This is a genomic window from Paraburkholderia sp. FW306-2-2C-D06C, assembly GCF_058781505.1.
Map to the genome: position 1 here is coordinate 1 of NZ_JBYSWU010000024.1, position 57,671 is coordinate 57,671.

Consider the following 57,671-nt stretch of genomic DNA (forward strand, 5'->3'; position numbering starts at 1 on the left):
GGGTAACAGCGGGGGGTAACAGCGGGGGGTAACAGCGGGTAACGGCATTATGCTGGAAGTGGTGCCGGAGAAGGCCGGTCTCGCGTCGGGCGTCGTGTCGTCGACCTTGCAGATCGGCTCGGCCTTCGGCACGGCGGCGATCAGCGGCGCGCTCTTCGGCGCATTCTTCGGTGCGATTGGCGGCCGTTCGACGCCGGACGCTTACGCACATGGGTTTCAGTACAGCCTGGCGGTCAACGCGCTGCTGAGGTTCGCGTGTGTCGGCTTGAGCGTGCTGCTGGTGCGGCATCAGCAATCGGCATCGCGCCGGGTTGCAGCGCCGCTTTGATAGCGCGCGGAGAAAACGATTTCAACGACGGTGTCTAAAAACTTTTATGCACTTTAAACAAAGTGCTTCCGCAGCATCGCGGATTTACCGATGAGTTTTCCGTTCACAGGTAATTTCGTTTTAACGGCGATCAGAATAAACCCGAATTAAATCGCCAGCTGTAGATTAGATATGACAAAAAACAGGTCGTATCTTTTACGTGCCGCTTTCAATTGGCGACGTAAAATTTCCTATCGTGCAGTGCCGCATGGGCGGCGGATTGGCGCTGTTTTTAAGGGGTTTTCCCGATCTCTCAAGTTGGCAGGGCGAGTGGGAAAGACATTCCAGTGCCGCTGAAAAAGGTATCAACAAAAAGCACTTGCGGCGGACAAATTCGATTGTTAATCTTGGCAAACTTTTTAGAGGTTCTCTTCAGTAGGTCGAATGTCTAAATACGCGTCTCAATGGCTTAAAACCACTTAACAGGTCCGTAGGGGAATGAATATGCTGACCGCTACCATTGACGAATTCCAAACACAGCCAGCCGCACGCTTCAGTGCCGGCGACGTCGTCACGTTGCAGGAAGGCGGTCCGCGCATGACCGTGACCTATGCAGGTCCCGTCGCGCTCAATCCGGGCAACTGGCTGATCTGCGAATGGTTTGACGAACACGGCGAACTGCGCCGCGAGATGTTTGCGTACGAGAGCGTGCGGGCCGAGCCGCGCTCGATTCCCGCGGCCTCCGTGCTGTGGGGCAGGATTGGCCGGGCGGCTTAAAGCCGCTAGTAAAAGCTCCGCCATTGAACTGCGCCCAATAGACTTGTGACCCAGCCGGCCCCGTAGCGGCCGCGTGCGTGACGAGGCTATGGAAGCGCGCGGAGGTGGGGCGCGGCTGACGCAGACGGCGCTCTGGCGCTGACCATCCAGCAAGCAGCGGTGTAGCGAACTTCGGTTCCATGCACATAGGGATCGAAGGCGGTGCGGACCGTTTCGATAACTTGCGTGCGCGTCTGCTCGTCCGCCTCCTGAAGGATCCTGCCGACGGGGCCGAGCCGGCTGAGGTAGCCTGCCAACTCCTTTTCGGGCAGCGTGCAGTCCACCTCGATCGGCCGGATGTCGATCCCGGCCCAGCCGCTCTCTTCGAGGATGGAAGCGATCCGCTGCCGGTCCGCGAAGGAGAACTGTCCCGGCGCGCCTGGCTGGCGGGCGGGAAGGTTCGGTAGCAGCGGCGCCGCAGCGCGCTCAGGCGTCGTCATGAACGGATTTTCCGCGGCACTGCGCCAGGCGATGAACCCGAGTTCGGCGTCGTCCGTTGCTGCACGCCGCAGGTTCGCGAAGGCCTGGACCGGGTTGTCGAAGAACATGACGCCGAAGCGCGACATGATCCTGTCGAAGCCCGCCGGCTCGAAGGCGTGGGTCTGCGCGTCGGCACAGATGAAACTTGCCGTCGAGCCATTCCTTTCGGCGCGTGCCTGGGCGGCGGCGATCATCGGAGCCGAAATATCGGCACCGACGCAGTGCCCCTTCGCGCCGAACCGCCGCGCCACGGCCAGCGTCGTGCTGCCCGTGCCACAGCCGACGTCGAGCACCCGGTGCGCGGATCCGGCGCACGTCATGTCGACGAGCAGGTCTTCAAATGGCTTGAACATGTTGTCGAGCACCTCCTGCGCCGCCACCCAGGCGCGTCCGGCGCTGCCGTTCCAAAGCGCCGCCTGCTCGTTTTCGGTCTGGTGGTCGATATTCATGGTCGTTGTCCATTGCTTGCGCCCCGGGGAGCGGAAGCTACACTATGCAAGTTCAAGTCGACTTGAGGTCAAGAGGTGAACAAGCTAGACATCGCCGAGGTGGCGCAGCGATCCGGCGTTCCCGCATCGACGCTGCGGTTCTACGAGGAAAAGGGGCTGATTGTCTCCAGCGGCAGGCGAGGGTTGCGCCGCCAGTTCGATGCGGGGGTGCTGGAGCGGCTGGCGCTGATCGCGCTGGGGCGCGCCGCCGGCTTCTCGCTCGATGAGATTGCGCGGATGTTCGCGCCGGAGGGGCGGCTGCGTATCGACCGGCAGATGCTCGCGGCCAAGGCGGAGGAACTGGACAGGACGATCCGCAAACTGAGCGCCATGCGCGACGGTCTGCGACACGCCGCGGCTTGCCCTGCACCGAGCCACATGGAATGCCCCACCTTTCGTCGCATCGTGCGGGCCGCCGCATCTGGCGCGATCGGAGCGCGACAGAAGAAGGCTCCGCAGCCGCCCTGGAACTAGTCCGGCGCGCTGCGGATTGTGCTATCCGTCGATCAGTTTCAATCCCGCCACCGAGATCAATCCCGCCACCGAGATCAATCCCGCCACCGAGATCACGATCAACGTCATGCAAATCACACCGCTTGCTCGTCGCGTGTTCGCGCTTATTTAAGGCTGCTTATGTTCGGCGCGCTCACGCGCCGTTGCGCGCTTCTGCACGCGCGACTGAAGCGCTGATGAAAACGCCCGCATCAGCATCACTTTGCGCGTCTGGACGATTTCGCCCGCGACGTTCTTCGGCGGGTTCGGCTGCAACGACCAGTAAAGCGCGAGCAGCCAGCCGAACCCGGTCCAGCCGACGCACGCGTTGAACAGCGCCAGCGTCAGCAGGTCATGGCGCTTGCGGCGGTCCGCCAGAATCGACGGCAGGAAATACAGCGCCAATGCAAGCACCGCGGCGATGGCCTGAACGACGATATTGCCACCCATAGTCCGGCTCCCCAATACGCGACGTATGCCTCGATTGTCGCGCGATTGCCTTGTTTGCGCAGCTGATTTGCCCCTTACCAGGCGGAGCATCGCCAGCGTCTCGCCCGTGAAAGTGCGGCGAGGGGTTTAGCCGGTTCTTCATCCAGACTATCATGGGCGTTTCGACTGAACAGAACCCGAACGGACCGCCATCATGACCTCCGACGATACGACCCAGCAGGCGCAGCGCATCAATCACGACACGCTACGCGAATTCGTAGACCGCAAATGGAACGACGAGATCGTGCCCGCGCTGACGGACTACATCGCAGTGCCGGCCAAGAGTCCGGCGTTCGATCCCGAGTGGGTCAAGCACGGCTATCTGGAGCGCGTGGTCACCGACGCGGCGCAGTGGGCCGAGCAGCAGCCGGTGCGCGGTCTCAAGCTCGAAGTGGTTCGTCTGCCGGGCCGCACGCCGGTGATTTTCTTCGAAACGGCCGCCACCCGTTCGGGCAGCGAAGAAACGATCGTGCTGTACGGCCATCTCGACAAGCAGCCTGAGTTCGACGGCTGGCGCAACGACCTCGGACCATGGACGCCGAAGCTCGAAAACGACAAGCTGTACGGCCGCGGCGGCGCCGACGACGGCTACGCGATCTACGCCAGCCTGACCGCGCTCGCCGCGCTGGACGCGCAAGGCATCGAGCGTCCGCGCTGCGTCGGCCTGATCGAAACGTGCGAGGAGTCGGGCAGCTACGATCTGCTCCCGTATGTCGACGCCTTGCGCGAACGGCTCGGCAAAGTGGGGCTCGTGGTGTGCCTCGATTCCGGCGCGGGCAACTACGATCAGCTGTGGCTCACCACGTCGCTGCGCGGCCTCGTGTCAGGCGACCTCGAAGTTCAGGTGCTCGACGAAGGTATCCACTCGGGCGGCTACGGCGGCATTGTGCCGTCGAGCTTTCGCATCATGCGGCAACTGTTCGACCGTCTCGAAGACGCGTCCAACGGCAATCTGCTGCCGAAGGGTTTTCATTGCCCGGTCCCGGCCGAGCGTTTGCGCGAAGCGGAGGCGACCGCCCATATCCTCGGCGACGATGTCTGGAAGAAAATTCCGTGGGCCTGCGGCCAGGACGGCCGCCAGGTGCTGCCTACCACCACCGATCCGCAAGAGGCCTTGCTCAATTCGACGTGGCGTCCGTCGCTCTCGGTGACCGGAGCGGCAGGCTTGCCCGCTCTCGCCGATGCCGGCAACGTGCTGCGCCCGCGCACCGCGTTCAAGCTGTCGCTGCGGCTGCCGCCGCTGATCGAGGCGGAGAAGGCCGTCGCCGAACTGAAGGCGCTGCTCGAATTCGATCCGCCGTACAACGCCAAGGTGACCTTCAAGCCGGACGCCGGCGCGGCGACCGGCTGGAGCGCGCCCGATCTCGCGCCGTGGCTCGCCACGGCGCTCAACGACGCGTCGCGTCAGCACTATGGCGCGGAGGTCGCGTACATCGGGCAGGGCGGCACGATCCCGCTGATGAACGTGCTGAAAGCCGGCTTCCCGCAGTCGCAGTTCATGGTGTGCGGCGTGCTCGGGCCGAAGTCGAATGCGCACGGACCGAACGAATTTCTGCACGTGCCATATGGCAAGAAGCTGACGGCGGCTGTTGCCGAGGTGATCGCCGCCGCGCCTTGAGCGCGGCCTGGCTCTGCGTCGAATGGGCGCGGAGCCGGCCGCTGGCCGGCGCATTGGCAGTCACGCCGCGTAATCGCGCGGCGTTCGTTCAATCGGATGAGCGGGCCATCGGCGCTCATCGGCGTTCGCTAGTCAGCGTTCGCTAGTCAGCGTCATTCATGCCGTTTGAATTTCCCGCATCTCGCGGTTCTGTCGGCCAGCCCACAAAAAACGAAAACAAATATCCGGAAGCTATATTTTCGATTGCATTGCCTGATCGAAATTATTTCTTTTGCTTTCAATTCCGGCAAGAAATTCCGTATTTTCTCGATCGCTAATTAACTGGCAGTCTGCTGCCTTCCTGCCAGTAATCTCGTCCATCTCCGCTGCGCAATCGTTTGCGCTCGCATAGTGTTTTCCGCCACCCCGGGCCTCGCGCCACCGCTTTGCCTGGCGCGCCTTCACGCATGCTTCGCTTTCATCTGTTGGTTTTCCCGCTCCCAGCCGATTCTGGTCTGCTTTAGGCTCACATTGCAATACCAGTGTTTAACCTTAAAAGGACAGTTCAAAATGAATCTGCATAATCACCACGCCTGCCGCCCATTCCTCGAAGCCGGCAATCTGTCGCAAGTTTCTGCGTACTACGAAGAAGGACGCAACGTCATGTGGATGATGTTGCGTGCGCAGCCGCGTCCCTGTTTCAACCTCGAACTGGTGCACGACATACTGGGTCTCGCGCAGGCAGCGCGAGAGTCCGGCTTGCAGATCGACTTCTGGGTGACCGGCTCATTGATTCCGAACGTGTTCAATGTCGGGGGCGACCTCGATTTCTTTGCCGACACGATCCGCTCCGGCAAGCGCCACGCGCTGATGGCTTATGCGCGCGCCTGCGTCGATTGCGTGCACGCCGCGGCGCGCGGCTTCGATACGGGGGCGATTTCGATCGCGATGGTGGAGGGCACGGCGCTCGGAGGAGGCTTCGAGGCTGCGTTAGCGCACCATTTCCTGCTCGCGCAGAACGACTCGCGCATGGGGTTTCCGGAGATCGCGTTCAATCTGTTCCCGGGCATGGGCGGCTATTCGCTGGTCGCGCGCAAGGCGGGCATGCGCCTTGCCGAAGAGCTGATCGGCGTGGGCGAATCGCATACAGCGGAATGGCACTTCGGCAAGGGGCTGGTCGACCAGCTGTTCGAACCGGGTGACGCCTATCTGGCGACGCGCACCTTCATCGACACGCTCAAGCCGAAGATGAACGGGATTCGCGCGATGCTGCGGGCACGCCAGCGCGTGCTGCAACTGTCGCGCGGCGAGCTGATGGAAATTACCGAAGATTGGGTGGACGCCGCCTTCATGATCGAGGAGAAGGACCTCGTTTTCATGGAGCGGCTCGTGATGCTGCAAAACCGCCGCACGGCCAACCTGCGCCAGAGCACGGCCAGCACGGCCAGCACGGCCAGCACGGCCAGTTTCGCCTGAATCGATCCAGGTCCCACCGTCAATGAGCCGCGGCGAGCGGTCCCCCAAGGGGACTTCCTTCGGGGCGGTCCCGCAAGGGGACTTCCTGCGGGGCGTCCCCCAAGAGGACTTCCTGCGGGGCGCCCCCCAAGGGGACTTCCTGCGGGGCGCCCCCCCAAGGGGACTTCCTTCGGGGCGCACGGAAGCTCAGGCAATCAGTCTGAGCTTCTGTCTATCCTGCAGCCAGCGTTCGAATTCCGCGGCCGGCATCGCCTGACCGTACAGGAAGCCTTGCACGTAGTCGACGCCCAGCCCCTTCATGAACATCTCTTCCGATTCGGTTTCGATGCCTTCGGCGACCACCTTAAAATTCAGCTCCTGAGCGACTGCCACCATCGAGCGCACCAGTGCTTGCGCTTTGGTGTCCGCATTGATCGAGCGCACGAAGCTGCGATCGAGCTTGACGACGTCGAGCGGAATGCGGCCCAGCTGCGACAGCGACGAATAACCGGTGCCGAAGTCGTCTAGATGGACTTGCGCGCCGAGCTGACGGAATTGCTTGATCAGATCGATCGCAGCCGCTTCGTCCTCGATCAGGCAGCTTTCGGTGAGTTCGAGGTCGATCAGGCACGGGTCGAGACCGGCGCGTTGCAGCGCTTCGGTGAAATGCCGGACCACGGCGGTATCGACCAGTTGCCGCGCCGACACGTTGATCGCGACGCGCAGGTTGTAGCCGGCCGCCTTCCATCTGGCAGCTTGCTTCGCGGCCGTTTCCATGACCCAGCGGCCGAGCACGCCGATCAGCCCGGATTCTTCTGCATAACGGATGAATTCGGCCGGCATGATCTGCCCGCGCTCCGGCGAATTCCAGCGCACCAGCGCCTCGACGCCTTGCACGGCGCCGGTGGCGAGCGACAGCTTCGGCTGATAGTGCAGCGTCAGCTGACCTTCTTCGAGGCCGCGCCGCAGGTTGGTGTCGAGCCACATGTACTCGGCGACCTTGCGGTTCATTTCCGGCGAGAACACGCGGTAGGTGCGCTTGCCTTCGTCTTTGGCGACGTACATCGCCGTGTCCGCCGAACGGATCACCGATTCGAGGCTGTCGCCGTGCTCCGGATAGAGCGCGATGCCGATCGAGCAACCGGTGTAGACCTCCACCAGCCCGAGGCTGAACGGTGTGCGCAGACGTTCGAGAATGCGCTGCGCGGTGGCTTCGAGTTCGTGGGCGGTGCCTTTGGCGGCGAGCACGATGAACTCGTCGCCGCCCAGACGCGCGAGCGTGTCGCCTTCGGTCAGGCAGGTACTGATGGCCGCCGACACGTCGCAGATCAGCCGGTCGCCGAATACGTGGCCGTAGTGATCGTTGACCTTCTTGAAGTTGTCGAGATCGAGGAACAGCACGCCGACCGATTCCCCTTCGCCCGCTTCTTCGATGGCGGCGCGAATCTTGTCCTGAATCGCGTTGCGATTGGCGAGGCCGGTGAGCGAATCGGTGTTCGCCAGTTCGGTGAGCCGTTCCTGCGCGTTCCTTTCTTCAGTGATGTCGGTGCCGGAGCAGATCAGGAATTGTTCCTCGACGCCGCTGCCGCTATGCACGAACTTGTTGCGAAACAGGAAGAGCCGCTCGCCGAGCACGGTTTTGATGCGCCGTTCGACTTCATACGCGACGCCGCGATTGAAGAAGCCCGCGATATTCTGGCTCGACGCCGCACCGGCTTCGGAGGACATGAACAGCGCCCACACGTTGCGGCCGATGATGTCTTCCTCTTTTACGCCGGTGAGTTCTTCGGCGAGCCGGTTGAAGCGCTGTATCCGGCCATGCCTGTCGACGATGACGACGACGGAGTTGACTTCGGAGACAACCTGTTCGGCGAACGAAAGACCGTGGACCAGATCGCGGGCGACGGATTCGGTGTCGTCGTAGGCCGACGCTGTGCCGGCCCAGGTGTTGCTGGTGAGTTTTTTACCGACGAGGTGCAGGCGCAGCGGTTCGCCGAACAGGCGCACGTCGAGGATGAGATGCGAGGTGACGCCGGTGAGGCAACGGATTTGCGATGCCTGTTGAGGATTCAGCGGAATGGCGACATTGGCGGGCACGTCGCCGGTGACGGGGGTGAGTTCCAGCGCGTTGCTGTCGCTCGACAAACGCCAGCAAGGACTGCTCGTGCCGAACTGCGCATAAAGCACCTGGTCGTGTTGGTCGTCGTTCATGAGATCCCCGGGCGGAGTGTGCCTGTGGCGGCCCTGCAGCGATTGCGGGCTGACGGCAAACTGTCTTCATCAGACGTAAGACTTGTCCCATTGTAGCGAAGCGGCTGGAATTCGGGCTCGTAAACATTAACGGTAGGGTTGGCCGCAGTTTTAGGGGTTGGGTATTTGGTTGGGCTGGCGCGGTTTGTGCTCAGAAGCGCTCAGAACCGTCGCACCAGCCACCCCCGAGCCCGCTCCCGCTCAGCGGGGATTGCCTCGACCGACGGTTGAAACCAGAAAACCCCGGCGACGAGCGTCGCAACAACAATCCCGTCACGATACAAAATCCGATTTCCCGCGACAGCGGGCACCCGGTCCCCGACCAGAAGCGTCCCCGCAAGGTTCAAAGGATCCGTCCCCGAGACACAGACAAAAGCGCCATCGTTCGCATGTCGGCGGACTTCCCGCAATAAAGGAATCGCCTCCGGCAAAGCAAACTGCTCTCCGGCAAGACCATTCACGAACCGCCCGCCGCGAATGACCCCGCGCGCTTCGAGCCGCTGAAACACCCGCAACAAATCCCGCCATGGGGGCAGCCACTCCGCCTCGCGTTCGAGCAAACGCCAGAACACCACGCCGTAGCGCCGCAACAACGTCATCGCGACATGCTCGAGCACCTCCGGCGCAAGCTGCTGACGCCGCCCCGGCAAATCCTCCGCTCCCGCAGCGGCACTCGCGCGACGGCTGACCAACGCCCATCGCCCGGCATCGTCCATCCCGCCGATCAGCGCGCTCGACCTGCCGCGCCGGCTGCCCGGAAACGCGCTACGTTTGGCGGCTGGTTTCAACAACGCACGCAATCCCGCGAAACTATCGGAATTCACGAGGCCGGCGGCAACCAGCTCGCCCAGCGCATTTTCCAGTTCCAGACGCAACACGTGCACATCGGTCAGCAATTCGTCGAAGAACATCGCCCCGTGCTGCCGCAGCGCGTCGTACACGTCTTGCGCACGCGCGGACAACTCCGGTTGTTTCGACTGATCGATCAACGCGCTCCACACGCCCACCTGACGCCGCGGCAGCAGCACGATCGGCGTGCTGCGCACCGGCCCGCTGACGCCGCGTGCGCGCTCGGTCAGACGCGTCCAGACAATCTTGCCGGCACGACATAATTCGTCGAGCGAAGTATTCGAATAGGCTTTCACGCGCGCAGGCAGAATGTCTTCTTCCCACGCGCCGGCCGCGGCCTGGAAACCTTCCAGCTGATCGAGCACCGCCGCAAGCGCATCGCGTCCCTCACTGCGCGTATCCGGTGTCAGATGCTGCCACTCGAACAGAAAACGCATGAAATCGTGCCGCTCCACCGGTTCGATCTCGCGCCGCAAACGCTTGACGGTGTAGCGGTGGATCCGCGCCAGCAAATGACGTTCGCACCATTGTTCTTCCGTCGCGCCCGGCGTGAAGCGGCCGCGCATCACGTAGCCCTCGGCTTCGAGGCGCGTGAGTGTCTGTTCAATCGATGCGGCAGGCAACCGCAACGCCAGCGCAATCGCCTGCACCGGCAGCGGGCCGAAGCTCGTCAGCCGCGCGCGCAGTACGTCGAGCAGCGCGTCGCCGGCGTTCCAGGCGTCGGTGTAGCCCTTTGGCGCTTGCAACTGCGGTTCGCACGGCGCGCCGGGATAGAGCGCCTGCAAACAGGTGAGGCGTTCGGCGGACAGCCACAGCGCGTCGTCGGCTGCGATCTGCATGCGCGTCGCGCGGCCGGATTCGCCGAGTGCGCTCAGCCATGTTTGCCAGCCTTCGTTGGCGCGCACTTCGGCTTCGGTGATGCACGCAAGGCCGGTCAGCGCTTCATGCATCTCGTCGGCGTCGCGCGCCTGCGGCCACGCTTCGTCGCGTACGCTGTCGATCGCGTCGGCGTCGAGCGCACCGAGGTCGTCGGCGGAAGAGGGATCGGTCCAGCGGCGATTCAGCACGGCTTGCGTGCGGCGTTCTTCGATCGGCGCGTCGTCGAGATAGGCGTACGGTTTCGCGGTGAGGATTTCGGCGGCGAGCGGCGAGGGCGCCGGTAAATCGCGCGCAATCAGCCGCACCTCGCCCTGTTCGATACGGCGCAGCAGCGCCAGCCAGCGCTCGCTGTCCATCGCGTCGTGCAGGCAGTCGTCGACGGTTTGGTTCACTAAAGGATGGCGCGGCAGTTCGCGCTCGCCGACGACATTCTCCAGACACGCGGCCTGCTCGGGAAATACGCTCGCCAGCAGATCTTCGCTGCGCATGCGCTGCAATTGCGGCGCGGTCTTGCGCCCGCCGGTGTAACGCGGCAGCCCGAGCGCGACGGTCGCGTTCCAGCGCCAGCGCACCCCGAATAGCGGTGCATCGAGCAGCGCCTGAATCAGCAGATGCTCGGCGCTGTTCGAATGCAGATAACGCCACACTTCATCGAGTACGAACGAATGGCTGCCGGTCAGCGACAGCACGATCGCGTCTTCAGTCGCGGCGGCTTGCAGTTCGAAGTTGAAGGTGCGGCAAAAACGCTTGCGCAACGCGAGGCCCCAGGCACGATTCACGCGGCTGCCGAACGGTGCATGGATCACCAGCTGCGTGCCGCCGGATTCGTCGAAGAAACGTTCCATCACCAGCGTGTTTTGCGTCGGCAATACGCTCAGCGCGGCGCGTGCCCGTGCGAGATAGTCGACGATCTGCCGCGCGGCGGCTTCGTCGAGACCGATAGTGTCGGCGAGCCAGCCGATCGCGCGTTGCAGACACGGCGTCTGCGACCGGGTTTCAGGCGCCGGCCCTTCGATGATTGCCAGTGCCGCGGTGTCATCAGCGGCGCTCGAATTTGCCGCCATGGGTGACGCCGCGCGTGCCGGTTTGCGCCGCGGCGAACGCGGCTCGCTCACCGGCACCACCGCCTCGGTATCGGCGTCTTTTCCGTCAAGCAAGCGGCCAATCTGTTCGCGCAGGCGCGCCACCGCGAACGACAGCTCGTCGCTGCGCCCCGGCGCTTCGCCGAGCCAGAACGGAATGTTCGGCGGCTGTCCCTGCGCGTCCTCGACCCGCACGCGGCCGCTCTCGATCCGCAGAATCCGGTACGACGCATTGCCGAGCTGGAACACGTCGCCGGCGAGGCTCTCGACCGCGAAGTCTTCGTTGACGGTGCCGATATTGACCGCCTGCGGTTCGAGCACCACCGCGTAGTCGGCGTTCTCGGGGATCGTGCCGCCGGACGTCACGGCGACCAGCTTGCCGCCGCGCCGGCCGCGCAAGGTGCCGCTCACCACGTCGCGATGGATGTAAGCGCCGCGCGGACCGTTACGGCTCGTATAACCTTCGACGAGCATGCGCAGCACGGCGTCGTATTGCTCGCGTTCGAGCCCGGCATACGGCGCCGCGCGGCGCATCAGGTCGAACAACGCGTCTTCGTTCCATTCGGCGCTCGAGACTTCGGCGACGATCTGTTGCGCCAGCACGTCGAGCGGGGCGTGCGGAATCCGCAGCGCGTCGAGTTCGCCGCGCCGCACGCAATCGAGCAGCGCCGCGCATTCGATCAGATCGTCGCGCGAGGTCGGAAAGAGCCGGCCCTTCGGCATGCCGCCGACATGGTGGCCCGAGCGTCCGACGCGTTGCAGGAACGGCGCGATGGCACGCGGCGAACCCATCTGGCAAACCAGATCGACATCGCCGATATCGATGCCCAGTTCCAGCGAAGCAGTGGCGATCAGCACGCGCAACTCGCCGCGCTTCAGGCGCTGTTCGGCGTCGAAACGATGCTCCTTGGCGAGACTGCCGTGATGCGCGGCGACCGCCTCCTTGCCGAGACGCTCGGTCAGATGGCGTGCGGCGCGCTCCGCCATGCGGCGCGTGTTGACGAAAATCAGCGTGGTGCGGTGCAGGGCGATCAGTTCGGCGAGGCGGTCGTAGACGCGCTCCCACACTTCGTTGGGCATTACCGCTTCGAGCGGCACGGGCGGAATTTCCAGCGCGAGATCGCGTTCGCGTATATGACCCACGTCGACGATTGCGCACTCCGCCGGAACCTCGCTGTCGATGCTTGCGCCGCCCACCAGAAAGCGCGCCACCGCGCTGACCGGCTTTTGCGTCGCCGACAGGCCGATGCGCGGCAGACGCCGTTGACAGAGCGCGTCGAGCCGCTCGAGGCTGAGCGCCAGATGGCTGCCGCGCTTGCTGCCCGCGAGCGCATGAATTTCGTCGACGATCACGGTGCGCACGGTCGACAGCATGCGGCGGCCGGAATCCGAGCCGAGCAGCACGTAGAGCGATTCTGGCGTGGTCACGAGGATATGCGGCGCGCGTTTCCTCAACGCGTTGCGCTCCTGCTGCGTGGTGTCGCCGGTGCGCACGGCCGTGCGGATCTCGAGCGGCAGCAAGCCGCGCTGCGCCAGCTCTTCGGCGATGCCTTGCAACGGCATTTGCAGATTGAGGCGGATGTCGTTGGAGAGCGCCTTCAGCGGCGAGACGTAGACCACCAGCGTTTCGTCGGGTAGTGCGCCGCCGTTGGCGAGGCCTTGGTGCACGAGGTCGTCGAGCGCGGACAGGAAGGCGGTGAGGGTCTTGCCCGAACCGGTCGGCGCGGCGACCAGCGTCGAGCGGCCGCGGCGGATCTGTGGCCAGGCGGCGGCCTGCGCGTCGGTGGGAGCCGGAAAGGTCTTGCGGAACCAGCCGGCGACCGCCGGATGGAAACCATCCAGCGCGCCGGCAGTGGACGAGCTCCCGGTTGCGCCTTCGGGTGCGTCTTCAGTTGTGCCTTCAGTCGCGCGAGGAAGCGCGCCGAAAGCGGGGGCGGAAGTCGAGGCCTGAGTCATGCTTGCGTAATAGGGGGCGCGACGTGCCATATCCAAAGTGCGGCAAGGGCCGTCCGGTTGCGAGGTTCAGCAGCCAGTCTGGCAGGTTTTTGCGGGTTTTGCCGAGGGCCGCTGGTGCAGCCGGGTGTGCGGCTGGCAGTGCGGCTGGCTGATGCAGCCGGTTGTACTGCCGCTCTTGCGATAACTCGTAGGGCATCGTGCCGGACGTTGCCAACTGCAGTACTCTGTACGGCTCCCCCATCCACGATGGAGTTTCGGCAATGCGATACAACCAGTTAGGCCGTACCGGTGTGTTTGTTTCAGAACTATGTCTAGGCACGATGACGTTCGGCGGCGGCGAGGGCAATGTGGCGGCAAATCGGCGATCTGCAACAGGCGGATGCGGAGCGGCTGGTCGGCCGCGCGCTCGACGCGGGCATCAATTTCATCGACACCGCCGACGTCTATGCGGAAGGCCTGTCCGAACAGATCACCGGCCAGGCGCTGAAGAATCTCAAGGTGCCGCGCGACAAAGTGGTGGTGGCGACCAAGGTGTTCGGCCCCACGGCGGAATTTCCGAATGCGCGCGGGGCATCGCGTTATCACATCATCGACGGTATCAAGGCGAGCCTGAAGCGCCTGCAACTCGATCACGTCGATCTGTATCAGATCCACGGCTTCGATCCGGCCACGCCGATCGAGGAGACCGTGCGCGCGCTCGACACGCTGGTTCGGCATGGTCACGTGCGCTATGTCGGCGTGTCGAACTGGGCCGCATGGCAGATCGTCAAGGCATTGGGCATTGCCGAGCGCCTCGGCCTTGCGCGGTTCGAAACGCTACAAGCGTATTACACGCTGGCGGGCCGCGACCTCGAACGTGAACTCGTGCCGATGCTGCATAGCGAAGGACTTGGGCTAATGGTCTGGAGTCCGCTCGCGGGCGGCTTGCTGAGCGGCAAATATGGCCGCGAGCAGCAGGGCGAAGCAGGCAGCCGCCGCACGACGTTCGATTTTCCGCCGGTAGACCGCGAGCGCGCATATGACTGTATCGACGTGATGCGCGGCATTGCCGAAACGAAGCGCGTTTCGGTCGCGCAGATCGCGCTGGCGTGGCTGCTGCATCAGCGTGCGGTGACCACGGTGATCGTCGGCGCGAAGAAGATCGAGCAACTTGACGACAACATCGCGGCCACGCAAGTCTCGCTCACCGCCGACGATCTCGCGAAGCTCGATCAGGTCAGCACGCTGCCGGCGGAATATCCGGGTTGGATGCTGGCGCGCCAGGGTGAAGTGCGCCGCGCTCAACTCGAACAGGTACGTCATCCGGTGCAACGCTAGATCGACGCCGCTGCGCCAGCTGCGTCGTCGTAGACGTAGCGGATGACGTCGCGACGTCGCGGCCCGGCGTGGGGGCATTCCTGACGATCAGGCCTTCGCAACCAAACCACACAGATTGCGTTGGCCCAACTGCGCGAAGCGAGGTCCGCGGGCGTCCCGGGCGTCGCGCCCCGATTGTGCTGATTTCATCATTGCAGGCTGGGAAAAGCCTCAAGCCTCGCGGGCGTTTCGGCGGCGATACTCGTCACCACACCGACACCTGTCGGCCGACCGATACAAACGTAGGAGATTTTCAGTGAGCCGTAACGCCATTCAGTGGAGCGGGGTCTTTCCCGCGGTCAGCACCCAGTTCAAGCCCGACTTTTCCCTCGACCTCGACGCCACGCACCGCGTAGTGAAGAACCTGGTGAACGATGGCGTGTCTGGTCTCGTCGTCTGCGGCACGGTCGGTGAGAATACGTCGCTCAGCACGGCCGAGAAGCTTTCGGTGATCGAGGCGGCGCGTGACGCAGCCGGCGGCAAGGTGCCGGTGATCGCCGGCATCGCCGAATTCACCACCGAATTCGCCCGTAACACTGTGCGGCAAGCCGCACGCGTCGGCGTCGACGGCGTGATGGTCATGCCGGCGCTCGTCTACTCGGCGAAGCCGCATGAGACCGCCGCGCACTTCCGCGCCGTGGCGACCAGCACCGATCTGCCGGTGATGGTCTACAACAACCCGCCGATCTACAAGAACGACGTAACGCCGGACGTGCTGATCGCGCTGCAGGATTGCGAGAATATCGTCTGCTTCAAGGATTCGTCGGGCGATACGCGCCGCTTCATCGACCTGCGCAACGCGGTCGGCGACCGCTTCGTGCTGTTTGCCGGCCTTGACGACGTCGTCGTAGAAAGCATCGCGGTCGGCGCACAAGGCTGGGTGTCGGGCATGTCGAACGCGTTCCCGAAGGAAGGCGAGACGCTGTTCCGCCTCGCGAAGCAAAAGCGCTTCGACGAGGCGCTGGCGCTGTACCGCTGGTTCATGCCGCTGCTGCACCTCGACGCGCGCCCGGATCTCGTGCAGTGCATCAAGCTGTGCGAGGAACTGGTCGGCCGCGGCAGCGCCGTGACGCGCCCGCCGCGCCTCGCGCTGCAAGGCGACACGCTCGCGGAAGTCAAGGCGATTGTCGCGAAGGCGCTCGAGACGCGTCCGACGTTGCCGGACGTCGGTCTCTGATCGACGCCCCTCCGGCGGCGGGACACCGCCGGCGCACCGGCGCCCCCCAGTCCCGCCGCCGCATCCGGCTCGGCATGGCCCGCCCCGGCCGATCGAACCGGGCACCGCCGACCGGCAGGCGCGCCGCCGCCCGCACGGGGCGCGGCGCCAATCCGCCTGCACCGACATTCCAATAGGAGACACGCCCATGCCTGGCCAAGGCAACATCCATCAATCCATGCCGCTATCGCGCTCCGGGTCCGCCGACGCGGGCCACGGCAAGTTCAAGAAGCAGCTTTCGCTGACCGATCTCACGTTTATCGGTCTCGGCGCCATTTTCGGCTCGGGGTGGCTGTTCGCCGCGAGCCACGTGTCGACGATCGCAGGCCCGGCCGGCATCTTCTCCTGGCTGCTCGGCGGCTTCGCCGTGCTGCTGCTCGGCATCGTCTACTGCGAGCTCGGCGCCGCGCTGCCGCGCGCGGGCGGCGTGGTCCGCTATCCGGTCTTCTCGCACGGCCCGCTGCTCGGCTATCTGATGGGCTTCATCACGCTGATCGCCTTTTCGAGCCTGATCGCGATCGAAGTCGTCGCGGCGCGCCAGTACGCAGCCGCCTGGTTTCCGGGCCTGACCGTCGAGAGGTCGAGCAACCCGACGACGCTCGGCTGGCTGGTGCAGGCGGCCCTGCTCTGTTTGTTCTTCTACCTGAACTATTCGAGCGTGAAGACATTCGCGAAGGCGAACAACATCATCAGCGTCTTCAAGTTCGTCGTGCCGCTGTCGGTGATCGGCGTACTGTTCACGTTCTTCAAGCCCGCCAATCTGACCGCGCACGGCTTCGCGCCGTTTGGCCTGCCCGGCGTCGAGATGGCGGTGTCGGCGGGGGGCATCATCTTCGCGTACCTGGGGCTCACGCCGATCGTGTCGGTCGCGAGCGAGGTGCGCAATCCGCAGCGCACGATCCCGATCGCGCTGATCCTGTCGATCCTGCTGTCGACGCTGATCTACGTGCTGCTGCAGATCGCGTTCATCGGCAGCATCCCGGCCGCGATGCTCGCCAGCGGCTGGCATGATGTCAGCAAGGCGTTCTCGCTGCCTTACCGCGACATCGCGCTCGCGCTCGGCATCGGCTGGCTTGCGTTCCTGGTCGTCGCCGACGCGATGGTCTCGCCGAGCGGCTGCGGCAACATCTACATGAACGCGACGCCGCGCGTCGTCTACGGCTGGGCGAAAACCGGCACGTTCTTCAAGGTGTTCACCCGCGTCGACGAGGCATCCGGCATTCCGCGCGCGGGCCTGTGGCTGACCTTCGGCCTCGCCGCGTTCTGGACGCTGCCGTTCCCGTCATGGGAGGCGCTCATCAACATCGTGTCGGCCGCGCTCGTGCTCAGCTACGCAGTCGCGCCGGTGTCGGTCGCCGCGCTGCGCCGCACCGCCCCAGAACTGCCGCGGCCGTTCCGTGCGAGCGCGTTCGCGATCACCGGCCCGGCGTCGTTCGTGATCGCCGCGCTGATCGTCTACTGGTCCGGCTGGAACACGGTGTCGTGGCTGCTCGGCCTGCAGATCGTGATGTTCGTCCTCTATCTCGCGTGCCGCCGCTGGGTGCCGACCGCGCACCTGAGCCTGCGTGAACAGGTGCGGTCGTCGCTGTGGCTGATCGGGTTCTACGCGCTGATGATCGTCGCGTCGTATTTCGGCGGCTTCGGCGGCACCGGCGCGCTCGCGGATCCCTACGACACTGTCGTGGTCGCAGTCATCGCGCTCGCCATCTACTACTGGGGCGCGCACACCGGCGTGCCTGCGGCGAAGCTGCAGCTCGACGACGACGAGAGCTGACCGCTCACGGCATCCATCGCTATCCACTTTCCCATCGGCCGGGCCGGCAACGTCCGGCCTGCACCTTTTTCGAGGAGAACCCATGCGACTTTCAGGCCAGCTTCTGATCGGCCAATCTGCCGTGTTCGGGCAGAACGGCGAACTCCGTGCCATCGAGGCCGCCACCGGCGAGCCGCTCGCGCTCGCGTTCGGCGGCGCGAGCCTGCACGACCTGGAGACCGCCTGCGCGCTCGCCGACGAGGCGTTCGACACGTATCGCGAGACGAGCCTCGAAGTCCGCGCGGCGTTTCTCGAAGAGATCGGCCGCAACATCCTCGCGCTCGGCGACGAACTGATCGAGCGCTGCGTCGCCGAGTCGGGCCTGCCGCGCGCGCGGATCGAGGGCGAGCGCGGCCGCACGGTCGGCCAGCTCGGGCTGTTCGCGTCGGTCGTGCGCGACGGCGGCTTTCTCGACGCGCGGATCGATCCGGCCCGCCCGGAACGCAAACCGGCGCCGCGTGTCGACCTGCGTCTGCGCAACGTCGCGATCGGGCCGGTCGCAGTGTTCGGCGCGTCGAACTTCCCGCTCGCGTTCTCGGTTGCGGGCGGCGACACCGCAGCGGCGCTCGCCGCCGGCTGCCCGGTGATCGTCAAGGCGCACTCCGCGCATCCGGGCACGTCGGAGCTTGTCGGCCGCGCGATCCAGCAGGCGGTGCGCGAATGCGGACTGCCCGCCGGCGTGTTCTCGCTGCTGTTCGACGCGTCGCGGGAGATCGGCCAGGCGCTCGTTGCCGATCCGCGCATCAAGGCGGTCGGCTTCACCGGCTCGCGCCGCGGCGGCGTCGCGCTGATGCATATCGCGGCGGCGCGCCACGAGCCGATCCCGGTGTACGCGGAGATGAGCTCGATCAACCCGGTGCTGCTGCTGCCCGATGCGCTCGCCGCACGCCACGAGGCCATCGCACAGCAGTTCGTCGCGTCGCTGACGCTCGGCGCCGGCCAGTTCTGCACCAATCCGGGCCTCGTGCTCGGCGTGGACGGCCCCGCGCTGCGCGCGTTCGAGCAGGTGGCGGCCGCAGCCGTCGAGGCCGCCGCGCCGGCCACGATGCTGACCCCGCACATCCACGCGGCCTATTGCGACGGCGTCGCGCGGCTGCGCGCGCACGACGCGTTCGACGCGCTCGCCGAAGGCGTCGCGGGCGAACGCTATCAGGCTCGCGCCGCGCTGTTCGCGACGTCGGCGGACGCGTTCGTCGCGCGCCCCGAGCTGCGCGAGGAGGTATTCGGCCCGGCGTCGCTGATCGTCCGTTGCCGGGATATCGATACGCTGCACCGCGTCCTCAAGTCGCTCGAAGGCCAGCTGACGATTGCCGTGCACCTCGGCACGGACGACGCGCCGCTGTTCCGCACGCTGCTGCCTACGCTCGAACGCAAGGCGGGGCGCATCCTCGTCAACGGTTTCGGCACGGGCGTCGAGGTCGGTCATGCGATGGTGCATGGCGGCCCGTTCCCGGCGACCTCCGACACACGCACGACGTCGGTCGGCGCGCGCGCGATCGAACGCTTCCTGCGGCCGGTGTCGTATCAGGACGTGCCCGCCGGGCTGCTGCCGGAAGCGATCCGCGACGGCAATCCGCTCGACATTGCGCAGCGGATCGACGGCGTCGTCGCGCTGCGGGAGGCGCGCGATGTCTGATCAGGCAGAAGTCGTCCTGTCGCTCGACGACGTGCACGCGCTCGCGCTGCGCGTGCTGACCCATCACGGCATGTCCGACGCGCACGCGAACGCAATCGCAAACGTTATCACGCAGGGCCAGCGCGACGAATGCCACTCGCATGGCGTCTACCGGCTGCTTGTCTGCGTGCGCTCGCTGCGCAAGGGCAAGGTCGATCCGCAGGCGCCGCCGACGCTGCGCCAGCTGTCGTCGAGCATCGTCGCGGTCGACGCGCATTGCGGTTTTTCGCTGCTGAGCTTCGAGACCGGCCTGCCGGTGCTCGTCGCGATGACGAAAAAGCACGGCATCGCCGCGATGGTGATCAACAACTGCTACCACTTCTCGGCGCTGTGGCCGGAGGTCGAGGCGATCGCCGCCGAAGGGCTCGCCGGCATCGCGATGAATCCGAGCCACAGCTGGGTCGCGCCCGAGGGCGGCTCGAAGTCGGTGTTCGGCACCAATCCGATCGCCTTCGCGTGGCCCCGGCCGGGCGGCCTGCCGTTCGTGTTCGATTTCGCGACGAGCGCGATCGCGCGCGGCGACATCGAGCTGCACGCGAAGCAGGACAAGCCGATCCCGCCGCACTGGGCGATCGACAGCAACGGTCAGCCGACTACCGACCCGAAGGCCGCATTGCAGGGCGCGATGCGCACCTTCGGCGGCCACAAGGGCTCGGCGCTGGCGGCGATGGTCGAATTGCTCGGGGGTGCGCTGATCGGCGACATGACGAGCCAGGAGTCGATGGCATTCGACGAGGGCGTCGGCGCGACGCCGTGTCATGGCGAACTGGTTATAGCGTTCGATCCGAGGGTGTTCCTCGGCGACGATCTCGATGCCGGGCTCGCGCGCGGCGAGCGCATGCTTGATGCGATCGTCGCGCAGGGCGCGCGGCTGCCGTCCCAACGGCGTTTCGACGCGCGGGCGCGCAGCATCGCGAACGGCGTGCGGATTGGCCGGCCGTTGTACGAGGAAATCGTAACGCTGCTCGACTGACTCGATCAAGGCGCGTCTCGATGTCCCGCAATAAAATGTAAAACAGCTGTCCGAACGAACGGGGCAACCTCTATCGAGGATGAGACGAGTGCCGCCCCGTTCGCGCCGCCTTGACGGAGTCACGCTGCGTCAGCTGCCGGCGATCGTATCGACCGGCTTGAATGCGCCGTGTTCGACCTTGTAGATCGTCACCGGTGCGTCCTTCAGGTCGCCTTTCGCTGCGGCGCCTCAGGGCGCGCGTCCGAATGCTTCGCGCAACTTGCGCTTGGCCTGTTCCAGCGTATCGCGACGCGCCTTCGGCAGATTCCTGCCCGCGCGGTTGATATAGAAGTTGAGCATCGACATCGCGGACTGGAACGGCGTGCCCTTGCGGCGGCGGCTCTGCGTCGACGAGCGTTTGAGCGACTCGGCGATCGACTGCGCGCTACCGGTCTTGAAGATATCGCGCTCGATATCCATCGCGTCACTGGTTTCCATCACGTGACGCGACCATTTCTGCCCGCGCTTCGCAGCGCCGCTGCTGGCGGCTTTCGCGCGATGCGCCGCTTGTGCTTGCGCATGCCGCTGGCGTGGCGGGCGTCCCGCCTTGCCGCGCACAACCGGGCGTTTCGATTTGCCGACGGTTTTTCTGGTGGCCATGGCTTTGCCTCCTATGAAGTCGGTTTGCCTCGTGCTCTGCGTTGCTACAGCGTTCATCGCCGCGGGCGAGGCCGGACGCCGAAGCCGTCCGGACCGGCCCGCGACGGCGCCCGGGTAACAGCTTCCGCCTGTGCGGGGATCGCAGCAACGGCTACGCCGGAAGGCACAGGCCTTGCTGATCATCCTGTAACAGCACGCAAGAGGCGCGCCGGGCAGCAGTTCGCCGCCGCCACGAAGGGTGCGTCATGAGCGCGATCCTGCCGCGAGGCGGACGACAGGACGGCCCGGCATTTGTCGGGCCGCTTTGCGTTCGGGGCGACGTGTTCCGGGCACGCCGCATGCGGATAGATGATTTCTGCTGCTACATGGAAGGTGCGGCGGCGGATTTCACGATTGACGAAACCCCTGGAGGTATTGAATGGCTACGAACGTTGTTTCCGTGCTGAACGATCTGGTCGAAACGTCGAAGGACGGCGAGAAGGGCTTTCTCAAGGCCGCCGAAGACGCGCATGACGCGCAACTGAAAACGCTGTTTCTGTCGCGGGCCGAAGACTGCGCGCGCGGCGCACGTGAATTGCAGGATGCGGTTCAAGACTTGGGCGGCAAGCCTGAAACGCGCGGCAGTATGAGCGGTGCTTTGCATCGCGGCTGGGTCGACGTGAAGTCGGCGGTAGCGAATCGCAGCGACCACGAAATACTGGCCGAATGCGAAAAAGGCGAGGGCGTGGCAAAGAAACGCTATCACGACGCGCTCGAAAAGGATTTACCGCCGGACGTGCGCAGCATCGTCGAGCGCCAGTATCAGGGCGTGCTGCAAAACCATGACCGCGTGCGCGATTTGCGCGATCAGTACGCTGCGCTCAAGCATTAGCCTGCATTGGCCGATATTAGTCGGCGGTAAGCGGCTGGTGCTCTGACGGGCGCCGGTTGTGGAACAGCCGCGTGCCAGCTGCAAAGGAGAAGCCGTCCGGCATCCGGACGGCTTTCTGTTCCCTCAAGCACCGGCCGAAGCCGGCAACTGTGGCCTGACGTGAGGCTTACTCGGCAGCGATCTTCAGGTGGTTCTTTACGCTCGTCACGCCCTTGACGTTCTGAACCACTTCTTCGGCTGCGGATTTGTCGTCTGCCGTTGGGACCGAGCCCGTGAGCCACACTACGCCCTTGCGGGTCTTCACGTGGATATGGGTCGACTTGACGTTGCTGGCGGCCAGCAGATCGGCCTTTGCCTTGGTGGTGATGGTGCCGTCGTCGATGTGCTGGCCGATGGTTTCGGAGCTGGCCGACGGGGCCGGCGCACTGGTTTGCGCCGTGGCGTTCAGTGCGAATGCGACACAAGCGATGCTGCCCGCAGCCTTCAGAAACTGGAGGGTCTTCATGGTTTCTCCTTCGGGTGGTTGATGAAAATGGCGGTCTTCTTGCCTGCGGTCGGTCGCGGTCGAAACCGCTGATGACACGCGTGGGATCGTTGCCGCTACGGTTCCGTCATGGCCCGTTATCGACACCGGACGGCGGTCCTTGCATGCGTTTCACTGCGTAGCAATGCGCATGAGGAAACCGGCGTCCGTCCACATAGTGCGGCGCCGCAAGCGGTGTGCCCGGATTGCTCCACGAGTCTTGCCTGCGGCGAAAGCCGCTGCGGCGCGCGGATTCAGGCTGAGGAATAAGGGAGTGACGAGAGTGCGAGGGGGAGTGCGAGCGCCTCGCGTGCCAGTCGGCGAGCTATGCTGCCGAAGCCCGGAATTTGCCGGGTATTTGTAAAAAATGGCGCTCGCGGCGTGCGCAATCGGCGGGCCTGAACAAGCAAAATTCAGGAAAAACAGTGTGTTGGGTGAGTTGGTATGACAGTTGCTCTGTAAAGGGGCCACGCATCATTCTTTCAGCCAACACGGACCTGACTACAATGCCTTCAATCGAACTACGCACAAGGCAGTCTGTCGCACTCACGCCGCGTTTGCAGCAATCGGTGCGTCTGTTGCAGTTGTCGTCTCTAGAGTTCCAGCAGGAGTTGCGCACCGCGCTCGACACCAATCCGTTCCTCGAATACGACTCGTCGGATACCGAATACGACTCGTCGGATACCGAAGACGCCGCGTTGGCCACGGCTTCGCCGGGCGACGATGCCGGTCCCGCGCCGGCCACCGATCCCGTCGCCGCAGCCGAACCCGATCTGCTGCCGGCCGAAAGCGGTGCGGGCGACACGATGGAAAGCGCGGCGCAGGAGGACACGCCAGGCGACTTTTCAGGTGATTACAGCAGCCGCGGATCGGCGCGCCATAACGGCGATTCAGAAAGCAGCGATCCCGCCGAATGGGCGCGCTCGCAACCGACTTTGCGCGAGCAGTTGCACGATTCGCTGGGCCTGTATCGCCTCGACGACCGTGACCGGGCGGTCGCGCGCTTCATTATCGAGGCGCTCGACGACGACGGTTATCTGCGCCAGGATCTCGCCGATCTCGCGAACAGCGTCGATCTCGAACCCAGCTTGACCGAAGAGGAATTGCTGGTGGCGCTGCGCCTCGTGCAATCGCTCGATCGTCCGGGGCTGGGCGCACGCTCCTTGTCCGAGTGTCTCGCGCTGCAATTGAATGCATTGCCGCCGGAGACGCCGGGGCGCGACGTGGCGCGGCAAATCGTCGAGCATCATCTTGAACGCCTCGCGCGCCGTGAGCAGGCCGAACTGCAAAAGCAGATCGGCTGCAGCGCTGAAGAATTGCGGGTGGCCTGCGCGCTGGTGCGCAAGCTCGATCCGAAACCGGGCAACTGCTACGGCCGTACCGAAGACACCTACGTGGTGCCGGACGTGATCGTGCGTCAGGTCCGCAATAAATGGGTGGTGACGATCAATCCGGCGGTGCAGCCGCGCGCCCGCATTCATCGCATGTATGCGGAACTGTTCGCGCAGTCCTCGGGTACGAGCCGCTCGCCGCTCGCTCAGCAGTTGCAGGAAGCACGTTGGCTGATCCGCAATGCGCAGCAACGCTTCGATACGATTCAACGCGTGGCCGAATGCATCGTCGTGCATCAGAAAGCCTTCTTCCAATACGGCGAGATCGCGCTCAAGCCAATGGTGTTGCGCGACGTCGCCGACGAACTCGGCTTGCACGAATCCACCATCTCGCGTGCGACCGGCAACAAATATATGGCCACGCCGCGCGGCATTTTCGAGTTCAAGCACTTCTTCCCGCGTGAACTCGGTACGGAAAGCGGCGGCACGTGTTCGGCAGCGGCCGTGCGCGCGCTGCTCAAGGAAATGATCGCCGCGGAGAATACGCGTGATCCGCTGTCCGATGTGACGCTCGCCAGAATGCTCGCGGACCAGGGCGTGCTGGTCGCGCGGCGGACGGTGGCGAAATACCGGCACCTGATGAAGGTGCCGCCGGCGGAGTTGCGCCGCCAGGTGTAGGCGAATCCCCGGTGCTTCATCGAAGGGCCACGGGGCCACGCGAGGCTGATTCCTCGCATGGCCCTCGCGTGGCCCTTTTGCTGTCTGGACGTTTTGCGCACACCCCAGTACATTGGCGGGTCAGGTCGAAACGGGGTGGCTCAATGAAGTACTCGAATCTGGTCGAGCGCTTGCAAGGTAAGCGCACGTCGGCGTGGGAAATCCATCGTGTCGCACAACAGGCGCTCGCCGATGGCGAAGACGTGATCGTGCTGAGCGTCGGCGATCCCGACTTTGGGACGCCCGCGCCGATCGTCGAGCGCGCGGTCGAGGCGCTGCGCGGCGGCGATACGCATTACAGCGCGGTGTCAGGGCGCGAGCCGCTGCGCGCGGCGATTGCCGAAGAACACGCGCGCACCACCGGTTGCAACGTGAGCGCCGCCAACGTGATCCTGACCGCGGGCGCGCAGAACGGCGTGTTCGCCGCGTCGCTGTGCCTGTGCGAAGCGGGCGACGAAGTGATCGTCCCCGAGCCGATGTATCTCACCTACGAAGCTTGCGTGCGCGCCGCGGGCGCCACGCTCGTGCCGGTGCCGGTCGATCCGGCGCGGGCCTTTCACCTCGATTGCGATGCGCTCGAAGCGGCTGTCACGCCGCGCACCAAAGCGATTTTCTTTGCAACGCCGTGCAATCCGACCGGCGTGGTGATGCCGCGCGCCGATCTCGAGCGTATTGCGCGGCTGGCCTGCAAGCATGATCTGTGGGTGTTGTCCGATGAGGTCTATGCTGATCTCACGTTCGAGCGCGAACATGTGAGTATTGCGGCGCTGCCTGGCATGTCGGAGCGTACTGTGACGCTCGGCAGTCTGTCGAAATCGCATGCCATGGCGGGTTGGCGTGTTGGCTGGGCTGTCGGGCCCGCCACGTTGATCGAGCATATGGGGCGGCTCGCGTTGGCAATGCTGTATGGGTTGCCGGGCTTTATTCAGCAGGCCGCGCTGACGGCGTTGCAGAACAAGGCGCCGATTGTCGCCGAAATGCGTGAGATTTACCGGCGGCGGCGCGACGTGGTGTTCGAGCGCTTGCATCGTGTGCCGGGGTTGCGGTGTTTGCTGCCGGAAGCCGGCATGTTCATGATGGTCGATGTAAGCGGGACCGGGCTCGATACTTATGATTTCACCTGGCAGCTGTTTCGTGCGCAAGGGGTTTCGTTGCTGGATGCCAGCGCTTTCGGCGAAACCGCCGACGGGTTTGTCAGGTTGGGGTTTGTGGTCGATGAAGCTCGATTGATTGACGCTTGTGAGCGGATTGCCGGGTTTGTCGAGGCGTTGCGGATGGGGTAGGCCGGAACGATGCGCATCGACTCGCAACGGAGAAGAGCATGGGTTTTCGCTTCTACATCACGTCGCACCGGCCGCTCGTCACAGGATCGGTCGCGGCGGCCTTCGCGGCCGCACTCGTCGCGGTGGTCACAATCGCCGCCGCCGTCGTGTTCAGCCAGATGTGCGCGGCAGCCCCACTCGACCGACTCGACCCACTCGACGATACGCCCGACACAGCAGAAAGCGCCGAAGCCGCATCGTCCGCGGCCGCTATGCCCGGGACTGAGGCGGATACCGCCAGTCAACCCGCCGAAGCGAATCGCCAACCGGTGAAAGAGCCGCACCCGAATCAAGCGCGCCCCGGGCATTCGCAACGCTCTGTCGCGGCCACTCAGAACGACGCGCAAAACGACGCGCAAGACAATGCGCAAGACAGCGCGCGGCACAACGCAAAACCGGACATGGCAGCGATCCCCGTGCCGCCGGAAACTTCGTCCGCGACCCAGCATTCGATCCGGCTCGAGGGGAACAAGATCGATTACACGGCGACCGCAGGCAATCTGCTGCTGCACAACAAAGCCGGGCAGGCCGATGCCAGTGTCTTTTACGTCGCCTATACCGTCGCGACCAAAACGCCCTCGACGCGGCCCGTTACGTTCCTCTTCAACGGCGGTCCGGGCGCGGGCAGCGTCTTTCTCATGATCGGCTCGTTCGGTCCGAAGCGGGCGCACACCGCCAGTCCGGCGAGCACGCCTCCCGCGCCCTATGTGTTGGGCGATAACCCGGACAGTCTGCTCGACACGACCGATCTGGTTTTTATCGACGCCGTCGGCGCGGGTTTGTCGCGCGTGGTCGGGCGCGGGACGGGTAAGGATTTCTGGGGCGTCGATAAAGACCTCGACGCGTTTTCGCAATTCATCGACCGATATCTGACGGTCAACCAGCGCTGGAATTCGCCGAAGTACCTGCTCGGCGAGTCATACGGCACCGCGCGCGCCGCCATGCTCGCGTATCAGCTGGGGCAAAACAATATCGCGCTGAACGGCGTGATCCTGATGTCGTCCGTGCTCGATTCAGCCGGCTTTTCGCCAGGCTTCGACTTCAAGAGCGAGAGCTATCTGCCGAGCTTCGCGGCGATCGCCTGGTATCACGACAAAATCGTGCCGAAGCCGGCCAGTCTGCCGGCCTTTCTCGACGACGCCCGCGCGTTCGCGCGCGGTCCTTATGCGCAGGCGCTGGCTCAAGGCGACGCGTTGCCCGACGCACAGCGCGATGCGGTCGCGGCGCGCGTCGCCGAGTTCACCGGTCTCGACGTCGAGTACGTGAAACGAAGCCGGCTGCGTCTCTATCCGTCGCGCTTTCGCAATCAACTGCTGCGGGATCAGTCGCACAGCATCGGCCGTTACGATGCCCGCTCCGAAGGTCTCGAATACGACGGCGTGTCGGAGCGCCCGGACTTCGATGCATCGGTGAGCAGCGTGTCCAGCGCGTTCGATGCGGCGCTTCATCAGCATTTCGCGCAGGATCTGCACTTCACGCCGACCGACCGCTACCGCGTCTTCAATGACGACGCGCTGAAGCAATGGGACTGGAAACATCGCGCATGGTGGGGCGAGCGGTTACCGGTACCCTACGCGGCAGGCGACCTGGCCGAAGCGATGCGGCAGAATCCGCAGCTTCGCGTGATGTCGGTGAACGGCTATTTCGATCTGGCCACGCCGTTCTATGCCACCGAGTATGCGCTGGCGCATCTGGGCATCGATGCGCCGTTGCGCGCCAACGTGCGGATCGCCTACTATCCGAGCGGCCACATGATCTATCTCGACGATGCCGCGCTGCATACGCTCAAGCGCGATCTGGCGAGCTTCTACGCGGCAGGCGCGCGCTGAACGCGGGCGTGCGGTTGTTGACGGCGTGGCGGCTGGCAGCGCATTGAAAGGCGGGCCGCAGGCGTTCGATGACACCCCGCGCCACCCGAATCCTCCGCTGAGTTTGATATCATCACTGTATAAACATACAGGTTCCGTGGAAGTGCCGTGGCGACAGAAGCCTCTTCAAATGCTCCCTACTATCTGCTGAATTTCGAGCGCGCGCTGGCGTGGCTCGCGGCGCGCTACGACGATCTGCTGGACCAGCAAGAGCACGGCTTCCTGCGCGCTTTCGCGGCTTTGCCGCAGGCCTCGCGAGCGCTGCTGGTTCGCATGCTGATGCGCAGGGGCACGCTGTTCCGCACGAGCCGTCTGTCGTACGACGAGATCGGTTGCCCGGTTCAAGCGTCCGCGCCGCTCGTCGAACTCGGTTGGGTGGACGCCGAGCCGCCGCTGACGCTCGACGACCTGTTCGCGCTCACCACCCGCCCCGAACTGCTGCTCATCTTCGCCGACGCCATTGCGTTGATCCCCGCCGCCCGGAGCTTGCGCAAACCGGACCTGCTCGAAACGCTACGCCCCTTTTATGAAGCGGAAGGCGACGCAGCGCGTCCGCTCGCCGAATGGCACGCCGCCAGCACCGACTCCGTGCTGCACGTCGCCGTCGCGCCACTCTGCGAGCGCCTGCGCCTGATGTTCTTCGGCAATTTGCAGCAGGACTGGTCGGAGTTCGTGCTCGCCGATCTCGGCGTGTTCCAGTATGAGACGGTCGCGTTCGGACCTTCGTCGCGAGCTTTCCAGCAACGTGCCGACGTCGACGTCTACCTCGCTTTGCATGCATGCCGCGAAGCGCTCGAATGGCGGCCCGACGGCGAATCCATCGGTGAACTCGTCGCCGCGGTCGCCGCGGTCGAAACGTCGAACCCATGGCTCGAAACGCGCCGCGCGAAGCTGCTGTTCCGCATCGGCCAGTATTGCGAGCGTCGGCACGACTGGCCCGCCGCGCTCGCCGTCTACGCGGATTGCGCGTGGCCGGGTGCGCGGCATCGGCGCGTGCGCGTGCTCGAGCAATGCGAGCGTTTCGATGATGCCTTCGCGCTCGCCTCGCAAGCCGCCACGGCACCCGAAAGCGAAGAGGAAGCGCAGCGCATCGCGCGCATGCTGCCGCGCCTGCAACGCCGGCGTGGCGAACTCGTGGCGCGCACGCCGGCCGCACGGCCGGTCGAGCGCAGCACGCTGGTGCTGCCGAGGCCCGAGGCTGCGCAGCCGGTCGAATATGTCGCCCGCGATCATCTGAGTCGTGAGGATGCGCCGGTTCATTACGTCGAAAACGCGCTGATCAATTCGCTGTTCGGTTTGCTGTGCTGGGAGCCCGTGTTCGCGGCGCTGCCCGGTGCGTTTTTCCATCCGTTCCAGCGCGGCCCGGCCGATCTGCATGCGCCCGATTTTCATGCGCGCCGCGTCGAACAGTTTGCCGCCTGCCTCGCGCAACTCGACAGCGCCGCCTATCGCGAGACGATTCTGCGGCACCTCGAGGTCAAGGCCGGCGTGCAATCGCCGTTCGTGTTCTGGAGCTTGCTGACGCCCGAACTGATGGCGTTGGCGCTCGATTGCCTGCCTGCCGCGCATCTGAAGCTCTGGTTCGAACGTCTGTTGCGCGATATCCGCGGCAACCGTTCCGGTCTGCCGGACCTGATCCGTTTCTGGCCGGCCGAGCGCCGCTATGAGCTGATCGAAGTGAAGGGTCCGGGCGACCGCTTGCAGGACAACCAGATCCGCTGGCTCGCGTACTGCGCGCAGCATGGCATGCCGGTGCGCGTGCTCGACGTGCGTTGGGCGGATGAAGCCGATCCCGAAGCCGCAGAAGAGGCTGCCGCATGACCTACGTGGTCGCCGTGCGGGCGATGTGCGAATTCACCGCGAGGCGCGGCGACCTGGATCTGCGCTTCACGCCCGCGCCGACTTCGCTGGAAGGCATGGCGGGCCATGCGACGGTCGCGGGGCGGCGCCCGAGCGGCTACGAAACGGAGATCACGCTGACCGGCACGCATCGCGGTTTGACCGTGCGCGGCCGCGCCGACGGCTACGACGCCGCGGCGAACCGGCTGGAAGAAGTGAAGACCCATCGCGGCGATCTCGACCGGATGCCGGCCAACCACCGCTCGCTGCATTGGGCGCAGGCGCTGGTGTACGGCCATCTGCTGTGCCGGGCGCGCGGGCTGGCCGGGCTGACCGTCGCACTCGTGTACTTCGATATCGGCAGTCAGAAGGAAACGCTGCTGACTGAAACGTACGCCGCGCGTGAGTTGGAGATTTTCTTCGTCGAGCAATGCGAGCGCTTTCTCGATTGGGCCGTGCAGGAGGAGGCGCATCGCGACGCGCGCAATGCCGCGCTGGGCGCATTGCAGTTTCCGCATGGACAATTTCGCAGCGGGCAGCGCGAGCTGGCGGTGTCGGTCTATCGCGCGGCGCGCGACGGCAAGGCGTTGATGGCGCAGGCGCCGACCGGCATCGGCAAGACGCTCGCGACGATTTTTCCGCTGCTGAAGGCGTGTGCGTCGGATCAGATCGATCGTGTGTTCTTCCTGACCGCCAGGACACCGGGCCGCGCGCTCGCGCTCGACGCGATCGAAACGCTGCACCAAAGCACGGCGCCAGCGTCATTGCCATTGCGCACGCTGGAACTCGTGGCGCGCGACAAAGCCTGCGAGCATCCCGACAAAGCCTGCAACGGCGAATCCTGCCCGCTCGCGCGCGGCTTCTACGACCGGCTCGACGCGGCCCGCAGCACGGCGTTGGCAGGGCCGCGGCTCGATCGCGCGGCGGTGCGCGAAGCGGCGCTCAGGCACGACGTCTGCCCGTACTACCTCGCGCAGGAACTGGCGCGCTGGTCCGACGTGGTGGTCGGCGACTACAACTACTATTACGACAGCAGCGCGATGCTGTATGCGCTGACGCAGATCAATCAGTGGCGCGTCGGCGTGCTGGTCGACGAGGCGCACAATCTGCTCGACCGCGCGCGCCGGATGTACACGGCATCGCTCGATCCGGCGGCGTTTCGCGTCGCGCGCAAGACCGCGCCGACGGCATTGCGCAAGCCGCTTGAACGGTTGCAGCGCGAGTGGAACGCGCTCAAACGCGCACAGACGGACAGGTATCAGGTCTACGCCGACGTGCCTGGCACATTGCTTTCGGCCGTGCAGAATCTGATCGGCGCGGTCACCGATCTGCTCGCCGAAGCGCCGCTCTCAATCGATGAAGCGTCGTTGCGCTTTTTCTTCGACGCAATGCATTTTGTCGCGTTGGCCGAGCAGTTCGGCGAGCATTCGATCTTCGACATCACGCGCACGAGCGATAGCTACGCGCCGCGCGACAAAACCAGTTGCACGCTGTGCGTGCGCAACGTGATTCCGGCGCCGTTTCTCGCGCCGCGCTACGCCGCCGCGCGCACCACGGTGATGTTCTCCGGCACGCTCAATCCGCATCATTTCTATCGCGACACTTTAGGGCTGCCCGGGCAGACGAACTGGCTCGACGTAGAAGGGCCGTTTCGCGCCGAGCAGTTGCAGGTGCGTGTGGCCGGCAACGTGTCGACGCGCTGGCGTGACCGCGAGCGTTCGCTCTCGCCGATCGTCGATCTGATCGCGCGGCAATACGCGGCGCTGCCGGGCAACTATCTGGGCTTTCTGAGCAGCTTCGACTATTTGCAGCGAGTGGTCGCGCTGATGCGCGAACGGCATCCGGACTTGCCGGTGTGGGCGCAGGAACCCGGCATGGATGAAGCGGCACGCGACGCGTTCCTTGCGCGCTTTCGAACCATGAATCAAGGCGTCGGCTTTGCGGTGCTCGGCGGCGCTTTCTCGGAAGGCGTCGACCTGGCCGGCCAGCAGTTGATCGGCGCATTCATCGCGACGCTCGGCTTGCCGCAGATAAACGACGTCAACGAGCAGATGCGCCGCACGATGGACGCGAAGTTCGGCAACGGCTACGACTACGTGTATCTGTACCCGGGCTTGCAGAAGGTCGTGCAGGCGGCCGGGCGGGTGATTCGAACCGAGCAGGACCAGGGCGTGGTCCATCTGATCGACGACCGCTACCGGCGGCCGGAAGTGCGGCGTTTGTTGCCGCGCTGGTGGCAGGTGCAATAGCGCTTATCGAAGGTCCTTGACTGAACGTCTACGAAGGCGCCGGACACGGTCTTTACTTCACTCATGCGGCGAGGTCGAACCAGGATTGGCTGGGGTTCCTGGGCCGCCGGCCGGTTTAGGGTCGACGGGCAGTTGATCCTCCACGGGCGCGTCGGCCTTGCTGGCCGCAGCCGTCAACGAGGCACTGGCGGGCGGCGCGTTTGCGGGCGGTTCGTGCCTGCTTTCATCTTTCGTCGGTGCGCTCTCCGGGTCCCACGTCAGCAGGTGCCGTTGCGGGTTGGCGATCTCGATGCCGCGCGCGCTGAACTGGTCGAGGATGCGGCGGTTGAACTCGCGCTGCACACCCCAGCGCGCGCTGTCGCGGCACTGGATCTGGCCGGCCAGCGTCACCGCGGAGCCGTCCAGCGCGTCGACGCCCCAGAAGCTGAAGTCGGACAGGATGCCGTCCCTGAACTGCTCGTCTTCGCGCAGTGCCGCGCCGATCTCCTTGAGTGTGGCGATCGCCAGGTCGACGTGCTGGCCGAACACGATATTGACCTTCACCGCCGCGTTGCCAAGTCCGCGATTGGTGTTGTTGACCGTCGATACCGAACTGAACGGCACGGTGTACAACGAACCGTCGCTGCCGCGCAGCCGCACCGTGCGGATCGACAGATATTCGACGGTGCCGGACACGCCCGCGAGCGTCACCCAGTCGCCGACCTGCAGCGCGTTTTCCATCAACAGGAAAATGCCGGTGATGAAATCCTGCACCAGTTTTTGCGAACCGAAGCCGAGCGCCACGCCGAAGATACTGGCGCCCGCCAGCAACGGTCCGATATTCACGCCGAGTTCGCTCAGGCCCGTGAGCACCACCACCAGGGCAATCACGCAGAAGAGCGCGGTGCGCAGCATCGGCAGCAGGGTGCGCAAGCGCGCGGCGCGTATCAGATCGCCGCTGCTGGTCCAGCGATCGAGGTGCCGTTCGACCGAGAGGTTGACGCTTTCCCACACCAGCAGCGCGATCACGGCAGCGACGCCGATCGTCACCACCGCCGAGGCCAGCCGATGGCCGATCGTCCCGGCGCGGAACAGGCCGCTCAGATCGACGCCCCAGACGTGCAGCAGCGCGAGCGCGGTGACGATGCCGATGATCCACGAGATGATCCGGCGCAACAGCGGGTAATAGCGATACGCGTGCTGATGGATCAGCGAGTTTTTGGCGTCGTCGTCCTGCACGTTGAAGAGCCGGGCGAGCGCGCCGAAGATCACGATCGACACGACCCGCGCTGCTATCAGAATCGCGAGCGAAATGCCGCCGAGATGCAGCAGCATGCGATAGCCGTTCTGCACGTCGAGCGCCCAGATGAACCACGTCCCCATCACGATGAACACCGCGAACCATGCCCATGTGTCGGCGAGCGCATTGCCGAACATTTCCAGCGACTCGCGCGCGGCGAAGCGCGTGCGGATCAGTTCGCCGACCGGCTTGGCGCATTGCAGGATGAGGATCGAGATCATCACGTGACCCGCGAGCGCGACCACCTTCATCAGCGCGAGGTGCGCCGCATCGTTCAATCCGAGCGACTGCGCGATCTCCGCGACCGCCGAGCCCGCGCCCACCACGCTGACGATACGCACCATCCAGCGCTGCGCGAAGGCGGCCCACGCGTCATTCATGCGCAACATACGCAGACGCGGCGCGGCCGGCTGCAGAAAGAAGCCGCTGACGATCACGATCACCCGGCACAACACGTAGATGTCGATCAGCGAATCGAGCGCGCGGTCCGGCGGCGTGCCGCCGTCGGCGAAAATCGACATCAGCGCGCTGGCCGCGCCGACGAACACCGCGAGCGGCAGCAGCCGCAGCGCCACGCTCAGGATCGCGCGCGGCAGGCGTTGCAACAGGGTCCAGTGATGCGCGGCGTGCCACTTGCCTTTGGCGTCCGCGGCGTTGCCGGCTACGGGGAGTGTTGCAGATGTGCTGGGCGTTGCAGCCGCTGTCTCGGGCGAATCGGCTACCGGCGGCGCTACGTTGGGCGAATCGGCCGGCTGCGGCGTGACGTCGGCGGGCGGACCGGCTCGCGGCGCATCGTCTTCATCGTCACGTTCCCGGCGCGCGGCGAGCGCCTTATACGCGCGGCGCAGCAGCCGGCGCGCCAGCCATTCCAGCGCGAGCGCGGGCAGCAGCGCGGCGAGCAGCGACCATGCGGCATGGGCCAGCACGCTGCGCGCTTGCGGGCTGGTCGATTGCCAATTCCACCAGGCGCGGACCGACGACACGTCGAGGAGCGCGGCGACCGAACGGCGCAACGACATGCCGAGGCGCACGGCCCAATGGGCGCCCTGGCGGGCCAGTTGCGAGGCGAGGCCATTCGATTGAAATGCTGTCGGGACGAAGCTGGCGGCGCCGCTAGCCGGCGCTGGAGCTGATGCGGCTGCTGCCGCTGCCGCCACGGACGAAGCGGGTGGCGCGCTGAGTGCGCCGGCGGCGGCGATTGCCTGGAGCGTGTCGGTGACTTGCGCGCGGCGTTTGGGGTCGTTGAGGACGTCGAGGGCCTGGCGGGCCTGCACTGGCGTCAGGGTGATCGACGCGCTCGAGGCCGGCGCTGCCTGGGCCGTCGCGGGGAGGGCCGGTGAGGCGAAGACGGCCAGGAGCCCGATGAGGAGTAGTTTGCGCATAGGTTTGGCTATTGAGGGCATTGGGCGCCGCGCAGGGGCGAGGTTTGGATTTTTGTGGCTTGCCTTGGGGCGCGGGCGAGGCCACTCGACGATGTATGAGCGACATGAGGGTGGGGGACAAGTTCCTTGTCGTGGTTCTTTCGGCTTTATCAAGAAAAAATCAAGAAAAAACTACCGAATGGCATTCAAACCAAAAGCCCCCTCGACAACCTCGGTAAACGTCCGTTCTTCCCGCAGAATAAATCTCCGCTCCTGAGCGAACCGAAAATTGGCAATCGCTTCATCATCAGCGCGAAGCCGGGCCCGATAAACCTCATACCCGGCGAGGCTGTCAAACCGGATCAATCCCCAGGCAACGTCATTAGTCCCTTCATGGGGCAGAAAATACCCAATCAAAAAACCACCGCAGCGCGGAATAATCTTCCCCCAGTTTTCGGCATACTCGTTGAAAGCGTCTCGTTGAAAAGGATCGATCTGGTAGCGAATAAAGCAGGTAATAGCCATGAGCCAAACTCCCGGGAAACTGAAAAATTGTCCGATAAGGCAGGGACCAGTATCCCTCCCGGCGGAGCCGGAACGTTTCACTCCAACCTGAACTATCGCGAGCAGGGACGACGGTGGCGCGCGGGCCGCCGGGGCTGCGCGCGCGTGCGGAACTAGACCAGTGACGGCGCCTGCCGCTCCGCCTCCCCGTCGGCATCCGCGCCGCCGTCCGCATTCGACGCGCGACCGGCCGAGGGTTCCTGATGCAGCCGGTTGGCATGCATCAGTCGATAGAGCGTCGCCCGCGAAATACCGAGCTCGACCGCGGCCTCCGACAGCTTGTAGCCGTGCCGCTGCAACGCGTGTTCGATCGCGTCTCTCTCGGCCTTGCCGCGGATTTCCGCCAGCGTCACGGCAGGTCCGTTCGCCGATTCCGGCAGGCCGAGATCGCTTGCCGTGATGAAGCGCCCCTCGCTCATCACGACCGCGCGGCGCACGCAGTTGATCAGCTCGCGCACATTGCCCGGCCACGGATAGTTCGCCATCGCGACGATCGCGTCGCTCGACAGCCCGCGCAGCTTGCGTGCGCCGTCCTGCCTGTACATGCTGAGCGCATAGTTGGCGAGCAGCTTGATGTCGCCGCCGCGCTCGCGCAACGGCGGCTCGACGAGCCGCAGCACGCATAGACGGTGATACAGGTCGGAGCGGAAGCGGCCGTCTTCGACGCCCTTGTCCAGATCGACGTGGGTCGCAGAAATGACGCGCACGTCGACCTTGATGGGGCCGCTGCCGCCCAGCCGCTCGATGGTGCCTTCCTGCAGGAAGCGCAACAGCACCGCCTGGCATTCATGCGGCATATCGCCGATCTCGTCGAGAAAGAGCGTGCCTCCGTTGGCGCTTTCGATCCGGCCGAGCTTGCGTTGCAGCGCACCGGTAAAGGCGCCGCGCTCGTGGCCGAACAATTCGGCCTGCAGAAGGCTCGGCGGAATGGCCGCGCAATTGATCGCGACGAATGCCTGGGCGGCGCGCGGCGAGCGGTCGTGAATCGCACGGGCGGTCAGTTCCTTGCCGGTGCCCGATTCGCCGGCGATGAACACAGGCGCTTCCGTCACCCCGCATTTGTCGATCCGACGGTACAGCTGCTGCATCGCCTCGCAGTGCCCGACCATGCCGTGCCTCCCGAGGGACGGCTCCGGCGCCACCTGTGCATGCCGCAGGCTCGACAGCCCGTGCGCGTGACCTAGCGCGAACACGAGCCGGTCGTTCAAGCACGGCCGTGTCACGAAATCGAAGCAGTAGTCGAGAATGAAGCGGCTCACCAGTTCGTCGTCCGCTTGCCCTGGGGCGATTTGCGCGACCCAGTTGGTTTCGACGCGCCGCATGCACGAGGCCAGCGCCGACAGATGCTGCGAGGTGCAATTGCCGGGTAACTCGACGAGCCCCACCTTGATATTGCCGCGCTCGATCATGCGCTCGGCGATGGCGGTGCTTTTGGCGTGCACCGCTTGCCAGCCCGAAGCCGCAAGAAAGCTGGCGAGCTTTTGATCGGGCGAGTTCGACACATGCAGAACGGTGCGTTCCGTGTCGCCAGGTATGCAGGTCGTAGTCATGTTGTACCCCCGGTTCGATGCTGCTCTCTCGATTGCTCTTCAATGCATTGGACGGTCCGGCAAGCGGTGCCGGACCCCGGTCAACTGAGCCAGCCGGTCCGGCTGTACGGACTCGAGCATGGTTTTTGCAGCCGCGTTCGAACTCTGTTGCGGCAGCCCGGCGGTCACGCATTCACGGTAGCGGCAATCGCGGGGGCATGGAGCGGCGGCGGAAGCCACCGGTTGCTACACATGGGACAGAAAGCGGAAACGGCGCGTAACGCCGTTTCCGCCAAACGAATTCATCCCCGAATTACAGTCACCGTTTATACCTCGTTAGCCTGATTTACGGCGCTCTATGTGGCGCATTGCTTAACGATAAGCGAAAGCTCTTTAGAACGCCATACAAACAAATCTGGATTCAGAAACGATTTCGGTGTGACGTGCTATCTGGCTTTGCCCTTCATAAATAGCCGGTCAATGCCCGTGGCGCGCGGTGTCGCGCACAGCAATGCAAGCGGCTGCGGGCCACTCGTGTGACGGAGACGACGCCTTCAGACCATCGTGTCTCACGTATGCGACAAATCGGGCGGCTTGCCTCGCGGACTGTTTCGCTTGCCGGACATCGGAACATTTGACCGGATCGCTCGGCAAAGCGTTGCCAGAAGCGGCACACCAAGGTTCATCCGGCCGGAAAACGCGAGCCGTTTATTTCCGATGCGCGAGCGCGTCTGCGCAAAGCGTGTCATGTACGAATCATCGCGTGACGCGAAGTACCGTCCGGCAGGGTGCGTTAGATCGCACATCGCCGTCCGGCAACGGTTTGGGCGTGGGTGGCATAGCCATTGCGATAAGGGATTCGCAAACGAAATACATTGCAGTCGGGGAGCCGGAAGCGCGGGGACGCAGCAGGTAAAAATAGCCGACCGCAATCACAGACTTCGTAGGCGCGGCCGGGGAAGCCAAGGCGTTTTACGAGGGTGCGGCGGGGCCACTGGGAAACGGACATCCAACAAGACGGCACGAACGATCGATACGGGGTATCGGCCCTTCGTGACCGGGATGACGTGAAGCGATGACCCCGCCACTTTTTCCGTCCGGTTGGACGGACTTGGGGCGGCGTGATCCGGTCGGGCCATATGCGATGCAGCTGACACGGCCCATTGCGCCGCGCTACGGGGCAGCTATGGGACATGCATGCGCGCAGGATTCCGAACGGGATGGGCGTTCGATTCCGATTGGGCGAACTGTTCCGGTGATGAGGCAGCGCGACGGAGGCCAAGCCGTACAAAGCGGCAATAACGACAGGCAGCGTGCTCGCTCGCGTTGTTCACCAGCGCGAGGAACACGAAACAGGGAAGGGGCAGCGCACGGCCAGGACCAGCCGGCGCGAAGAGGCGGGGAGAAATGACCAGAGCCTCCATAGAGAGGCGCACGTTACGAGGAAAGCCAGGTGCCGTGTCTGCGCGTTTGTGCAGACACGGCCCGCCTGGAACCGATCTTGGGAAGGCCTACCATTCGGGGGATGTCATGGATGAGAACAGCAAACTGGCCGTATCGCGGCCGGAGCGCCGCATCACGGATCGCGGCGCCGATCTTCGCGGTAGCGATCGCTCTTATCAGCGTCGTTTTGCGCCGCCGCGTGCGCTATTCGCCGGGCCGTCGGCAGACTTGCTGACGCTCGTGATCGCTGAAGCGATGAAGCGCAAGGTTCAGCCAGAGCTTCAGCGCGAAGCGTTGCGCGACGCGATGTACGAGATACCGGCTTCGGCCGGACGGGGCCGCGATCGCGACCCCGACGTTCGCCGGCCCGATCCCGACGAGTACACCTGACACACAGCTATCTGCCCGGCTCCGGTGTCGGCGCCGCCGTGATCGCGCGAGGCTGCAACGGCTCTCGCCCGATCGTCAGCGTAAGCGTGGCCGCCGGCGTCGATGCTGACCCGCGCCGTCTCCGGCTCGCTCAGGGCGAGTGCATCGTCGAGCTGGCGCGGGTGCTCACGGCGTGGTCAGCGAAATGGGTTCAAGCCAGCGGAGAGTCCACATGATCGACATCCTTCTGATTTCGTCCTGCGCGGAACGCGCGTCGCTTATCTGCGCGCACCTCGAAGACAGTGGCATTGCGTATCGGTTGCGCACCGTGCACGGCACGGCGAGGCAACTGCGCGTGTACGCCACAGCGATCAGAAATACCGACGTGCTGATCGTCGACGATATCGATCTGGTCGCGCGCGATCTGGTGGGCATCGAGGAGGCGCTGGCCTGCACGCCGAATCTGTATTGCATGCTGGTGACGCCGGCGCCGTCGGCCGCGTTGCTGACGGCGGCGGCGCGCATCGGCGTGCGGCACGTCACGTCGTTGCCGCTCGACCAAGGTGGCATTCCCGATGCGCTCGACCCTGTCGACGCGAAGAACAGCGCGGGCGCGCGCCGCCTTGGCCGCGTCGTGTCGCTCGCGTCGTGCAAGGGTGGCAGCGGCGCCACGCTGATCGCGGTGAATCTCGCGTACACGCTCGCCGCGCTGCGCGGCAAACGTGTGCTGCTGCTCGACCTGAATCAGCAATTCGCCGATATCAGCCTGCTGGTGGCGGACAAGCCGCCGCCCGTGACGCTCGCCGAAGTATGCGCGCAGATCGACCGGCTGGATCCCGCCTTCCTCGAAACGTGCGTGATGCACGTGCATGCGGATCTCGACGTGCTGGCGGGCGCCGGCGATCCGCTCAGGGCCGCTGAAATGCGGCCGGCACAATTGAAGAGGATTCTCGCGCTGGTGTGCGAGCAGTACGACGCTGTGCTGATCGACATCGGACAAAGCATCAATCCGCTCGCGGTCCAGGCGCTCGACCACAGCGATTCAATCTGCATGGTCGTGCGGCAAGACACGCCTTACCTGTACGCAGGGCGGCGCATGCTCGACATTTTCAAAGGGCTCGGCTACCCGGCCAGCAAGGTACGGGTGGTGGTGAATCAATACGACAAGAACGCGCGGGTCAACCTGCCGACGTTAGAGGAAGCCCTCGGTGCGAAAATAGCGCATCAACTGCCGCGCGACGAAATGCACGTGAACGAGGCGCTCGAACTCGGTGTGCCGCTTGTCACGTCGGCTAGGGACAGCACGCTGGCGCAAGGCATCGGCCTGCTGACCGACATGCTGTGGCCGGCCATCGCCGAGTCGCGCAAGGGGGACCTGGCCGCCTGTTCTCGACGCAGCCGAATCTGCCGCCGCAGTTGAAGACGGGGCATTGACCCGTCTTGGGATAGAGATTGACGAAAAAACAGCTGACCCATTACTCTATCCACACGGTTAACGGACAGACCGAAGACCGCCAGAATCTCTTGAGGGAGCCTCATGAGCACCGCATCACCACAAAAGCGTTACGACGCAGTCATTTTCATTGGCCGCTTCCAACCTCCGCACCGCGGACACCTGGATGTCCTGCGCCGCGCCTTGGCGCTGGCAAAAAAAGTCTGCATCCTGATAGGATCAACAGACAAACCTCGCACGATCAAAGACCCGTTCTCATTCGAAGAACGTCGCGAAATGCTGGCGTCCATGCTGAGCGCACAAGACCGCGAGCGCGTCACCGTCACTGCAGTACAAGATTCAACGTACAACGACGGCGACTGGCTTCGCTGGACCCAGGATGCGGTAGCAGCGGAACTCGGCGAGATCGCGGGCAAAAAAATCGCGCTGATAGGCCACGAAAAAGACGCATCTTCGTACTACCTGCGCATGTTCCCGCAGTGGGAGCTGATCGACGTGGAAGCGACGGAGGACATCTCCGCCACAGAAATCCGCGAGCAATTATTCGCCGAACGCAGCAACAGTTTTGTGCAATGGGCCGTGCCCGCGCCAGTCTTTGCGTGGCTCGAACAATTCCGCAAGCGGCCCGAATTCGCGCAACTGAAATCCGAAGCTGAATTCATCGCCGGTTATAAGAAGGCCTGGGCCGCCGCGCCCTATCCGGTGACCTTCGTGACGGTCGACGCGTTAGTCGTCCATTCCGGCCACATTCTGCTGGTGCGACGCCGCAGTGAACCCGGGCGCGGCTTGTGGGCACTGCCGGGAGGCTTCGTCAATCAGGACGAGCGGCTCGAAACCGCCTGCATTCGCGAGTTGCGCGAGGAAACCGGGCTGAAACTGCCCGAACCCGTCATGCGCGGTTCGCTGAAGGATCGTCAGGTGTTCGATCATCCGCATCGTTCGCTGCGCGGACGTACTATTACACATGCGTTTCTGTTTCACTTTCCGCTCGGCGAATTGCCGCGCGTGAAGGGGAGCGACGACGCCGACAAGGCGCAGTGGATTCCGTTAAACGTCCTGGCCACCATGCGCAACGTGATGTTCGAGGATCACTTCGATATCGCTCATCACTTTCTGAGCAAGCTTTGATCGACCCTTTCCGCCGGGATAGACCTGGCGGCAACTCAACGGTCTAGAGGAGTTCTAGCCATGCAAAACGATATCAACGGTCTCAACGATATTGCCTCGATCCTGTCCAATCTGATCCTCAACACGGATTCGTACAAGGCGTCGCATTATCTGCAATATCCGCCCGGCGCATCGGCGATGTTCTCGTATATCGAGTCGCGCGGCGGACGCTATGACCGCACGCTGTTCTTCGGCTTGCAGATGCTGATCAAGGAGTATCTGTGCCGGCCTGTCACTCCGGCGATGATCGATCAGGCGAAAGCATTTTTCGCGGGCCACGGCGAACCATTTAACGAAGCCGGCTGGCGTTATATCGTCGAGCGCCATGGCGGTTACATGCCGGTGCGGATCCGCGCGGTGCAGGAAGGATCGGTAGTGCCGACGCACAACGTGCTGGTAACGGTCGAATGCGACGACCCGCAGGTATTCTGGCTAGCCTCGTATCTGGAGACGATGCTGATGCGCGTGTGGTATCCGATTACGGTTGCCACGCAGAGCTGGCATTTGCGCAAGACTATCCGCGGCTATCTCGAGAAGAGCAGCGACGACCTCACGCAACTGCCGTTCAAGCTGCACGACTTCGGCTCGCGCGGCGTGTCGAGCGCGGAGTCGGCAGCGATCGGCGGCTCGGCGCATCTCGTCAGTTTCATGGGTTCGGATACGGTGCTCGGCGTGGTGGCGGCAAACCACTACTACAACGAAACGATGGCGGCGTTTTCGGTGCCGGCGGCCGAGCACAGCACGATCACGTCTTGGGGCCGCGAGCGCGAGACCGATGCGTTTCGCAACATGATTGCGCAGTTCGGCAAGCCGGGGGCGATTGTTTCGGTGGTGTCCGATTCATACGACCTGTTCGCCGCGCTCGAAGTGTGGGGCACGGAACTGAAGCAGGCGGTGCTCGATTCGGGCGGCACGCTGGTGATCCGTCCCGACTCAGGGGATCCGCTGACGATTGTGCTGCAGACCCTGCGGGCGCTTGAGGCGTCGTTTGGTTCGAAGGTGAACAGCAAGGGTCGCCGTGTGCTCAACAACGTGAGGGTGATTCAGGGCGACGGCGTGAATCCGGATTCGATTGAAGCCATCCTTGCCGCGATGGATGATGCCGGCTACGCGGCTGATAACATTGTGTTCGGCATGGGGGGAGCGCTGTTGCAGCAGATCAATCGCGATACGCAACGGTTCGCGATGAAGTGCTCGGCCATCAAGCTGGGTAATGAGTGGTACGACGTGTGGAAGGACCCTGTTACAGATGCTGGGAAGCGGTCGATGAAGGGGCGGCTCACTCTGCTGCGGAACCGTCACACCGGTGAGTATCGGACTACGACGCTGCCGGTCGCATGGGATGATCACACTGTTGAAGGTGATTGGGATGAGGCGTTTGTTACCGTGTTTGATTCCGGCAAGTTGCTGGTGGATGTTGCTTTCAGCGACGTGAGGGCCCGGGCTCACGCTGGTGAGGGTTGAGACTTGATTTTGCCTTTGGCGGCGGCATTGTTGGTGTGCCTGCGGCGTTGCCCCCAAAGGCAAAAAATCTAAACCCCTAAATCCCAAATCAGAACGCCAGAAGCAAAAATCCCAACCCGGCACTCAGTCCCCTCGCGCAAGCGGGCATCTTCTCCAGGAATATCGAACCTTACCCCCGCGATATTCGCGCGAACATATCGCTCGCCGCGCCGCAGTTCGACGGCCTCGACCACACCGGAATAAGCCCCATCGGGCGAGATAACAACCGCGTGAGAAAAGACCCGCCACATCACCCGCTGTCCGGCAGCAAACCCGCGATCGCCAGTCTCGAGCACCAAGCCATTGCTGATCTCAACCCGCCCCGGCGCCGTCACCACGCCTTCGCCCACATTGTGCAAACCAAGCAATTCGGCGACTCGCATCGAAGCCGGCCGCTCAAAAACCGAATCGATAAAACCCGCCTGCAGCACGCGTCCCTGTTCAACCACCAGCACCTCATCCGCCAGCAGCGCAGCCTCATCGGGATCATGCGTGACGATAATGGTCACTGCCGCTATCTCGCGCTGCAAGCGTCGCAACGACTGCTGCAAACGCCGCCGCCGCGGCGTATCGAGCGCGGCGAACGGTTCGTCGAACAGCAGCAATTCGCTGTGACGCGTCAGCGCCCGCGCGAGCGCCACCCGCTGCCGCTGGCCGAACGACAATTGATGCGGCAGGCGCGCAACCAGGTGCGTGAGGCCCAGATGGTCGAGCCAGTAACGCGCGCTGGCCATGTCGGCGTCGACGGGAAACGCCAGCTGCTGCGCCACCGTCATGTGTGGAAACAAGCCGTAGTCCTGAGGCATGTAGCCGATCTGGCGACGCTCGGGCGGCAGCGTGCTCAAATCGGTCGCACCGAGTTGCACGGAGCTCGACGCGTTGGATTCGAGTCCGGCAATCAGACGCAATGCGAGCGATTTGCCGGAGCCTGATGGCCCGATGATCGCAAGGCGCCGGGTGGCGGGCGCCCACGCTATGTCGAGAGCGAATGCGCCTAAATGCCGTCGCAAGTGAAAGGCGAGGCGCAGATCGGGTGTCTCGGCACGGCTCGCGGCGAGATCCGCGCGGGGTTCCAAAGTGTCGTCGCCGTTTTCGGTTTGCTCAATCGCGGCGGCGTATCTGCCGCTGTAAATCGATAGCGCCGCGCAGACGATTGCAATCGCGAGCGTCGGCAGCAGCAAGGGCATCATCGCCGGCAAGCCCTGGCCGCCGAATACCACATAGGTGTACACCGGCAGCGAATACGGGTGATAGGCCACCATCACGGTCGCGCCGAATTCGCCGAACGCACGCAGCCATGCGAGCGCGAGTCCCGCGCGGATCGCCGGCCACGCTACCGGCAGCATGACCCGGAAGAAGCGGCTGCCGGCATGATGGCCGAGCGTCGCGGCGACGTCGTCGAATACCGGGTCGACAGCCGCGAACGCCGATTTCGCGGCGATGATGAGAAACGGTGCAGCCACGAAAATTTCCGCGAGCACGATACCGGCGAACGAATCTGTCAGCACGCCGCCTGTGAAGCGGCCGACCCAGCTGTACGGTCCGACCAGAAACAGCAGCAGCACGCCGCTCGTGAGCGGAGGCAGCGCGAGCGGCAACTGCACGATGAAGCCGAGCAGCGCCACCTTGCGCGACTTCGAACGCGCCAGAAAATAGCCGAGCGGCACGCCGCCCAGCAGAATCGCGAGCGCCGCCGCACTTGCGCTCGCTGCCGAGACGCCGAGCGCCGACCACGTCGCGCGCCAGTCGACATTCGCCCAATCAGCGGCGCCGAGCTGCGGCACGCTCGCGATAAACGGCGCGCACAGGTAGACGGCAAGGAGCGCCGCCAGCCACAGCAGCGGTTGCGCGGCGGTATGTTTCACCGCGTTACTGCGCCGCGTCGATCACGGCCTGCACCGAAGGCGGCAGCGCTTGCACGTTGCCGCTCACGGTGGGTTTGACGACGTCTACGCCGTGTTGCTTCAACAACGCGCGACCCTGCGCGCTCAGCAGAAAGTCGACGAAGCTGCTCGCGCCGGCGTGGTTCGGCGCATCGCTGAGAATCGTCAGTGTGTAGCTGGCCTTCGCCTGTAATTCCGGCGCCGGGCGGATCGCCGGAATCTTCAGGTCGGAGGTCTCGGTCGAGTAGAAGAAGCCGGCGTCGAGCTGACCGGATTGCAGGCGGCCAACCAGGGTTTCCTCGGGCAGGACCTGCGCGGGATTTTCCGCCGCGCCGAGCGTCTTCTCGACGAGGTCGGGTTGATGGTAGAGCTCAGCCGCTTTGGTCATCATCTCGACGGTGAACGCGCCTTTCGGATCGAGCTTTGGATCGGTGCGGCCGATGCGGATGCCCGGTTCCTGCAATACCTGATCCCAGCGCTTGCTCTTGAAATCCGCGGCGAATCTGCTTCGCGGGTTATAGCCGATCATCAACGGCGATTCGGCGAAGTTCACATACCACGTGACGTGATCGCCGTTCGCTTCACCCATCAGGCTGCCGTTCACCTTCGGGCTCGCGCTGATGAATACGTCGCCGCGCCGCAGCTTGCCCTTGATCTCGTTGGCGATCTTGTTGGAGCCCGCCGCATAGCCGCGGAATTGCTGGCCGGTGGCTTTCTCGAACGCCGGGCCGACGCTGCGCTCCATCAGATTGACGAGCGAACCGGCGTACAGCACGTTGACCGTGTTGTCTTGCGCGACGGCGGGCGCCGCCGTCACCACTCCAGCCATAACCACGATAGATGCGAACAGCTTGCGGATCATGCGATAACCCCGACTCGTTATTAAGAGCGCTATATTACCGTCGTCACATTGCGTGAAGGCAGGACGAGACGCGCATCTGATCGCCCGGGCGTGCGTGCACGTGAAGCTGCGCGCGCGTTTTCCCGCCTGGCTGTTTCGGGAGCGGGCAACCTGCAACAGAGAAAAATGAGCCATCCCAACACCGAATTGATCGAGCGTTTTTACACTGCGTTCCAACAGCGCGACGCCGAAGCCATGGCCGCCTGTTATGCCGACGACGTGGTTTTCAGCGATCCTGCGTTTGGCGAGCTGCGCGGTGAAGAAGCGCGCGATATGTGGCGCATGCTGATTTCTCGCGCGCAGGATTTTTCTCTGGCCTTCGACGGCGTTCAAGCGGAAGGGCATGATGGCCGCGCTCACTGGGTGGCCCGCTACACGTTCAGCCAGACGGGCCGGATGGTGGTCAACCGGATCGACGCCCGTTTCGTGTTTCGCGACGGCCGCATCGTCGAGCATCGCGACAGTTTCGACCTGTGGCGCTGGGCGCGTCAGGCGCTGGGCGTCAAAGGCGCGGTGCTCGGCTGGACGCCGTTCGTGCAACGCGCGATCAGGGCGCAGGCGAAAAAAGGCCTCGATCTCTATCGACGCAGGCAACGCCGGGCGTGAGCGGCGAGCGCCCGGTCTCGCGCTTGCCTTGATCCGGCCGGATGATGCAGTATTTCGTCATGCCGACGAATGGGGAATGCTATGCCTGTAGTGGATACAGCCTGGGAACACTGGCTGAGTACCAATGTGGACCGCGGATGCAGCATGGAGTCGATGATCGATTCAATGGTGCAGGCCGGTTTCGCAACCGATGCCGCGCGCGCGGCGGTGCACAATGCCTTTGGCACGACCCCTGCTGACGTGGCCAGCCTGGTTCACGGGGCGACTGAGGCGGCGTTGACGCCAGCCGTGCCACACACGTACCAGTACGACGAAACGCCCGTCGCGAGCGGCAATCTGATCCACGCGTACGATCGCGACGTCAGGGTGCTGATGCGCTGCGAACGGCCCCAACTGATCGTGTTTGCCGACGTGCTCTCGGCTGGCGAGTGCGGCGAGCTGATCGAACGCTCGCGGCACCGGCTCAAACGCTCGACCATCGTCAATCCCGAGACCGGCAAGGAAGACGTGATTCGCAATCGCACCAGCGAAGGCATCTGGTTTCAGCGCGGCGAAGATGCGTTCATCGAGCAGATGGACCGGCGCATCTCGAGTCTGATGAACTGGCCGGTCGAAAACGGCGAGGGGCTGCAGATTCTGCATTACGGCACTAGCGGTGAATATCGGCCGCATTTCGATTATTTTCCGCCGGATCAGCCGGGTAGTGCTGTGCATACCGCTCAAGGGGGCCAGCGTGTGGCTACGCTGATTGTCTATTTGAACGATGTCGCTGACGGCGGGGAGACGATTTTTCCCGAGGCGGGTATGTCAGTCGCGGCCAGGCAGGGCGGAGCGGTGTATTTCCGGTATATGAATGGGCAGCGGCAGCTCGATCCGTTGACCTTGCATGGGGGCGCGCCGGTGCTCGGCGGTGATAAGTGGATTATGACCAAGTGGATGCGGGAGAGGGCTTACGGTTGAGGCGCCCGCTCGAGCGTCGCGCGTGGCATGTCCTTCGCCCATGCTGTCTCCTGCGACAAAAACGTGTAAATCATCTCGATGTCGAGGTCGTCCTTGTTGCTCGATATCGTCAGGTCGTTTGCTTGCATCGCAAGTCTCCGCTTGTTCCGCTAACGTCAATCAAAAGGAGGCGACAGCGTTCGCACCGCTGCCGCTTCTTGTCATCCTCTTGCCAGCTTCTTGCCAGCTTCTTGCCAGCTTCGCCGTCAGCCTTTCACAGGATCTTCGGCGCCGCGCGACCCGCCGCCGATGCTGTGGCCGGCGTCGTGCGCCAAACCCATGTAGCCGACCACCGATGTCAGTGTCAGCACCCCGGCAAACAGAAACGCGAGACGGAAGTCGTCGAGCGTGAATACGCGGCCGGTCGTCTCGCCATTGAAGAACGCAGCCGCACGCAGCGACACGGCGCCGAAGGCGATGCCCAAGCCGATCATCATCTGCGCCGCCGCGCTCCATAGCGTGCTGGCCGCGCTCATCTGCGGCTGGGCGACGTCGGCGTAGGCAAGGGTGGCCAGCGTCGAGAATTGCATGGAGCGCGCCACGCCGTAAACGAAGACGACCAACAGCACCAGCGCGAGCGGCACATTCGGCGTCAACAGGCCGCACGCGATGATGAACACGCCGGCCACCGTCACGTCGACGATCGACACCATCCGGAAGCCGTAGCGCTGCAAGATGCGCGTGGTCAGCGCCTTCATGCCGAGGTTGCCGAGCGCGCTCGCGAGCAGCAGCAAGCCCGATTTGAATGCGGACAAGCCAAAGCCGACCTGGAACAGCAGCGGCATCAGATACGGCACCGCGCCTATGCCGATGCGCGTCAGCGAACCCGTTACCACTGTCACCGAAAAGGTCGGGATCTTCAGCGTCGATACGTCGATCAGCGGATGCGGATGCCACTTTGCATGCTGGAACGCCACCATGCCAACCAGCAATCCGCCGATGATGAATGCCGCGGCAATCCACGGATTCTCGCCAGGCTGGCTGGCCAGTTCGGCGCCGTACAGAATCGCGGTCAGCGTCGCGCCGCTCAGCAGCAGGCCGGCCACGTCGAGCGGCTTGCGTTCGCTGCCGCGCAGGTTCGGCACGAGCACGATCGCGATGGCCATCACCGCCAGTCCGAACGGCACGTTGAGCAGAAAGATCCAGCGCCACGACGCATAGGTCGTGATGAAGCCGCCGATCGGCGGTCCGACCACCGGCGCGGCAATCGCCGGCCAGGTGATGGTCGAGATCGCCTGCATCATGCGGCTCTTCTCGGTGCTGCGGACCACGATCAGACGGCCCACCGGCACCATCATCGCCCCGCCGATGCCTTGCAGGAGCCGTGCGGCGGTGAACTCGGTCACGTTCTGCGACAAACCGCACAACACCGAAGCCACCGTGAAAACGCCGATTGCGCTGAAAAACACCGTGCGCGAGCCGCAGCGGTCGGCGACCCAGCCGCTCGCCGGTATGAAAATCGCCAGCGCCAGCATGTAAGCCGTCATGCCGAGGCTCAGGCTGTTCGGGCCGACGCCGAACGAGTGCGCCATCTGCGGCAACGCGGTGGCGATCACCGTGGTGTCGAGGTACTCCATGAAGAAGGTGGCCGCCACGATATAGGGCAGCCAGCCGACGTGCGAATTGCGTGCGCTGCCGCCGGTCATTGCACCTGCCTCATCGCACCGCGCGTGAATTCGACGCCGCCACCACCTTGGCGGCGCATACCGCGAGATTGTCTTGACTTCATGTTCTTGCGACTACCTTTCGAAAACGTGTTTCCGGCATCCCCGGCAGGTGGGCGAGCGACGGGATCGCGGCCCGTGCCGACGTGTCAGTGACGTGTCAGTGACGTAGCCGCCAGCCCTGAATCCTAACGCAATAACCTGCACGACACCGCCTGAGAGGGCCGTAACAGTGGCGTAACTCAAGCCGGCGGCCGACGCGCGCAGGCGCGCCGGAAACACTGCGAGGTCGTCGCGCCGATCAGTCCTTCGCCGCGTACTCGCGATCGAGCCTGTCGTACAGCGGCTTGTTGACGAGCCGCTGGCGTTCGCCGAACGGCGCGACCAGCGTGGCGTCTTCGTCGAGGCGGCCGTTGCTCCTGAGCGTGCCGAGCGCGCGTTGCATGCCGAGCACCGCGCCTTGCAGCGCCGCGTTCGCGTACAGCACGATGCCGTAGCCGAGTTTCGCGAGCGCTTCGCGCGATTGCACCGGCGTCTTGCCGCCGATCACGATGTTGATCAGTTGCGGCTTGTCGAACAGCGCCGGCAGACGTTCGATGTCGGCGAGCGATTCAGTCGCTTCGATAAACAGAATGTCCGCGCCGGCCTCGATGAAACGATGGCCGCGCTCGATAGCGTCTTCGATGCCGTGCACCGCGGCCGAGTCGGTGCGCGCCATGATTTGCAGATTGCCGTCTTCGCGGGCGTCGACGGCCGCGCGAATCTTGCCGACCATTTCGCTCGTGCTGACCACTTCCTTGCCGGCGAAGTGGCCGCATTTCTTCGGCATGATCTGGTCTTCGAACTGGATCACGTCGGCGCCGCTGCGCTCGAGCACGCGCACGGTCTGGCGCACGTTCAGCGCGTTGCCGAAGCCGGTGTCCGCATCGACGATCAGCGGCAGCGCGACCGCGTCGCGAATCCGTGCCGTGTGTTCGGCGACTTCGGCCAGGCCGATGAAACCGAGGTCGGGCAACCCGAGCGACATGTTGGTGACGCCGGCGCCCGTGATGTAGAGCGCTTCGAAGCCGGCGTCTTCGATCACGCGCGCGCTCATCGCGTTGAAGGCGCCGGGCACGAGCAGGCCCTGGCGTTCGTTGACTTTGGCGCGGAAGGCGGCGCGGCGGGTGGCGGAAGAAGTGCTCATGACAGTTTGTCTCCGGATCATCTGAAGTGGGATAGAAAGGCCAGCATGGCGCGCAGGAAGCATGCCAGTCGCGGGTGCGCAGATTTGCGTCGAACAATCAGTAGGTTAGGCGGTAGGGCGTGGCACGGTGGTTCATGGCAGAATGGCCGGCGTGTTCCATGAAACGTTTCATGGAACGTTTCAGCTACGAATGGAGTGTCGCGGTGTCCACTTTCACGCCGTCCCTTGCCAACCCGAATCCGGGCCGCCCCGGCGTTGCTCTCGTCAGTATCAGCCGCCTGCAGACGTTGTGCGAAACGGTTGCGCCGCGCTACGCCGGGCGCGCCAGGTTTTTCCCGGTCCGCGAAGGCTACGGCGCAGCCGTCACCGCGTTGCAGGCTTATGTCGATGCCGGCGCGGTGGACGTCGTCCTCGCGGCCGGATCGAACGGCGCCTACCTGCGCGATAACCTGAGCGTGCCGGTCGTGATGGTCAAGGTGAACGGCTTCGACGTGCTGAGCGCGATCACCCGCGCCACCACCACATGGCCCGGCGCGCAGATCGGCCTCGTGCTGCATGAAACGATCTCGCACGAACTCGCCGACCTCGGCGCGTGGCTGAATGTCGGTCTGCGGCAGCGCGCGTACCGTTCGGTCGACGAAGTGCGGCTCGCCGTCGACAACCTGGCCGCCGCAGGTTGCAGCGTCATCATCGGTCCGGGCATGGCATGCGATTTCGCCCAGCAAGCCGGCCTGGAGAGCGTCTTTCTGTACTCGCTCGGGGCGGTTGAAGAAGCGTTCGAGCGCTCGGTCGAACTGGCGCGCGTGAGCCGTCAGAAGGAATCGAAGCGCGTGCGTCTGAACACGATCGTCGCTCACCTGCGCGACGGCGTCGCCGCCTTCGACGACGCCGGTCAGCTCGAAGCCGTCAATCCGGCGATGCTCGATCTGCTCGGCCTCGACCGCGAACAGGACGTGCCCGCGCAACTGGCGCGCGCCGTCGGACCGCTGCTGCGCGAGACGCTCGAGCACGACGCGCCGGTCGAAGAACGGATCGAGCAGATCGGCGGCCGTGCGCTGATCGTCAACTGCGTGCCGATCGTCGAGCAAGGTTTGCGTTCCGGTTCGGTGGTGACGGTGCAGGATGCGCTGATCGCGCAGCGGATCGACCGCTCGCTGCGCACCAGCCAGCGGCCGAAGCAACTGGTCGCGCGGCGCAGTCTGGACGATCTGGTCGGCGGCTCGGCGGCGCTCGAGCGGGTGCGGCGGCTCGCGCGCGCGGGCGCCGCGCACGACGCGACCGTATTGTTGAGCGGCGAAAGCGGCACCGGCAAGGAACTGGTCGCGCAGGGCATCCACAACGCCAGCCGGCGGCGCGGCAATCCGTTTGTCGCGTTCAATTGCGCGGCGCTGCCCGAAGGGCTGATCGAGAGCGAACTGTTCGGCCACGAGGAGGGCGCGTTCACCGGCGCGCGGCGCGGCGGCAAGCCGGGCCTCTTCGAGATCGCCCACACCGGGACGATTTTCCTCGACGAGATCGGCGAGATGCCGGCGGCGCTGCAAAGCCGTCTGCTGCGCGTGTTGCAGGAACGTGAAGTGATGAAACTCGGCTCGGGGCGCGCGACGCCGATTGACGTGCGGGTGATCGCCGCCACTCACCGCGATCTGCATGCACTGGTCGAACAGGGTGTGTTCCGCGCGGATTTGTATTTTCGTCTGAACCTGCTTCAGATAGAATTGCCGCCGCTGTGCGAACGACGCGGCGACGTCGCTCAACTGGCGCGGCACTTGTTAAGCCGCAGCGCGCTCCAATACGGGCTGCCGGATGCGGCGCTCGAGCGTGTGCTGGCGTTCCTCACGCCGTTGTTCGAGCACTATGCGTGGCCCGGCAACGTCCGGGAGCTGGAGAACCTGCTGGCGCGCGCCGCGATCTACCTGAGCGATCCGGCCGGCGAGGCCTGGCAGGATCGGCAAGCGGTGTTTCCTGAATTCGGGCGGATGAAGCAGGCCGCGGCGCCAGCCTCGGCGCCCCATCTCGCTGATGATGCTCCGGCCCGCAGCACCCCGACCCGCGAGGACGCCATGCGCGCTCTTGAAGAGGCTGGCGGCAACCGAGCCGCGGCGAGCCGGGCGCTGGGAATCGGCCGCACGACCCTTTGGCGGCTTATGAAAGACTGATCCGGCGCGATAGCTGTCGGCGGGTCGATAAATAGCGTAAAACTATTGCTATGATTAACACAATCCGCTTTACCTATTAAGCGACGTCTGACATACTGACTCCACTTTCCAACCACTCAGCAAAGAGGACTCAGCAAATGCCGATCATCAACAGTCAAGTCAAACCGTTCAAGGCACAGGCTTATCACAACGGCGATTTCGTGACCGTCACTGAAGAAAGCCTGAAGGGCAAGTGGTCGGTATTCGTTTTCTACCCGGCTGACTTCACGTTTGTTTGCCCGACCGAACTGGGCGACCTGGCCGATCGTTACGCCGAATTCCAGAAGCTCGGCGTCGAAATCTACAGCGTGTCGACCGATACGCACTTCACGCACAAGGCATGGCACGACACGTCGGACACGATCCAGAAGATCAAGTACCCGATGCTGGCTGACCCGACGCTGGCAATTTCGCGCAACTTCGACGTGCTGATCGAAGAAGAAGGTCTGGCGCTGCGCGGCACGTTCGTGATCAACCCGGAAGGCGAGATCAAGCTGTGCGAAATCCACGACAACGGTATCGGCCGTGACGCCGGCGAACTGCTGCGCAAGGTGCAAGCTGCACAATACATCGCGGCTCATCCGGGTGAAGTTTGCCCCGCCAAGTGGACGCCGGGCGCTGAAACGCTGACCCCGTCGCTCGACCTGATCGGCAAGATCTAAGGTCCAGGTCCCACCGCAGTAAGCGCCGCGCTGCGGCGCATCTCCGTGCGGATCGCTTCATGGAGCGGTCCGCGCGTCCCCGGGCTGCACGCTTCCTATCCGGATGTGTGCGGCGCCCGGGACCCAACACCCCTCGTCACGGAATCGAATAGCCATGCTTGACGCCAATCTCAAGACTCAGTTGAAAACGTACCTCGAAAAGGTTAGCAGGCCTATCGAGATCGTCGCCTCGCTCGACGACAGCGCGAAATCGCAGGAGCTGCTGGCATTGCTGAACGATATCGCTTCGCTGTCAGAGCGTGTTTCCGTGATCGAGCGTCGCGGCGACGACGAACGCAAGCCGTCGTTTTCGATCGGCGAGCCGGGCAAGGATGCGGGCATCCGTTTCGCCGGCATTCCGATGGGGCATGAATTCACGTCGCTCGTCCTCGCGCTTTTGCAGGTCGGCGGCCATCCGGTCAAACTCGACGATGCGGTGATCGAACAGATCCGCAACCTCGACGGCGACTATCGATTCGAAACGTATTTTTCGCTGTCGTGCCAGAACTGCCCGGAAGTCGTGCAGGCGCTGAACGTGATGGCGCTGATCAACCCGCGCATCCGCCACGTGGCGATCGACGGCGCGCTGTTCCAGAACGAAGTCGAAGCGCGCCAGATCATGGCGGTACCGACTATGTTCATGAATGGCGAAGTGTTCGGCCAGGGCCGCAGCGGCGTGAAGGAAATCCTCGCGAAGCTCGATACCAACGCCGGTGCGCGTGCGGCGAAGGAGCTGGAAAAGAAGCCGGTGTTCGATACGCTGATCGTCGGCGGCGGTCCCGCGGGTGCGGCGGCCGCGATTTACTCGGCGCGTAAGGGCATTGCGACGGGTGTGGTTGCGGAACGCTTCGGCGGCCAGGTGCTCGATACGCTGGCGATCGAAAATTTCGTCTCCGTGACGGAAACCGAAGGGCCGAAGTTCGCGACGGCGCTCGAACAGCACGTGAAGAGCTACGAAGTCGACATCATGGACGTGCAGCGCGCTGAAGCGCTGATCCCGGGCCGCATCAACGAAGTGCGTCTGGCAAACGGCGCGGTGCTCAAGGCGAAGACCATCATTCTGGCGACCGGTGCGCGCTGGCGCGAAATCAACGTGCCGGGCGAGCGCGAGTATCGCAATCATGGCGTGGCGTACTGCCCGCATTGCGATGGTCCGCTGTTCAAGGGCAAGCGCGTCGCGGTGATCGGCGGCGGCAATTCGGGCGTCGAGGCGGCGATCGATCTCGCGGGTATCGTCCGTGAAGTGACGCTGTTCGAATTCGGCGCACAACTGCGTGCCGACGAAGTGCTGCAACGCAAGCTGCGCAGCCTCGCCAACGTGACGATCGTGACACAGGCGCAGACCACTGAAATCACCGGCGACGGCAAGAAGGTCAACGGTCTGGCTTACAAGGATCTGCGTTCGGGCGAAACGAAGAAGGTCGAACTGGAAGGCGTGTTCGTGCAGATCGGCCTCGTGCCGAACACCGAGTGGCTCAAGGGCACGGTGGAGTTGTCGAAACACGGCGAGATCGTCGTCGACGCACGCGGCGCGACCTCAGTGCCGGGCGTGTTCGCCGCCGGCGACGTAACGACCGTGCCGTTCAAGCAGATCGTGATTGCCGTGGGCGAGGGCGCGAAGGCATCGCTCAGCGCGTTCGATCATCTGATCCGCAGCAGTGATGAAGACGAAGTGGTCAGCGAGGCTGACGCAGAGCTGGCGGTTTGATGGTTTTGTTTTAGGCAGTGGACGGCGGCCTTTGCGGGCCGCCGCGTGATGAACCCGCGTGTGGTCGCGCACTATCAGGGCAACATGGCGCAGTCGAATATCCGGCCGGCGATGCGCGAGCGTGTGCTGGCGCAGTTTGCCGGCTAGCGCGAACCCGCAGGTAATAAAAAAAAACGCCGCCCGGTTTACGCCGGGCGGCGTTTCTTTATCGGAGATTGAAGCGTGACTTCACCGCCGGTCGAACGAGTATTTTCCCGCTCCGGTCACGCACAACAGCAGCAATCCGCCGATGACGCTAATGTTCTTGTAGAAGTGAATCATGTTGTCGTACTGCACCGCGCCAGTCATGTTCCAGTAGTGGTGGCCGATGAGCGCCGTGCCCAACGTATAGAGCGCGAGCAGCAACGCGAGCGGCCGCGTATAGAAGCCCACCACCAGCGCGATGCCCACGACCAACTCCATCACCACGGCGATGATCGCGGACAACCCGGGCATCGGCGCGCCGCTCGACGTCATATAGGCGACGGTGCCTGAAAAGCCCGTCAGCTTCGACCAGCCGAACATCACGAACAACACCATCAACAGAATGCGGGAGACGAGAATCAGTTCGTCTTTACGGTTTTCAAATAGCGTGTAGCGCATGATTTTTTCTCGATAGGGCAGAAAGAGGTGAGGCTCGCCGCACACTTCGCGGCGAACCCCGATGAAGCCGATTAAGACCAGAGGTCCGACATTTCGATGTTACGCAGATCGAACACCAGCACTTCGGCGTCTTTACCTTGCGTGAAGGTCAGCGCTTCTTCGCCGCGGACCCGCGCACCATCGCCCTCGCCAAGTTCGACGCCGTTCACCGTCACGCTGCCGCGCGCCACGTGCACATAAGCATAGCGGTTGCTGGCGAGTTCGAGGCGGGCAGTTTCGTCGCCGTCGAAAAGGCCGGCATAGACGCGCGCATCCTGTTGCAGCGCCAGCGATTCGCTCGCACCATCCGGCGACAGCACCAGACGCAGCACGCCGCGCTTCTGATCCGCACCGAAGTGGCGTTGCTGGTAACGCGGCGGCGTGCCTTTTTGTGCCGGCGCAATCCAGATTTGCAGGAAATGCACGGGGTCGCTTTTCGAATGGTTGTATTCGCTATGCGCAACGCCGGTACCTGCGCTCATCAACTGGATGTCGCCTGGCACGATCACCGAACCGGTGCCCATCGTGTCCTTGTGTTCAAGCGCGCCTTCCAGCACGTACGAAAAAATTTCCATGTCGCGATGCGGGTGCTTGCCGAAGCCTTGTGCCGGCGCGACGCGGTCGTCATTGACCACGAGCAGGTCGGAGAAGCCGTTCTGCTTCGGGTCGTGGTAGTTCGCGAAGGAAAACGTATGACGTGAGCTGAGCCAGCCGTGCTCCGCGCGGCCGCGTTGATTGGCGTGTCTGATATCGAGCATCGTATTTCTCCCTGGTTTGTGCGATCCGGCCAGATGTTTGTCCGCGATCAATGAAGGAGAGTGTAGGTCAATCTGGGTGTATATAATCGCGTCCATATAGGAAACACTGTCACGTATGGGTGGACAATATAATGCAACTCGATGACATGCGGATCTTTGTCGCCACGGTCGACGCCCATAACTTCACCGCGGCGGCCAACCGGCTGTCGCTATCGAAGCAGTTCGTCAGCCGGCGCGTGATGGCGCTGGAAGAGGCGCTCGGCGTGCAGTTGCTGATCCGCAATACGCGCAAGCTCGCCGTGACCGAACTGGGTCAGGAGTTTTACGAGCGCGCGAGGCGCATCCTGGGTGAAGTGGAGGATGCCGAGCAGGCGATGTCGCTGCGGCGCGCCGGGCCGCGCGGTTTGTTGCGGGTCAGCGCGCCGATGTCGTTCGGGATGATGCATCTGTCCCCGCTCGTGGCGATGTTTCTACGCAAGCATGGAGATGTGCGGTTCGATATGGAACTGAGCGATCGCACTGTCGATGTGGTGGGCGAGGGCTTCGACATGGCGATTCGGATCGGCACGTTGCCGGACTCGACGCTGATCGCGCAGAAGCTCGCCGATGTGCGGATGGTCGCCTGTTGCAGTCCCGCTTATGTGCGTCGGCGCGGGGCGCCCAAAGTGCCTGCCGATCTGGAGCGGCATTCCTGCTTGCTGTATGGGCACGGTGGGGTGGTGAGCTGGGAGTTCGTTGTCGATGGGGCGGTCAAGAGTTTTGAAGTGCGGGGGCCGCTGCGGGCGAATAACGGGGACCTGATTCGCGATGCGGCTGTAGCTGGATTGGGGATCGTTCGGCTTCCTGATTTCATTGTGGCCGATGCTATCAGGAGCGGTCAGTTGGTGACCGTGCTGGATGAGTTCCTGCCTCGAGTGTCGACGGCTTACGCTGTGTACCCGCAGCATCGGCAGAGTTCGGTGACGATTCGGGTTTTTGTTGCTTTTTTGCGGGAGCAGTTGGGGAAGGTTCTGGTTTCCTGATTCCGGCGGCGCTGCGCGGGCAGAAGGGTACTTCTCGCAGATTGGGTTGGCTCGATTGCTCCCGGCTGCTAACCCATGGCGGCGCAAGCAGTTCGCTTTGCGCCGCCGTTTGCAGCTTTCTGCTGCCTGCTGATTTACCCGTTGCGGAAAATGAAGCTGTAGCCGTTCAGCGCCGGCACGCCGCCCAGGTGGGCGTACAGCACGCGTGAACCTTCCGGAAATTCGCCCTTGCGTACCTTGTCGATCATGCCGTGCATCGATTTGCCTTCGTACACGGGATCGGTCAGTACACCCTCGAGGCGCGCGCACAAACGGATCGCCTCGAGCGTGCCTTCGTTCGGCAAACCATACTCCGGACCGCCATAGCGTTCGTCCAGCACCACGTCCTTGCCGGTGATGTCGCGTCCGAGGCCGACTTTTTCTGCCGTCTGTCTGGCGATTCGCGTGATCTGCTCGCGCGTCTGCGCAGGTTTCGCGGAGGCGTCGATGCCGATCACGCGTTCAGCGCGGTCATCCGCAGCAAAACCGACCACCATGCCGGCCTGTGTGCTCCCTGTCACCGAACACACCACGATGTAGTCGAACTTGAAACCGAGCTCGGTTTCCTGCTGCCGTACTTCTTCCGCAAAGCCGACAAAACCGAGGCCGCCCAGCGGATGATCGGAGCAACCTGCCGGAATCGCGTACGGTTTGCCGCCGGCGGCCCGCACGCTTTCCAATGCGTCTTCCCAGCTCTTGCGAAAACCAATGTCGAAACCGTCCGCTACCAGCCGCACGTCGGCGCCCAGAATGCGCGACATCTGGATGTTGCCGACGCGGTCGTACACGGCGTCCGAATAGTTGACCCAGTTCTCCTGCACCAGCACGCACTTCATCCCCAGATGCGCTGCGACCGCCGCCACCTGGCGGGTCTGATTCGACTGGATCCCGCCGATCGATACCAGCGTGTCGCAGCCCTGCGCCAGCGCCTCGGGAATCAGATATTCAAGCTTGCGTGTCTTGTTGCCGCCAAACGCAAAACCGCTGTTGCAGTCCTCGCGTTTCGCATACAGCTGTACCTTGCCGCCAAGGTGGTCGCTCAGACGCTTCAGCGGCTGGATCGGCGTCGGCCCAAAAGTCAGCGGATAGCGAGGGAATCGTTGCAGGTTCATAGCAGCTCCGGTTGTA

At 64.0% G+C, this 57,671-nt stretch carries 42 protein-coding genes and 2 pseudogenes; 27 read left to right on the forward strand and 17 right to left on the reverse strand.

The window, feature by feature from the left end:
* Window positions 1-46 precede the first annotated feature (46 nt).
* Together AC3WLT_RS19140 and AC3WLT_RS19145 are read left to right on the forward strand one after the other, a co-directional pair.
* A pseudogene (locus tag AC3WLT_RS19140) lies at window positions 47-328 on the forward strand (MFS transporter); the annotation flags it as partial.
* A 483-nt stretch (window positions 329-811) separates the two neighbouring features.
* Window positions 812-1,084: a YodC family protein gene (locus tag AC3WLT_RS19145; RefSeq protein WP_492593262.1), complete on the forward strand. Its 273-nt coding sequence runs from the start codon at window positions 812-814 to the stop codon at window positions 1,082-1,084.
* Between the two features lie 86 nt (window positions 1,085-1,170).
* On the opposite strand, the gene AC3WLT_RS19150 is transcribed toward AC3WLT_RS19145, so the two are convergent.
* Window positions 1,171-2,052, reverse strand: a complete 882-nt coding sequence (locus AC3WLT_RS19150) for a methyltransferase domain-containing protein (RefSeq protein ID WP_492593263.1) — start codon at window positions 2,050-2,052, stop codon at window positions 1,171-1,173.
* 75 nt (window positions 2,053-2,127) lie between these two features.
* On the opposite strand from AC3WLT_RS19150, the gene AC3WLT_RS19155 reads away from it, so the two are divergent.
* Both AC3WLT_RS19155 and AC3WLT_RS19160 read left to right on the forward strand, forming a co-directional pair.
* The gene (locus AC3WLT_RS19155; protein WP_492593264.1) at window positions 2,128-2,565 is read left to right on the forward strand and encodes a helix-turn-helix domain-containing protein; all 438 of its coding nucleotides are present in this window, start codon (window positions 2,128-2,130) and stop codon (window positions 2,563-2,565) included.
* A gap of 16 nt (window positions 2,566-2,581) precedes the next feature.
* A complete protein-coding gene (locus AC3WLT_RS19160) occupies window positions 2,582-2,716 on the forward strand; it encodes a hypothetical protein (protein ID WP_492593265.1) in 135 nt (44 codons plus the stop codon).
* Here the strand turns inward: AC3WLT_RS19160 and AC3WLT_RS19165 are convergent.
* A complete protein-coding gene (locus AC3WLT_RS19165) occupies window positions 2,713-3,033 on the reverse strand; it encodes a superinfection immunity protein (RefSeq protein WP_492593266.1) in 321 nt (106 codons plus the stop codon). The genes AC3WLT_RS19160 and AC3WLT_RS19165 overlap by 4 nt on opposite strands.
* Window positions 3,034-3,226: 193 nt before the next feature.
* On the opposite strand from AC3WLT_RS19165, the gene AC3WLT_RS19170 reads away from it, so the two are divergent.
* Window positions 3,227-4,690 (forward strand): M20 family metallopeptidase, encoded by a 1,464-nt coding sequence (locus AC3WLT_RS19170; RefSeq protein WP_492593267.1) that lies wholly within the window; start codon window positions 3,227-3,229, stop codon window positions 4,688-4,690.
* A 549-nt stretch (window positions 4,691-5,239) separates the two neighbouring features.
* Entirely contained in the window at window positions 5,240-6,145 is a 906-nt protein-coding gene (locus tag AC3WLT_RS19175) for a crotonase/enoyl-CoA hydratase family protein (RefSeq protein ID WP_492593268.1), read from the forward strand.
* Between the two features lie 186 nt (window positions 6,146-6,331).
* Here AC3WLT_RS19175 and pdeR read toward each other — a convergent pair whose 3' ends face one another.
* Together pdeR and AC3WLT_RS19185 are read right to left on the reverse strand one after the other, a co-directional pair.
* A complete protein-coding gene (gene pdeR, locus AC3WLT_RS19180; protein WP_492593269.1) occupies window positions 6,332-8,335 on the reverse strand; it encodes a cyclic di-GMP phosphodiesterase in 2,004 nt (667 codons plus the stop codon).
* 200 nt (window positions 8,336-8,535) lie between these two features.
* A complete protein-coding gene (locus tag AC3WLT_RS19185; RefSeq protein WP_492593270.1) occupies window positions 8,536-13,170 on the reverse strand; it encodes a DEAD/DEAH box helicase in 4,635 nt (1,544 codons plus the stop codon).
* A 230-nt stretch (window positions 13,171-13,400) separates the two neighbouring features.
* Here AC3WLT_RS19185 and AC3WLT_RS19190 point away from each other — a divergent pair.
* The 5 genes and pseudogenes from AC3WLT_RS19190 (at window position 13,401) to AC3WLT_RS19210 (ending at window position 20,173) form a co-directional block, all read left to right on the forward strand.
* Window positions 13,401-14,457: pseudogene (locus AC3WLT_RS19190) on the forward strand (aldo/keto reductase).
* Window positions 14,458-14,752: 295 nt separating this feature from the next.
* Window positions 14,753-15,673, forward strand: coding sequence for a dihydrodipicolinate synthase family protein (locus AC3WLT_RS19195; protein ID WP_492593271.1), 921 nt, complete (start codon window positions 14,753-14,755; stop codon window positions 15,671-15,673).
* Between the two features lie 187 nt (window positions 15,674-15,860).
* The gene (locus AC3WLT_RS19200) at window positions 15,861-17,486 is read left to right on the forward strand and encodes an APC family permease (RefSeq protein ID WP_492593272.1); all 1,626 of its coding nucleotides are present in this window, start codon (window positions 15,861-15,863) and stop codon (window positions 17,484-17,486) included.
* Between the two features lie 82 nt (window positions 17,487-17,568).
* Entirely contained in the window at window positions 17,569-19,161 is a 1,593-nt protein-coding gene (locus AC3WLT_RS19205) for an aldehyde dehydrogenase (NADP(+)) (RefSeq protein WP_492593273.1), read from the forward strand.
* Complete coding sequence (locus AC3WLT_RS19210; protein WP_492593274.1) at window positions 19,154-20,173, forward strand: Ldh family oxidoreductase; 1,020 nt, start codon at window positions 19,154-19,156, stop codon at window positions 20,171-20,173. The genes AC3WLT_RS19205 and AC3WLT_RS19210 overlap by 8 nt, the downstream gene beginning before the upstream one ends.
* Before the next feature lie 228 nt (window positions 20,174-20,401).
* Here the strand turns inward: AC3WLT_RS19210 and AC3WLT_RS19215 are convergent, their stop codons facing one another.
* Entirely contained in the window at window positions 20,402-20,812 is a 411-nt protein-coding gene (locus AC3WLT_RS19215) for a DUF3175 domain-containing protein (protein WP_492593275.1), read from the reverse strand.
* Between the two features lie 418 nt (window positions 20,813-21,230).
* Here AC3WLT_RS19215 and AC3WLT_RS19220 point away from each other — a divergent pair, with 418 nt between their 5' ends.
* Window positions 21,231-21,683: a PA2169 family four-helix-bundle protein gene (locus tag AC3WLT_RS19220; RefSeq protein WP_492593276.1), complete on the forward strand. Its 453-nt coding sequence runs from the start codon at window positions 21,231-21,233 to the stop codon at window positions 21,681-21,683.
* 166 nt (window positions 21,684-21,849) lie between these two features.
* On the opposite strand, the gene AC3WLT_RS19225 is transcribed toward AC3WLT_RS19220, so the two are convergent.
* Window positions 21,850-22,188 carry a BON domain-containing protein gene (locus tag AC3WLT_RS19225; protein ID WP_492593277.1) on the reverse strand — a complete coding sequence of 113 codons (339 nt, stop codon included), beginning with the start codon at window positions 22,186-22,188 and terminating at the stop codon, window positions 21,850-21,852.
* Window positions 22,189-22,712: 524 nt separating this feature from the next.
* Here AC3WLT_RS19225 and AC3WLT_RS19230 point away from each other — a divergent pair.
* From AC3WLT_RS19230 to AC3WLT_RS19250, 5 genes are all read left to right on the forward strand, one after another.
* Window positions 22,713-24,215: an RNA polymerase factor sigma-54 gene (locus AC3WLT_RS19230; RefSeq protein WP_492593278.1), complete on the forward strand. Its 1,503-nt coding sequence runs from the start codon at window positions 22,713-22,715 to the stop codon at window positions 24,213-24,215.
* A gap of 143 nt (window positions 24,216-24,358) precedes the next feature.
* A complete protein-coding gene (locus tag AC3WLT_RS19235; RefSeq protein WP_492593279.1) occupies window positions 24,359-25,537 on the forward strand; it encodes a pyridoxal phosphate-dependent aminotransferase in 1,179 nt (392 codons plus the stop codon).
* 38 nt (window positions 25,538-25,575) lie between these two features.
* Window positions 25,576-27,405 carry a S10 family peptidase gene (locus tag AC3WLT_RS19240; protein ID WP_492593280.1) on the forward strand — a complete coding sequence of 610 codons (1,830 nt, stop codon included), beginning with the start codon at window positions 25,576-25,578 and terminating at the stop codon, window positions 27,403-27,405.
* A gap of 147 nt (window positions 27,406-27,552) precedes the next feature.
* A complete protein-coding gene (locus tag AC3WLT_RS19245) occupies window positions 27,553-29,265 on the forward strand; it encodes a VRR-NUC domain-containing protein (RefSeq protein ID WP_492593281.1) in 1,713 nt (570 codons plus the stop codon).
* The gene (locus tag AC3WLT_RS19250) at window positions 29,262-31,532 is read left to right on the forward strand and encodes an ATP-dependent DNA helicase (protein ID WP_492593282.1); all 2,271 of its coding nucleotides are present in this window, start codon (window positions 29,262-29,264) and stop codon (window positions 31,530-31,532) included. Before AC3WLT_RS19245 ends, AC3WLT_RS19250 begins: the two co-directional genes overlap by 4 nt.
* Before the next feature lie 57 nt (window positions 31,533-31,589).
* Here the strand turns inward: AC3WLT_RS19250 and AC3WLT_RS19255 are convergent, their stop codons facing one another.
* From AC3WLT_RS19255 to AC3WLT_RS19265, 3 genes are all read right to left on the reverse strand, one after another.
* A complete protein-coding gene (locus tag AC3WLT_RS19255) occupies window positions 31,590-34,193 on the reverse strand; it encodes a mechanosensitive ion channel family protein (RefSeq protein ID WP_492593283.1) in 2,604 nt (867 codons plus the stop codon).
* A 171-nt stretch (window positions 34,194-34,364) separates the two neighbouring features.
* Entirely contained in the window at window positions 34,365-34,697 is a 333-nt protein-coding gene (locus tag AC3WLT_RS19260) for an NIPSNAP family protein (RefSeq protein WP_492593284.1), read from the reverse strand.
* A 152-nt stretch (window positions 34,698-34,849) separates the two neighbouring features.
* Window positions 34,850-36,286, reverse strand: coding sequence for a sigma 54-interacting transcriptional regulator (locus AC3WLT_RS19265; protein WP_492593285.1), 1,437 nt, complete (start codon window positions 36,284-36,286; stop codon window positions 34,850-34,852).
* A gap of 1,509 nt (window positions 36,287-37,795) precedes the next feature.
* On the opposite strand from AC3WLT_RS19265, the gene AC3WLT_RS19270 reads away from it, so the two are divergent.
* The 4 genes from AC3WLT_RS19270 to AC3WLT_RS19285 all read left to right on the forward strand — a co-directional run bounded on the left by AC3WLT_RS19270 (window position 37,796) and on the right by AC3WLT_RS19285 (window position 42,161).
* Window positions 37,796-38,098: a hypothetical protein gene (locus AC3WLT_RS19270; RefSeq protein WP_492593286.1), complete on the forward strand. Its 303-nt coding sequence runs from the start codon at window positions 37,796-37,798 to the stop codon at window positions 38,096-38,098.
* Window positions 38,099-38,309: 211 nt separating this feature from the next.
* Window positions 38,310-39,497, forward strand: coding sequence for a CpaE/TadZ family protein (locus AC3WLT_RS19275; protein ID WP_492593287.1), 1,188 nt, complete (start codon window positions 38,310-38,312; stop codon window positions 39,495-39,497).
* 117 nt (window positions 39,498-39,614) lie between these two features.
* Window positions 39,615-40,658 (forward strand): bifunctional nicotinamide-nucleotide adenylyltransferase/Nudix hydroxylase, encoded by a 1,044-nt coding sequence (locus tag AC3WLT_RS19280; protein WP_492593288.1) that lies wholly within the window; start codon window positions 39,615-39,617, stop codon window positions 40,656-40,658.
* 60 nt (window positions 40,659-40,718) lie between these two features.
* On the forward strand, window positions 40,719-42,161 hold the full coding sequence (locus tag AC3WLT_RS19285) for a nicotinate phosphoribosyltransferase (protein WP_492593289.1): 1,443 nt from the start codon (window positions 40,719-40,721) through the stop codon (window positions 42,159-42,161).
* Between the two features lie 68 nt (window positions 42,162-42,229).
* On the opposite strand, the gene AC3WLT_RS19290 is transcribed toward AC3WLT_RS19285, so the two are convergent.
* Window positions 42,230-44,065 carry an ABC transporter ATP-binding protein/permease gene (locus tag AC3WLT_RS19290; RefSeq protein WP_492593290.1) on the reverse strand — a complete coding sequence of 612 codons (1,836 nt, stop codon included), beginning with the start codon at window positions 44,063-44,065 and terminating at the stop codon, window positions 42,230-42,232.
* 4 nt (window positions 44,066-44,069) lie between these two features.
* Window positions 44,070-44,945, reverse strand: coding sequence for an extracellular solute-binding protein (locus AC3WLT_RS19295; protein WP_492593291.1), 876 nt, complete (start codon window positions 44,943-44,945; stop codon window positions 44,070-44,072).
* 165 nt (window positions 44,946-45,110) lie between these two features.
* Between AC3WLT_RS19295 and AC3WLT_RS19300 the strand changes: the two genes are divergently transcribed.
* Window positions 45,111-45,590 (forward strand): nuclear transport factor 2 family protein, encoded by a 480-nt coding sequence (locus AC3WLT_RS19300; RefSeq protein ID WP_492593292.1) that lies wholly within the window; start codon window positions 45,111-45,113, stop codon window positions 45,588-45,590.
* An 81-nt stretch (window positions 45,591-45,671) separates the two neighbouring features.
* Entirely contained in the window at window positions 45,672-46,550 is an 879-nt protein-coding gene (locus AC3WLT_RS19305) for a 2OG-Fe(II) oxygenase (protein ID WP_492593293.1), read from the forward strand.
* Here AC3WLT_RS19305 and AC3WLT_RS19310 read toward each other — a convergent pair.
* From AC3WLT_RS19310 to AC3WLT_RS19320, 3 genes are all read right to left on the reverse strand, one after another.
* A complete protein-coding gene (locus AC3WLT_RS19310) occupies window positions 46,541-46,678 on the reverse strand; it encodes a hypothetical protein (protein WP_492593294.1) in 138 nt (45 codons plus the stop codon). The two genes, AC3WLT_RS19305 and AC3WLT_RS19310, sit on opposite strands and share 10 nt — an antisense overlap.
* 117 nt (window positions 46,679-46,795) lie before the next feature.
* A complete protein-coding gene (locus tag AC3WLT_RS19315; RefSeq protein WP_492593295.1) occupies window positions 46,796-48,235 on the reverse strand; it encodes an MFS transporter in 1,440 nt (479 codons plus the stop codon).
* A 319-nt stretch (window positions 48,236-48,554) separates the two neighbouring features.
* The gene (locus AC3WLT_RS19320) at window positions 48,555-49,439 is read right to left on the reverse strand and encodes an isocitrate lyase/PEP mutase family protein (RefSeq protein WP_492593296.1); all 885 of its coding nucleotides are present in this window, start codon (window positions 49,437-49,439) and stop codon (window positions 48,555-48,557) included.
* A gap of 203 nt (window positions 49,440-49,642) precedes the next feature.
* Between AC3WLT_RS19320 and prpR the strand changes: the two genes are divergently transcribed.
* The 3 genes from prpR (at window position 49,643) to ahpF (ending at window position 54,043) form a co-directional block, all read left to right on the forward strand.
* Window positions 49,643-51,595 carry a propionate catabolism operon regulatory protein PrpR gene (prpR, locus tag AC3WLT_RS19325; RefSeq protein WP_492593353.1) on the forward strand — a complete coding sequence of 651 codons (1,953 nt, stop codon included), beginning with the start codon at window positions 49,643-49,645 and terminating at the stop codon, window positions 51,593-51,595.
* Window positions 51,596-51,732: 137 nt separating this feature from the next.
* Entirely contained in the window at window positions 51,733-52,296 is a 564-nt protein-coding gene (ahpC, locus tag AC3WLT_RS19330; RefSeq protein WP_492593297.1) for an alkyl hydroperoxide reductase subunit C, read from the forward strand.
* Between the two features lie 154 nt (window positions 52,297-52,450).
* A complete protein-coding gene (gene ahpF / locus AC3WLT_RS19335; RefSeq protein WP_492593298.1) occupies window positions 52,451-54,043 on the forward strand; it encodes an alkyl hydroperoxide reductase subunit F in 1,593 nt (530 codons plus the stop codon).
* Between the two features lie 228 nt (window positions 54,044-54,271).
* Here ahpF and AC3WLT_RS19340 read toward each other — a convergent pair whose 3' ends face one another.
* Both AC3WLT_RS19340 and AC3WLT_RS19345 read right to left on the reverse strand, forming a co-directional pair.
* Complete coding sequence (locus AC3WLT_RS19340) at window positions 54,272-54,685, reverse strand: DoxX family protein (RefSeq protein WP_492593299.1); 414 nt, start codon at window positions 54,683-54,685, stop codon at window positions 54,272-54,274.
* A gap of 71 nt (window positions 54,686-54,756) precedes the next feature.
* Window positions 54,757-55,482 (reverse strand): pirin family protein, encoded by a 726-nt coding sequence (locus AC3WLT_RS19345; RefSeq protein ID WP_492593300.1) that lies wholly within the window; start codon window positions 55,480-55,482, stop codon window positions 54,757-54,759.
* A 131-nt stretch (window positions 55,483-55,613) separates the two neighbouring features.
* Between AC3WLT_RS19345 and AC3WLT_RS19350 the strand changes: the two genes are divergently transcribed.
* Window positions 55,614-56,504, forward strand: a complete 891-nt coding sequence (locus AC3WLT_RS19350; protein WP_492593301.1) for a LysR family transcriptional regulator — start codon at window positions 55,614-55,616, stop codon at window positions 56,502-56,504.
* A 134-nt stretch (window positions 56,505-56,638) separates the two neighbouring features.
* On the opposite strand, the gene AC3WLT_RS19355 is transcribed toward AC3WLT_RS19350, so the two are convergent.
* Window positions 56,639-57,655, reverse strand: a complete 1,017-nt coding sequence (locus AC3WLT_RS19355) for a 1-aminocyclopropane-1-carboxylate deaminase (RefSeq protein ID WP_492593302.1) — start codon at window positions 57,653-57,655, stop codon at window positions 56,639-56,641.
* Between the last annotated feature and the right edge of the window lie 16 nt (window positions 57,656-57,671).

Bases quoted from the DNA above. Each gene is read 5' to 3' on its own strand.
- AC3WLT_RS19310 (WP_492593294.1), bottom strand. From the start codon at position 46,678: ATGCAAGCAAACGACCTGACGATATCGAGCAACAAGGACGACCTCGAC.
- AC3WLT_RS19145 (WP_492593262.1), top strand. From the start codon at position 812: ATGCTGACCGCTACCATTGACGAATTCCAAACACAGCCAGCCGCACGC.
- AC3WLT_RS19340 (WP_492593299.1), bottom strand. From the start codon at position 54,685: ATGCGCTACACGCTATTTGAAAACCGTAAAGACGAACTGATTCTCGTC.
- AC3WLT_RS19275 (WP_492593287.1), top strand. From the start codon at position 38,310: ATGATCGACATCCTTCTGATTTCGTCCTGCGCGGAACGCGCGTCGCTT.
- AC3WLT_RS19320 (WP_492593296.1), bottom strand. From the start codon at position 49,439: ATGAGCACTTCTTCCGCCACCCGCCGCGCCGCCTTCCGCGCCAAAGTC.
- AC3WLT_RS19170 (WP_492593267.1), top strand. From the start codon at position 3,227: ATGACCTCCGACGATACGACCCAGCAGGCGCAGCGCATCAATCACGAC.
- AC3WLT_RS19165 (WP_492593266.1), bottom strand. From the start codon at position 3,033: ATGGGTGGCAATATCGTCGTTCAGGCCATCGCCGCGGTGCTTGCATTG.
- AC3WLT_RS19345 (WP_492593300.1), bottom strand. From the start codon at position 55,482: ATGCTCGATATCAGACACGCCAATCAACGCGGCCGCGCGGAGCACGGC.
- AC3WLT_RS19210 (WP_492593274.1), top strand. From the start codon at position 19,154: ATGTCTGATCAGGCAGAAGTCGTCCTGTCGCTCGACGACGTGCACGCG.
- pdeR (WP_492593269.1), bottom strand. From the start codon at position 8,335: ATGAACGACGACCAACACGACCAGGTGCTTTATGCGCAGTTCGGCACG.
- AC3WLT_RS19255 (WP_492593283.1), bottom strand. From the start codon at position 34,193: ATGCGCAAACTACTCCTCATCGGGCTCCTGGCCGTCTTCGCCTCACCG.
- AC3WLT_RS19220 (WP_492593276.1), top strand. From the start codon at position 21,231: ATGGCTACGAACGTTGTTTCCGTGCTGAACGATCTGGTCGAAACGTCG.
- AC3WLT_RS19350 (WP_492593301.1), top strand. From the start codon at position 55,614: ATGCAACTCGATGACATGCGGATCTTTGTCGCCACGGTCGACGCCCAT.
- AC3WLT_RS19205 (WP_492593273.1), top strand. From the start codon at position 17,569: ATGCGACTTTCAGGCCAGCTTCTGATCGGCCAATCTGCCGTGTTCGGG.
- AC3WLT_RS19240 (WP_492593280.1), top strand. From the start codon at position 25,576: ATGGGTTTTCGCTTCTACATCACGTCGCACCGGCCGCTCGTCACAGGA.
- AC3WLT_RS19280 (WP_492593288.1), top strand. From the start codon at position 39,615: ATGAGCACCGCATCACCACAAAAGCGTTACGACGCAGTCATTTTCATT.
- AC3WLT_RS19295 (WP_492593291.1), bottom strand. From the start codon at position 44,945: ATGATCCGCAAGCTGTTCGCATCTATCGTGGTTATGGCTGGAGTGGTG.
- AC3WLT_RS19285 (WP_492593289.1), top strand. From the start codon at position 40,719: ATGCAAAACGATATCAACGGTCTCAACGATATTGCCTCGATCCTGTCC.
- AC3WLT_RS19315 (WP_492593295.1), bottom strand. From the start codon at position 48,235: ATGACCGGCGGCAGCGCACGCAATTCGCACGTCGGCTGGCTGCCCTAT.
- AC3WLT_RS19175 (WP_492593268.1), top strand. From the start codon at position 5,240: ATGAATCTGCATAATCACCACGCCTGCCGCCCATTCCTCGAAGCCGGC.
- AC3WLT_RS19215 (WP_492593275.1), bottom strand. From the start codon at position 20,812: ATGGCCACCAGAAAAACCGTCGGCAAATCGAAACGCCCGGTTGTGCGC.
- AC3WLT_RS19150 (WP_492593263.1), bottom strand. From the start codon at position 2,052: ATGAATATCGACCACCAGACCGAAAACGAGCAGGCGGCGCTTTGGAAC.
- ahpF (WP_492593298.1), top strand. From the start codon at position 52,451: ATGCTTGACGCCAATCTCAAGACTCAGTTGAAAACGTACCTCGAAAAG.
- AC3WLT_RS19235 (WP_492593279.1), top strand. From the start codon at position 24,359: ATGAAGTACTCGAATCTGGTCGAGCGCTTGCAAGGTAAGCGCACGTCG.
- AC3WLT_RS19250 (WP_492593282.1), top strand. From the start codon at position 29,262: ATGACCTACGTGGTCGCCGTGCGGGCGATGTGCGAATTCACCGCGAGG.
- AC3WLT_RS19270 (WP_492593286.1), top strand. From the start codon at position 37,796: ATGGATGAGAACAGCAAACTGGCCGTATCGCGGCCGGAGCGCCGCATC.
- AC3WLT_RS19230 (WP_492593278.1), top strand. From the start codon at position 22,713: ATGCCTTCAATCGAACTACGCACAAGGCAGTCTGTCGCACTCACGCCG.
- AC3WLT_RS19260 (WP_492593284.1), bottom strand. From the start codon at position 34,697: ATGGCTATTACCTGCTTTATTCGCTACCAGATCGATCCTTTTCAACGA.
- AC3WLT_RS19355 (WP_492593302.1), bottom strand. From the start codon at position 57,655: ATGAACCTGCAACGATTCCCTCGCTATCCGCTGACTTTTGGGCCGACG.
- AC3WLT_RS19265 (WP_492593285.1), bottom strand. From the start codon at position 36,286: ATGACTACGACCTGCATACCTGGCGACACGGAACGCACCGTTCTGCAT.
- AC3WLT_RS19300 (WP_492593292.1), top strand. From the start codon at position 45,111: ATGAGCCATCCCAACACCGAATTGATCGAGCGTTTTTACACTGCGTTC.
- ahpC (WP_492593297.1), top strand. From the start codon at position 51,733: ATGCCGATCATCAACAGTCAAGTCAAACCGTTCAAGGCACAGGCTTAT.
- AC3WLT_RS19225 (WP_492593277.1), bottom strand. From the start codon at position 22,188: ATGAAGACCCTCCAGTTTCTGAAGGCTGCGGGCAGCATCGCTTGTGTC.
- AC3WLT_RS19200 (WP_492593272.1), top strand. From the start codon at position 15,861: ATGCCTGGCCAAGGCAACATCCATCAATCCATGCCGCTATCGCGCTCC.
- AC3WLT_RS19305 (WP_492593293.1), top strand. From the start codon at position 45,672: ATGCCTGTAGTGGATACAGCCTGGGAACACTGGCTGAGTACCAATGTG.
- AC3WLT_RS19185 (WP_492593270.1), bottom strand. From the start codon at position 13,170: ATGGCACGTCGCGCCCCCTATTACGCAAGCATGACTCAGGCCTCGACT.